Here is a 54818-nt window from a genome sequence, read left to right as displayed (position 1 = left end):
TCTAGCTGCGGCGATGCGGGCCCGCCGCACCTGCCCCAACTGCCGGACCGACGCCGGGTATTGCATCCCCCTGTCACTCGGCATGTGCGTGCCCTGCCACGACGCCCCCGCCGCCTGACCGAGAGGAACCACCCATGTCCGCTGGGATCACCCTCCGCGAACGGCTGACCCGCACCATCCACGCCGCCGGTCTCCACCTCGCCGGAGAGCGCGGCGGCAACGCCGCGAACGCGCTCACCCACTTCCTCCGGCTCGGCCGCGTCGAACTGTGCGCCGATCCGTCCTGCGCCGACTGCGCCCCGCTGGCCACCTGACCCGAAGGGACACCACATGGACCACCTGCCCGCACCCCGCCCGCCGTCCGTCGTGCAGCTCCCGGACGGCACCCTCGCCTACACCGACCACCTCCCCGCCACCTACCAGCCCACCAACACCGTGCCGCAGGTCGTCCACGTCCACCAGGCCCCGCCGGACCGGACGGTGCAGCGCCTCGCGCTCGGCTCCGGCGTGGGCGCCGGGGCGGTGGCCGCCGGGGTCTACTTCGGCCCGCTCCTCGTCGGCGTCCTCACCGCCATCGCCGCCAACTTGGCGCTCCTCGCCCTGGTCGCCTCCGTGTGCGCGTGGGGCGTCGTGACCGTCGTGAAGTCCGTCGGGGGTGCGGACGGCAAGGCTGCCGCCGCCTCGCTGCGCAAGGGCCGCCGCCGCTGACCTCAAGGGACAAGCCCATGTTCAAGGCAGGTGATCAGGTGCGGATCGTCTCGTGTGAGGACGACCCGCGCGCGGCCGGCAAGACCGGCCGGATTCTCGACGAAGTACCGCCCGGCCCCCTTACCGAGGGCCGGTGGACGGTGGACCGGATCAGCATCTGGATCGCCCCCGTCCTGTGCCACGCCCACGAGTTGCGGCCCGTCTGACGGCTGCCCGCGTCGCCCCGGCCACGGTCGGGGCGGCAAGGGGAGCCGGACAGTCCGGCCCGACCAGGGAGGTTCATCGTGCACAGCTACACCCGAGCCGAGTCCCGTGAACGCTCCAAGCTGTTCCGCAAGGGCTTCAAGCAGGCCCTCGCGGACTGCGTCGACCCGGACATCCGCCGCAAGATCGAGCGCATCGACCAGGCCGCCGCCGCCCGCGGCGCGCAGGAACTCGCCGCACTGCACAAGGTGCAGGCCGACGCCCGCCAGGACCTCGCCACCGCCAAGGCCATCGAGCGCACCGCTCCCCGCGCCGACAAGCCCGCCGCCCGCGAGGCCCGCAAGCAGGCCGAGCAGCGCGTCCGCCTCGCTGAGCGGGCCGTCCACAAGGCCGAGCAGAGCTGAGCGGGGGCGGCCGGACCCGGCCAAGGAAACCGGCCACCCCCATCACACCCCACCCAAGCCATTAATCAGGAGAGGCACGTTCATCATGACCGAACCCGCCGTCGCGGACCCCGGAATGGGGACCGTGCACCACCTCGACGACCACCGACCCACCCCGCCGGCCGAACCCGTCAACCTGGTCAAGGACCCGGCCACCGAGCCGACCAGCACCCCGCCCAAGGCCGTCCCGCAGGGGTCGCGGGCGGTCCGCACCGCCCGCGCCCTGCGCACCGCCGTCACGCACGAACGCACCCGCACGGCGGGCCGGTTCACCGTCCGCCACGGCATGTACGTGGTCGGCGGCGGGCGGATCGTGGCCCGCCGTGCGTGGGAGGGGCGCACCGCCGCCCGGTACGAGCGGATGCTGCGGGCGGCGGAAGCCGCGGGGAACCTGGAGCTGGCCACCGAGTGGGAAGAGCGCGGCCAGCGCTTCCGCGCCGCACGCCACCAACGCCGCATGGATCTGCTGTCCGCGCCAGTCAAGGCGGCCAAGGGGGCGGCGGCCGGGCTCGGCATCACCGCCGGTGGCCTGCTACTCCTCGGCATCATCCTCGCCGTCGCCAACGAGAACTTCGCCGACCTCGCCACCCCCACCCTCGCCCTGATCGAACTGATCCGCTGGATCGTCGCCATCATCACCGTGGTCTGGGGCCCCCTGGTCATCCTCGGCCCCTGGGCCGCCTTACTGGCCCTGTGGGGCGTGGGGCGTCACCAGCAGGCCGCACCTCAGTGGGCGCTGCCCGTGAGGGACCGTGACGGTCAGGGCACCCCGATCACGCCGTCCATCGTGGTCACCGCGATGCGCGACCTTGGAGTGTCGACGCTCCGCAAGGCCATCAAGGAGATGGGCGACGTCGGGGCGCAGATGCTCAGCCCGATCACGATCGCCGGGTGCGGTGTCGAGGTCGACGTTCACCTCCCATCGGGGGTGTCGACCGAGGAGATCCAGAACCGGCGCAAGAAGCTCGCGGAGAACCTCAACCGGCACGAGCACGAAGTGTTCATCACCATCCCGCCGGCCCCGCGCACCGTCCGGCTGTGGATCGCGGACAGCGGCGCGCTGGACGAGCCGATCGGCCCGTCCCCGCTGGTCACCGACCCCGACATCCGAGCCGACTACAAGTCGGGCCGGGCACCGTGGGGCCAGGACCTGCGCGGCGACGCCGCCCTGGTCAGCCTGTTCCAGCGGATGCTGCTGATCACCGGGCTGTCGAACCAGGGCAAGACCGCGTCCCTGCGCGCGCTGGCCCTGTGGCTGGCGTTCGACCCGAAGGTGGAGTTCCGCATCGGTGACCTCAAGGGCATCGGCGACTGGGCCATGTTCGACGGACTGGCCACCGTCCTGATCCAGGGGCCGACCGACGATCACGTACTCGATGTGACGGAGATGGTCGAAGAGGCTGCCCGCGAGATGAACCGGCGTCTCCTGGCCCCCGGCAAGGAGTTCCACCCGCTGGTCGTCATCATCGACGAAGCGCAGGTGGCCTACGGGTCCGGGGCCGTCGACGAGAACAAGATCCCGCTGGGTGGGGCGAAGTCGACGTCCCGGTACTTCCGGGCGATCAAGGCGATCCACGACCAGGGGCGCGCGGTCAACGTCACCACGTGGGAGGGCACCCAGGACCCGACGAACGAGAACCTGCCCAAGCGCTCCCGTGAGGGCAACCACATCCGCTCGTCCCTCGTCCTCGGCACCGAGTCACAGGCCCGCATGGCGGTCGGGGACGCGGCGATCGACGGCGGCGCGGCCCCCCACAAGCTCCGCCAGGGCCTCGACAAGGGAACCGTCGTCGTCGCCGGGGACGGCATCAAGCTCGCCCCCGGACAGACGTCGGTGACCGTGCGGACCCACTACATCGACGGCGACCAGGCCGCCGAGATCGCGGACCGAGCCAAAGCGTTGCGCGACGGCGTCACCACGGTGGCCGCCGTCGACCACACCCCCGAGCGCGACGAGGTCGCCGACATCATGACCGTCCTCGGAGACGCGCCGCGGCTGCTCACGCAGGACGTGCTCAAGCGCCTCGCGGTGCTGAGCAAGAACGCCTACGGCACGTGGTCGTTCATCGACCTCAAGCGGGCGCTCGACGGCACCGGGGCCGAACCCTACAAGTCCGACGGTCGCATGACGATCGCCCGGGACCGCCTCGCCCGCCACCTCGACAACCGCGACACCAACGGTTCCGCTTCCGCCGCCGAATAGCAGGGAGGCACACCCCCCGTCGGCAGGGAGGCAGGGAGAAGTCCCTGACCCCCTCCCTGCCCCCGCCTCCCTGGCCCTGACCAGCGGAAATGATCTGTCAGGGAGTCAGGGAGGCACCGCAGGTCAGACCCCCGAAACCCCCTCCACACGCACCCCGGCAAGGGGTGCTCAAGCCTCCCTGCCCCATCGACGGCAGGGATTCCGGATACCGCCAGGCAAACCGAAAGCGGCCCCCTCGTCTCGCCAAAGTCGCGGGGCCGCTCTCGTCCGCCAGTCACAGAACTGGAGACATCCATCATGACTCATCCCACCCCCGTGCGGGAGGCCGCACGCGTCGTCGCGATCGAGGCCGCCCGCGCCTACGTCGCGAACATCGGCCCCATCGACCTCACCAACCCCGATGTCCTCGTCGGCCACCTCATGGCCGCCGAGACCCTGCTCATGGAAATCGTCGCCGCGCACGACGAGCCCACCGGAACCGCAGCATGAACACCCACCTCCTCACCGCCGCCCTGGACCTTGCCGACCGGGCCGTTCCGGTCCTGCCGTTACGGGCGGGGAAGGTCCCGTTCGGGAACTGCCCGGCCTGCCGAGGCAACGCCTGTGGTGGCCGGCCGAACATGAAGACCCCCGGCCCGTGCGACTGCCCGCGACCGTGCCACGCGTGGGCCGCCGCCACCACCGACCACGACACCCTCACCGGGCCCGCATGGGCGACGGCATGGAAGCAAGCGGCGGCGGTTGCCTGGTACCCCGGCGGAATCGGGCTGACCGTCGTCGACCTCGACCACGCCGACGCCGTCGCGTGGGCCCGACGGGCGTTGCCCGCCACGCGGACCGTGGCGACGACGCGCGGTGAGCACTGGATCTACCGGGGCGCGATGCCCTCCGTGAACGCGGTCCGTGACGGTGTCGACATCAAGTCGACGATGGTCTACGCCCGGTGGCTCGGCCCCGGCACCGGCACCATGACCGCTCTGCCCGACGCCGTACAGGCTCTGATCGTCAAGAAGCCGTCACCGGTCCGGCCCGTAGCCGTGCCCGTGCCGACCGGGGGTGGGGAGTGCCGTCACCGCATCCCCGCCTACCTCGAACGCGGCATCTCCATGGCGGAGCAGCGCATCGCCGAGGCGGCCAGCGGCGTGCACGCGACCGTGTACCGCACGTTCCTCGCGGTGCTGTCCGCCCACGGCCGGTGCGGCTGCCTGACCGACGCCCACGCCTCCCGGCTGTTCGCCGCGGCTCAGGCCAAGGGCGAGAGCTCGCGGCACTGCGTCGATGCGTGGTCCAACGCCCGCACTGCATTGGGGATGTGACATGGCCGAGGACGAGAAGACTCCGGCGCGTGAGGTCATCACCGAGTACGCGCAGTCGCACTTCCGGTACTTCCGCACGACCGAGGGCACCGTCTACGCCCAGCGGCTCGGCCACCCCGTGGCCCGCCCCATCCGCTCCCAGGGCACCACCGGCAGCCATCGGCAGGAACTCATGGTCGACCTCTTCAACGACGGGGTCGGCGTCTTCAACGGGACGTCGCTCAAGGAGGCGTTGGACTTGATCGAGGCACTCGCACTGAGTCAGGACGTCCAGCCCACCCACATCCGTGTCGCCCCGGGGTTCGACGGGGCGACGTGGTTGGACCTGGGCCGGGATGACGGGCAGTCCGTCCGCATCCACCCCAACGGCTGGGAGGTCAAGGTTCCCGACCCGCGTGAGGTGTGCTGGCGGCGCACCCAGCTCACCGGCGAACTCCCGATGCCCGTGCGGGACACCGAGGGCAAGGGCATCGACAGCCTGCTGCGGCTCACGAACTTCGCCACTGCGGAAACCGAGAGCCTGGCCCTGGCCTGGCTCGTCGGCTGCCTCGGCCCCTCCGTCCCCGTCCCCGCCCCGTTCCTCACCGGCCCCCAGGGCGCGGGGAAGTCGACGGCCGGCCGGATGCTGGTGCGGATCATCGAGGGCATGACCGGCGACCTCCGCCGGGCCCCGAAGGACGAAGAGAACCTGATCACCGCCGTCGCCGCAGGATGGGTCACCGCCCTCGACAACCTCTCCCACCTCGCCCCGGACCTCTCCGACCTCATGTGCTGCATCGTCACCGGAGCCGAGAGCATCAAGCGGGCCCTGTTCAGCGACGGCGACGTGGTCCGCTCCCGCTACCGCCGTCCGCTCCTCCTCACCGGGATCGACGTCGGAGTCATCCGCCCCGACCTCGCTGAGCGCCTCCTGCCCCTGCGTCTGGAACGTCCGAAGGTGCGGCGGACCGAAGCGGAGCTCTGGCGGGAGTTCGAAGCGGCCCTGCCGGTCATCCTCGGCTCGCTCCTCGACCTCACGGTCAAGGTGAGGGCGACCGAGGCTGACATCCCGAGTGATCTGCGGATGGCGGACTTCGCGCACCTGTGCGCGCAGATCGACGCCGCCACCGGGTTCGGCACGCTCCCCGCGTACCGGAGCAGCCTGGACGAGCTGAACGACGACGTCATCGAGGGCGACCTGCTCGCGCAGACCGTCCTCAAGCACGCGGCCACCCTCGACCCCGGCACCGAGACGCGGATGACGTCCTCGGAGTGGCTGCACCTCCTCAGCGGCCTCTACAGCGGCGACGACTTCCGCCCGCTGCCCAAAGGGTGGCCCACGACCGGGAAAGTCCTCTCCGACCGCCTCAAGCGTCTCCAGCCCACCCTCGCCGCCCGCGGCGTGCTCGTCGACTGGGGCCGCACCAAAGAGGGCCGGTACGTCGAAATGACCCGCCGCCCCGCCATGCCGCCCCACGAGCAACAGTCGCTCTGACCCTCACCGGCGACCCGGGTACGGACAAGCAAGAGGAGCACCCCGCCCCAACGGGGGGCGTGCTCCTCTTGCTGTTCGGCGGAACGCCGCTTGGTGGTCGCGCCGCGAAGCGGCTCCCCACTTCACTCCCGAAGCAGCACCACACCACAACAGACGCCCCCTCTCTCTTTTCTTAAGAAAGAGAAGGCTGCGTCACCCGCGTCACCACGAGACCCAATACCGCCCCTGAGCTGCGGCGATCAGGGTGACGCAGGACGGCTGCGGCTGCGTCACCCCGCGTCACCTGCGTCACCCTGCACCAGCCCATAACGCACGCCTGCGTCACCAATGACGCACCCGCAACCATCTGCGTCACCACGTCACCGCAGGTCAGGGCCCAAGAGCGACGCGGATGACGTGGTGACGCAGAAATCGCAGCCTCGGACACACAGCCGCGCCTCGCAGCCCGCCAACGCCCCCAAGGAGTCGCACCGTGGCCCGCCCCCAGATGCTAAAGCTCCCCGAGGTCCTCGCCGAACTCGACATGAGCCGAGCGGCTTTCTACCGAATGCGCGCCAGGGGCCTCGCCCCGAAGGTCATCAAGCTTCCGAACCACCAGGTCCGCGTGCGTCGAACCGACCTGGACGACTGGCTCCGTCAGTACGAGCAGGCCGCCGCCTGACCGCATCCGTCCGTAGACCAACTCGCGGGGCCCGCCACCAGGCGGGCCTCGCTCCATCTGGAGAGACATGTCCCTCACGTATGACGTACGGCTGTACGCGATCGAGGTGCGCCGCGACCGCCCCAAGCCCTTCCGCCTCCGCTGGCTTGTCGGCCAGCGCAAGCACTCGAAGAGTTACCAGCTCAAGGCGCAGGCGGACGGTCGACGATCTGAGCTGATGTCGGCCGTTCGGCGCGGTGAGCAGTTCGACGAGGAGACGGGTCTCCCGGTATCGGAGATTCGCGCTCAGCATGGGTCGGTGACTTGGTACGAGCACACCCGCGCCTACATCGAGCGCAAGTGGGCGACCGCCCCGGCGAAGTCCCGCAAGAACTATGCGGATGCTCTGGCTACGATCACCCCCGCCCTTGTGAAGAGCAGGACGGGAAGTCCAGACGCCGCAGTTCTCCGCCGCGCCCTCTACGGGTGGGCCTACAACCGGAACCGGTGGGAGGACGAGCACCCCGAGGACGTCACAGCGGCTTTGCGCTGGCTGGAGAAGAACTCGCTGCCCGTGTCGGCTCTGGAGGAGTCGGCCACGGTGCGTCTCGCGTTGGACGCGCTGGGCTTGAAGGTCGACGGCAAGCCTGCCGCGCCGCGAACCGCCCGGCGGAAGCGTGCCTGCCTGAGCGATGTGCTGGGACTCGCCGTGGAAGAGCGCTACTTCACCACCCCGGTGAACCCGCTCACCACGGTGAAGTGGGTCGCCCCGAAATCCGCTGAAGAGCTTGATCCGGAGAGTGTGGCAAACCCGCGTCAGGTGCGAGCGCTTCTCAAGGGTGTCCGGGAGCAGGGGGCACGCGGCGCACACCTGGAAGCATTCTTCGGGTGCCTCTACTACGCCGCCATGCGCCCGGCTGAGGCGACGGCGCTCCGTCGGGCGCAGTGTCACCTTCCCGAGACAGGGTGGGGCGTTCTCACACTGAGGCAAGGGGCCGTCCGCGCCGGCAAGGGCTGGACGAACGATGGGCGGGCGCACGAGGATCGCCACCTGAAGGCACGGGCGGTAAAGGACTCCCGTCCCGTGCCGATCCCCCCGCACTTCGTGCGGCTTCTCAGGGAGCACATCGCCTCGCAGGGCACCGCGCCGGACGGACGGCTGTTCCGTACGAGCAGGGGCGGGCTTCTTCAGGAAACGGGATACGGCGAAGTCTGGGCCAAGGCCCGGCACGACGTCCTTAGCGAAGATGAGGCAGCCTCCCCACTCGTCCGCCGCCCCTATGACCTACGCCACGCTGGGGTTTCGTTCTGGCTGAGTTCGGGGGTGGACCCGATGGAATGCGCGCGACGGGCCGGCCACACGATCGCGGTCCTGTTCCGGGTCTACGCCAAGGTCCTGGCTCAGACGCAGGACCGCGCGAACCTTCGGATTGACGCGGCGATGAGGGAGTGGAACGAGCCTGAGTAGGGGCCACCTGCCTCCCGGGGGACACCTGGGGGACACGCGCTGATCAGGGGTGGGATTGAGGCGGGACAAGGTGAGACAAGGTCCGTTCCGCCCCGCCTGAGTATGGGTGCGCCAACCAAAGCGAAGACCCCGCCTGACCAGGTATTTAGCCTGGTCAGGCGGGGTCTTCCGTTCTGTGGCGGCGCCAGGGTTCGAACCTGGGTAGGCTGAGCCGGCAGATTTACAGTCTGCTCCCTTTGGCCACTCGGGCACACCGCCTCGAACGACGCGTCGGATCTCCGCTGGTGAGCTCCTTGGCGACGACGTAAACAATACCTGATGGCCAGGGGTGCTCCGCCACCTCATTGATCAGCAGCCGGAGGGTGCGGCGGTGGCTAGGCTTTGCGCTGTATCCCACGCACTTTCGACGCAAGGAGCCACACGTCATGGCCGACTCCAGTTTCGACATCGTCTCGAAGGTCGAGCGGCAGGAGGTCGACAACGCCCTCAACCAGGCCGCCAAGGAGATCTCCCAGCGTTACGACTTCAAGGGCACGGGCGCCTCGATCTCGTGGTCCGGCGAGAAGATCCTGATGGAGGCGAACGGCGAGGAGCGGGTCAAGGCGATCCTCGACATCTTCCAGTCCAAGCTGGTCAAGCGGGGCATCTCGCTGAAGTCGCTGGACGCCGGTGAGCCGCAGCTCTCCGGCAAGGAGTACAAGATCTTCGCCACCATCGAGGAAGGCATCTCCCAGGAGAACGCCAAGAAGGTGGCGAAGATCATCCGTGACGAGGGCCCCAAGGGCGTCAAGGCGCAGGTCCAGGGTGACGAGCTGCGCGTCAGCTCGAAGAGCCGGGACGACCTCCAGGCCGTGCAGGCGCTGCTGAAGGACAAGGACCTCGACTTCGCCATCCAGTTCGTGAACTACCGGTAGGGCGGTTCGTGAACCAGTAGGGCGGTTCGTGAGCGAACAGGGGCACATCGTCGGGGCCGGCCCTGACGGCGTGCCTCTTCGCGTTCAAGGGGACGCGGCCGCACGCCGGGGTGTGGTGTCCGAAATCCGCCAGCCAGGTGTGGTGGGCGGGGCGCAGACTGGCTGTGCGGTGGGGCGGTTTCGGCGGTAGAGGAAGTGAGCGGTCGTGACGACGGTGTACACGCGGGTGGCCAGTCCGCTGGGCGAGTTGCTGCTGGTGGGCGAGTCGGACGGTACGGCCGAGGGGCTGCGGCTGGTGTCGCTGTCCGTGCCTGGGCAGAAGGGCGGTGCGGTCGTCCGGGACTGCTGGCTCCGGGCGCCCGAGCTGTTCGCTGGGGTCGTCACGCAGGTGGAGGCGTACTTCGCGGGGTGGTCGACGCGGTTCGACGTGCCGTTCGCGGAGGGCGTGGGTACGCAGTTCCAGCGGCGCGTCTGGGAGGCGGTCGAGTCGATCCCGTACGGGCAGACGCTGTCGTACGGGGAGGTCGCCGCGCGGGTCGGGGCCTCGGGCGCGGGGGTGCGGGCGGTGGGGACGGCGATCGGGCGCAACCCGCTGCTGGTCGTGCGGCCGTGCCACCGGGTGATCGGCGCGGACGGGGCACTGCGGGGGTACGCGGGGGGTCTGGAGCGTAAGCAGTTGCTGCTGGGGCTCGAAGGGGCCGCGTGTGCGGAGCGCGTCGCGAAGGCCGGCGGCTGAGGGTGGTGTGACGGTGGTGTCGCGTGGGGTTCCGGCGGCGTCGGGCGGGCTGTTCCCGCGGCCTCGGCAGGTGGTCGCGCCGGGTGCCGTGCACATACCGGAGTGGCTCTCGGTGGAGCGGCGGCGGGAGTTGGTGTCGGCGTGCCGGGGGTGGGCGCGGGGGCCGGTTCCGTTGCGGCACACGGTGTTGCCGGGCGGCGGCGTGATGTCGGTGCGGACGGTGTGCCTGGGGTGGCACTGGCAGCCGTACCGGTACACACGTACCGCCGACGATGTGAACGGTGCCCCGGTGGCCCCGCTGCCGCAGTGGCTGGTCGCGCTGGGGCGTGCGGCGGTGGTGGAGGCGTACGAGGACGAGGGCGCGGCGGAGGCGTTCGCTCCGGACACCGCGCTGATCAACTTCTACGACGACGCGGCGCGGATGGGGATGCATCAGGACAAGGAGGAGCGGTCGGGCGCTCCTGTGGTGTCGTTGAGCATCGGGGCGACGTGCCTGTTCCGCTTCGGGAACCCCGAGAGTCGCGGGCAGCCCTACACGGACGTGGAGTTGGTCTCCGGGGATCTCTTCGTCTTCGGCGGCCCGTCGCGCTTCGCGTTCCACGGGGTGCCGAAGGTGTACGCCGGATCGGCCGACCCGGATGCGGGGATGCGGGCCGGCCGGCTGAATGTGACGTTGCGGGAGACGGGGCTGACCTGAGTGGCGGGCGCGGTCAGCGGCGTTCGCGGGAGTTGCCGAAGAGCAGGCGGTAGAGGATCAGCAGGACCAGGGAGCCGGCGATGGCGGCGATCCAGGTCGCGGTGTCGTAGAAGTCGTTGCTGATGGGACGGTCGAGGAACTGGCTGGAGAGCCAGCCTCCGACGAAGGCACCGGCGACGCCGATGATGGTGGTCCCGATGATGCCGCCCGGGTCGCGGCCCGGGAGCAGGATTTTGGCTATGACTCCGGCGAGCAGCCCAAGAATGATCCAACCGACAATGCCCATGTCGCTGCTCCTACCCCTTGCTCGGTGTTGGAACACAAGACGCAACGAGCGTGAGTTCGGTTGCGCGGGATGCCGTCGGCGGCGGGACGGAAGAGGCCGACGGCCAGGTCAGCGGGCAGGACCGCACCTGTCGTGGTGTGTCGCCTGGCCGCCACCACCGTCGCGCAGGGCCGTCTCCAGTACGCGGAGGTCCTCGGCGTCCCGCCCGTCGGTTGCTTTCCCGGTCCTGGCTCCTAGCGAGCGGCGAACGGCTGGTCCGTGCGGACGATCTCCTTGCCGAAGGGCAGGAGCGAGACGGGGATCAGCTTGAAGTTGGCGATGCCCAGGGGGATGCCGATGATCGTGATGCAGAGGGCGATGCCGGTGGTGATGTGGCCGAGGGCGAGCCACCATCCGGCGAGGACCAGCCAGAGGACGTTGCCGACGCAAGAGGGCGATCCGGCGTCCCTGCGGTCGACGACGGTGTAGCCGAAGGGCCAGAGCGCGTACACCCCGATCCTGAAGGCGGCTACGCCGAACGGGATGCCGATGACGGTGATGCAGAGCAGGACGCCTGCGAGGAGATAGCCGAGGAACATCCAGAAGCCGCACAGGACGAGCCAGATGATGTTCAGGATGGTGTTCATGGGCGGCGACCTGCCATCTGTTCCAGTCGGGAGATGCGCTCCGCCATCGGCGGATGGGTGGAGAACATCTTGGCCATCCCCTGTCCGGGGCGGAAGGGGTTCGCGATCATCATGTGGCTCGCGGTCTCGATCCTGGGTTCCGGGGGCAGCGGGAGCTGTTTCGTTCCCGCGTCGAGTTTGCGCAGGGCGCTGGCGAGGGCGAGCGGGTCCCCGGTGAGCTGCGCTCCGGAGGCGTCGGCCTCGTACTCGCGGGAACGGCTGACCGCGAGCTGGATGACGGAGGCCGCGAGCGGCCCCAGGATCATGATCAGGAGCATACCCAGGAGGCCGGGGCCTTCGTCGTCGTTGGAACGTCCGATGGGGATGAGCCAGGCGAAGTTGACCAGGAACATGACGACTGAGGCGAGGGCTCCGGCGACGGAGGAGATGAGGATGTCGCGGTTGTAGACGTGGCTGAGCTCGTGACCCAGGACCCCGCGCAGCTCCCGTTCGTCGAGGATCTGGAGGATGCCCTCGGTGCAGCAGACGGCCGCGTTGCGCGGATTACGGCCGGTGGCGAAGGCGTTGGGCGCCTGGGTCGGTGAGATGAAGAGGCGGGGCATGGGCTGACGGGCCGCGGTGGAGAGCTCGCGGACGATCCGGTAGAGCTGTGGCGCTTCGAATTCGCTGACGGGGCGGGCCCGCATGGCCCGCAGGGCCATCTTGTCGCTGTTCCAGTAGGCGTAGGCGTTGGTGCCGACGGCCACGACGAGAGCGATGAGGAGACCCGTGCGTCCGAAGAAACTGCCGATGATGATGATGAGTGCGGACAGGCCCCCGAGGAGTACGGCGGTTTTCAGCCCGTTGTGCCGGCGGTGCACGGTACGCCCTCCAAGTGGTGCAGCAGGGGAACCCTTTGCATGGTGGTGCTCCACTCCCCCAGTGGAGCCTCCCGTACTGGTCAACGCCAGGCGAGGGGAGCTAGTTCCCTTGTGCGTGCGGCCGGAGGGCGGGGCCGCTGCGGCATGATCCGGCCGGTTCCGGCTCCTGGCCCGTACGGCGTGGCACTGGGCCGTACGGGTGTCGGGGTGTGCGTGCGCGTCAGCGCCGGACGCGCAGCGGGCTCAGCGCTGGACGGGCAGCTTGGCGAGGGAGAGTGCCTCGGCGTCGGGCTCGACCTCGCTGGTGCAGTGGGCGCAGCGGGAGGCGACGGCGGGGATCGCGCTGAAGCAGCGGGGGCAGTCGCGGAGGGCGGCCTTGATGTCGACCTCTTCCTCCTCCTTGGTGAAGCGGTTCTGCACCTTTGCCATGGGGACGACGACGCAGAAGTAGAGGACCGCGGCGGTGATGATGAAGGCGATCGCGGCCGCGAGGAACTTCCCGTACGGGAAGATCGCGCCCTGGACGGCGAACTCCGCCTTGCTGAAGTCTCCGACCGAGCCGGTGGCGAGGCCGATCAGCGGCGTGATGAAGGCGGTGCTGAAGCCGGTGACGACGGCCGTGAAGGCTGCTCCGACGGCGAGGCCGATCGCCATCGAGATGACGTTTCCACGCAGGATGAAGTCCTTGAACCCGTTCAGCACTGCTCTATCTCCTCTATGGATTTCGTACGTCTTCGCCGTGTACGTGACGTATGCAGCCACGACCTTGCCCTGTGGCCGCCGCCCTGGGCAAACCGATCTTCCGCCTCCGAAGAGGGTCAGAAGAGGCTGACGGCGGCGAACCTCAGGACCAGTTGCGGGGCGCCGGAGAGGAGGATGCCGGTGGCCGTGGTGAGGACGATCGCCGTGGTGAGCGGGGCGGGGGCCAGGAATCGGTGCGGTGTTCCGGAGACCGGTGGACCAGTGGTCGCTTCCGCGGTTTCCGGGCTCCTGAAGAGGATCGCGGTCCACTGGAGGTAGTAGTAGAGAGCGATCACCACGTTGACGGCCATGACGACGGCGAGCCAGCCGAGCCCCGCGTCGACGGCCGCCGAGAAGACGGTGACCTTCGCGAAGAGCCCGATGATGCCCGGCGGCAGCCCGGCCAGGCAGAGCAGGAAGAAGCCGAGCGCGAGGGCGGCGAGGGGACGGGTGGCGTACAGGGCCCGGTAATCGGCGATGCGGTTGCCGGGCTTCGTACGGGCGACGAGGGCAGCGACGGCGAAGGCGCCGAGGTTCACGACGGCGTACATGAGGGCGTACGCGACGGTGGAGCCGATCTGTTCGTCGCTGGAGTACGCGGCGGCGGCGATCGGGACGAGCAGGTAGCCGGCCTGGGCGACGGAGGACCAGGCGAGGAGCCGGATGGCGCTGCGGGCGCGGTCGGCCCTCTGGCGCAGGGCCGCGACGTTGCCGACGGTCATGGTGAGGGCTGCCAGGACCGCGACGGCGGGCCCCCAGACGTCGGCATAGGAAGGGAACGCGATGACCGTGACGAGGATGAGGCCCGAGAAGCCGACGGTCTTTCCGACCACGGAGAGATAGGCGGCGATCGGGAGGGGGGCGCCCACATAGGTGTCGGGGACCCAGAAGTGGAAGGGGGCCGCGGCGGTCTTGAAGGCGAAGCCGACGAGGGTGAGGACGACGCCGGTCTTGGCGAGGGTGTCGAGCACCGGAGGTACGTCGTCCAGGTGGGCGGCGATCTCGGTGAGGTGCAGGGTGCCCGTGGTCGCGTACACGAAGCTGACGCCGAGGAGCATGACGGCGGTGGCGACGACGGAGGAGAGGAAGAACTTGAGCGCGGCCTCCGAGGAGCGCCGGTCGCCGCGCTTGATGCCCACGAGGGCGAAGGCGGGCAGCGAGGCGACTTCCAGGGCGACGACGAGGGTGGCGAGGTCGCGGGAGGCGGGCAGGAGGGCCGCGCCCGCCGCGGAGGCGAGGAGCAGGAACCAGTACTCGCCCGCCGGAAGCTTCCGCGTGTCGTCGAGGGAGAGCAGCGCGGTGACGAACGCCCCGCCCAGGACGAGGGCCTGGATCACCAGCGTGAAGTGGTCGGCGGTGTAGCTGCACGCCTGGGCACCGGTGGTGACGCAGAACGTGGAGCGGTCGCCGGCGCGCAGCGGGATGAGGAGGGCGAGGGCGGTGGCGAGCGCGGTGAGGGTTCCGTAGCCGAGGAGCTTCTTGCGGTGCTCGGGGAGGAAGAGGTCGGCGACGAGCACGAGCAGGGCGGCCAGCGCGGTGAGGGTGGGGGGCGCGATGGCGAGCCAGTCGATGGACTGGACGAGGCTGGGGGCGGTGTCCGCCGCCGCGGTGAGGGCGCCCGGGCCGGTGCTGAGGTCCGCGGTCACGACTTGCCTCCTGCGAGGAGCTTCTGCACGGCCGGATCGGTGAGCCCGAGCAGGATCGCGGGCCAGAGTCCGGCGAGAACGGTGAGGGCGGCGAGCGGGGTCCAGGCGGCGGCTTCGTAGCTCTGGATGTCGGCGAGCTGCGGCGTGGTGGCCGGCCGGGCTCCCGTGGCCCCGGACCGCTGGGGCGCGTCCGCCGACTGTGGGGTCCGGTCGTCGGGCGAGAGCTGGGAGTGGGGCGTGTGCTCGCCCATGCAGACGCGGCGCACCACGATGAGCATGTACGCGGCGGTGAGCAGGGTGCCGAACGCGCCGATGGCCATGAAGGTGCGGAAGGCGGGGCGGCTGAGGCCATCGGCGGGGCTGTAGGCGCCGAACAGGGTGAGCATCTCGCCCCAGAATCCGGCGAGTCCGGGCAGGCCGAGCGAGGCGACGGCGGCGAAGGCGAGCAAGGCGCCGAGGCGGGGGGCCCGGCCGTAGAGGGCGGCTCCGGTGGCGCCGGCGAGGGTGTCCAGGTCGGCGGTGCCGTAGCGGTCCTTGATGGCGCCGACCAGGAAGAAGAGCAGGCCGGTGATGAGGCCGTGGGCGATGTTGGCGAAGAGCGCGCCGTTGACCCCGGTGGGGGTCATGGTGGCGATGCCGAGGAGCACGAAGCCCATGTGGCCGACGGAGGAGTACGCGATCAGCCGCTTGAGGTCGCCCCTGGCGCCGTTGCGGGCGAGGGCCAGGCAGGCGAGCGACCCGTAGACGATGCCGACGACGGCGAGCGCGGCCAGATAGGGCGCGAAGGTCCGCATGCCGTCGGGGGCGATGGGGAGCAGGATCCGGACGAATCCGTACGTTCCCATCTTCAGCAGGACGCCCGCCAGGAGCACGGAGCCGACGGTCGGGGCGGCGGTGTGGGCGTCGGGGAGCCAGCTGTGCAGGGGCCACATCGGGGTCTTCACGGCGAGCCCGATACCGATCGCGAGAACGGCGATGACCTGCACGGATGTGGTGAGGCCACGGCCGTTGTCAGTGGCGAGTGCCACCATGTCGAAGGTGCCGCTCTTCAGTCCGATGAGGAGCAGGCCCAGCAGCATGACGACCGAGCCGAGCAGCGTGTAGAGGATGAACTTCCAGGCGGCGGCGCGCCGTTGGTCACCGCCCCAGCGGGCGATGAGGAAGTACATCGGGATGAGGACCATCTCGAAGGCGAGGAAGAAGAGCAGCAGGTCGAGGACGGCGAAGGTGGCGAGAGTGCCGGATTCCAGGACGAGGACGAGGGCGGTGAAGGCCTTCGGTGAGGGGCCCGCGGGCAGCTTGAAGTAGCTGTACAGCGCGCAGAGGAAGGTCAGCAGCGCGGTCAGCAGAAGGAGGGGGAGCGAGATGCCGTCGATGCCGAGGTGGATGCGGACGCCGAGCGCCGGGATCCAGCTGATGTCGGTGGTCGCCTGCATCGTGGCGGGGTGGTCGTGGTCGAAGCCGACGGCCAGGACGACCGCCGCGATGAGCACGGCACCGGTCACGGTCACGCCATGGCGGAGCACGGCCTGGTCGGGGTTCTTGCCCCTGAGCCCGGGCGGGGCGGGGAGCAGGGCCGCGACGGCGCCGAGGAGCGGGGCGACGACGATGAACGCGAGAAGGAACTGCATCACGGACGGGCTGATATCGATCACGGTCACGACCCCGCGTTGACGTTGGCGAAGACGACGGCGGCGATCGCCAGGACCAGGGAACCGGCGAGCAGGACGCTGAGGTAGGCCTGCACGTTTCCGGTCTGGGCGCGGCGTACGGCGGTGCCGAGGAGGCGGGTGGCGGCGCCCGATCCTTCGACGTAGGTGTCGACGACCGTGCGGTCCAGGAACCGTACGAGGCGGGCGGCCTGCTGGACGGGCCGGACGAAGAGCGCCGTGTACATGGCGTCGAGGTGGAAGCCGGCGACCGCGTGGCGGTGGAGCGGGCCCAGGAGGAGGCGTCCGGGGTCGGCCGGGTCGGCGGCGTCCGCGATGGTGCCGTAGGCGGCGGTGTGGGACGTCATGGCCTCGGCTTCGACGAGGGCGGGTTCGGCGCCGGGGTGGGCGGCGACGGCACCGATGGGGGTACGGGCGGCGAGGGCCGTGGTGTGGCGCCAGGCCCCGTAGGTGACGAGGCCGCCGAGGAGGCCGACGCCGGTGGAGAGGACCGCCGTGGTGAGGGACGGGGTGAGGGCGTGTCCGTCGAACCAGTCACCGATCACGCCGGCGGTGAGTCCGAAGGCGATGGTGGGGGCGGCCAGGACCCACAGGACGGAGGTCATGGCGAGCGGCTGCCTGCCGTGGTCGGGGAGTTCGGCGCCGCGCCCCTTGAAGGCGAGGAGCCAGAGGCGGGTGGCGTAGGCGGCGGTGAGGACGGCGGCGAGCAGCCCGGCGACAAGGATCGTCCAGCCTGCGGCGGCGGGGGCGGCGGCCCGGTCCCCCATGGCGGTGTGCTCGGCGGCGACGAGGACGGCTTCCTTGGAGAAGAAGCCGGCGAACGGCGGGATGGCGGCGAGCGCGAGGAGGGCGACGGTCATCGTCCAGTAGGCGTCGGGGATCCGGCGCGCGAGGCCGCCCATACGGGACATGGCGGCGAGTGAGTTGGTGCCGGCGGCGTGGATGACGACGCCGGCCGCGAGGAAGAGGACCGCTTTGAACGCACCGTGCGAGATCAGGTGGAAGACGGCGGCACCACGGTCGGCGACGGCCAGGGCGCCGGACATGTAGCCGAGCTGACCGATGGTCGAGTAGGCGAGGACGCGCTTGATGTCGTCCTGGGCGAGGGCGGCGAGTCCGGAGCCGATCATCGTGACGGCCGCCATCACGGCGAGGACGACCAGGGCCGCGCCCGAGGCAGCGAAGACGGGGAGCAGCCGGGCCACGAAGTAGATCCCGGCGGCGACCATCGTCGCGGCGTGGATGAGCGCGGAGACGGGGGTGGGGCCGGCCATCGCGTCGGGCAGCCAGGTGTGCAGGGGGAACTGGGCGGACTTCCCGGCGACGCCCGCGAGGAGCAGCAGGGCGATGAGGGTCGGGTGGTCCAGGCCGCCGTTGGTGACGGCCGCCAGGATCTTGGTGATCCGGAAGCTGCCGGTGTCGGCGGCCAGGGCGAACAGGCCGATCAGGAAGGGGACATCGCCGAGTTTGGTGACGAGGAAGGCCTTGAGGGAGGCGGCGCGGGCTTCGGGCGTCTCCCAGTAGTGGCCGACCAGGAAGTACGAGCAGATGCCCATGATCTCCCAGCCGACCAGGAGCACCATCAGGTCGCCGGAGTAGACGACGAGCAGCATCGCGGAGGTGAAGAGGGAGACCAGCGCCGCGTAGGAGGGGTAGCGGGCGTCGTCGCGGAGGTAGGCCGTGGAGTAGAGCTGTACGCAGGTGGCGACGAGCCCGACGAGGACGGCGACGAGGACCGCGAAGCCGTCCAGGTGCAGGGCCAGGTCGATGGGGATCGACCCGGTGGGGGTGAGCTGGGTCGCGGCGTCGATGGCGCGGCCGCCGCCCTGGCGGACGGCGACGATCACGGCGAGGACGGTCGCGGAGAGCGTCGGCAGGATCGCCAGGGGGCGGACGAAGCCGGGGGCGGTGCGGCCGAGCGCGAGGCCGGCGGCGGCTCCGAGGAAGGGGAGGAGCGGGACGAGGGCGGCGAGGGTCGTCGTGGTCACGAGGTGGCCTCTGCGTTCGTGGTGCTCCTGTTCCCTGCCGTGCCGGCGCGGCCGTGGGGCTCGGCGTCGGCGCTGTCGCTCTCTGCGTCAGCGGCGTCGGCCTCGGCGGTGTCGCGGAGCCGGTCGATGTCGGAGGAGCCGCGGTTGCGGTAGACGGCGAGGACGATCGCGAGGCCGATACCGATCTCGGCGGCGGCGATGGCGATGGTGAAGAGGGTGAGGGCCTGACCGGAGTGGAGGGTGTCACGGAGCCAGACGTCGAAGGCGACGAGGTTGAGGTTGACGGCGTTGAGCATCAGCTCGACGGACATCAGGACCAGGATCGCGTTGCGGCGGGCGAGGACACCGTAGAGACCGGTGCAGAAGAGGAGGGCGGCGAGTACGGCGGGATACGCGAGGTGCATCAGCTCTGTCCCTCCTTGCCGCGTCGGGGCTCCGCGTTCGGGGCGGGCCGCACCGCTGTGTCAGCCCCGACCGCCGTGTCCGTGTCGTGCTTGCGGGACAGGACGATGGCGCCGACGAGGGCGGCGAGCAGCAGGACGGAGAGCGCTTCGAAGGGGAGGACCCAGTTCCGGAAGAGGAAGGCTCCGGTGACGGCGGTGGAGCCCTGGGCCGGTCCTTCGAGGTCGATCCAGGTCGTACGGAAGGCGTCCACGACGACCCAGACGAGCGCGGCCGCCGAGGTGAGGGCCACGCCCAGGGCGGCCCACCGGTTGCCCGAGTCGGCGTCCGGGGAACGGCCGATGGGGGCCCGGGTGAGCATCAGGCCGAAGAGGAGGAGGACGACGATGGAACCGACGTAGATCAGTACCTGCACCCAGGCGATGAACTCCGCTGTGAGCAGGAGATATTCGACGGCAAGTCCGCCGAGCGCCACGACGAGCCAGAGGGCGGCGTGCACCAGCTGCCTGGTCGTGACAGTGATGACGGCGGCCCCGAGGGTGGCGAGGCCGACCAGGACGAACGCGATCTCGACCCCGGTCGGGGAGAGGAAGCCGGGGTGGTCGGCGGCCGCGGCAGCGGTGAGCACGGCGGGTGCGGTGTGCAGCGTCACGGGGTTCCTCCCTTCGCGTCGGGGTCCGGTTCGTTCGTCGCGGTTTCCTGCGCGGACGGCGCGGACGGCGCGGCCGGCGCGGCCGGCGCGGCCGGCGCGGACGGCGCGGCCGGCGCGGACGGCTGGGCTGGCTGGGCTTGCTGGGCTTGCTGGGCGGCGAGTTTGTCGGCCGTCTTGCGGGCGGCGGCGATCTCCTTCGGCTCCTCCGCCCCGGGGTCGAGCGCGGGCGGCTCCGGCACGGTCCACATCCACTCGCGGAGCTTGTCCCGCTCATGGGTGAGTTCGTGGATGTCCGTCTCCGCGTACTCGAACTCGGGCGACCAGAAGAGGGCGTCGAAGGGGCAGACCTCGATGCAGATACCGCAGTACATGCAGAGCGAGAAGTCGATGGCGAAACGGTCCAGGACGTTACGGCTGCGCTCGCGTCCGCCTGGGGCGGCGGGCGGCACCGTCTCCTTGTGGGAGTCGATGTAGATGCACCAGTCGGGGCACTCACGGGCGCAGAGCATGCAGACCGTGCAGTTCTCCTCGAACAGCCCGATGACGCCCCGGGAGCGGGGCGGGAGTTCGGGCTCAGTTTCCGGGTACTGCGCGGTGACGGTCTTCTTCGTCATCGTGCGCAGGGTGACGGCGAGGCCCTTGGCGAGGCCTGATCCAGGGATCGGGGGCATCAGTTGATCGCCACCTTCACGATGCCGGTGAGCGCGATCTGCGCGAGGGCGAGGGGGACGAGGGTGGTCCAGGCGAGCTTCTGCAACTGGTCCTCACGCAGACGCGGGTAGCTGACGCGCAGCCAGATGACGACGAACGCGAGGAGGGCGGTCTTGAGGAGGGTCCAGAGCCAGCCGAGTCCGTCGGCTCCGAAGGGACCGTGCCAGCCGCCGAGGAAGAGGACGGTGGTCAGGGCGCAGAGGATGACGATGCCCGCGTACTCGGCGAGGAGGAACAGGGCGAAGCGCAGCCCCGTGTACTCGGTGTACGCGCCGAAGATGATCTCGGAGTCGGCGACCGGCATGTCGAAGGGCGGGCGCTGGAGTTCGGCGAGGCCGGCGACGAAGAAGACCAGGGCGCCGATGATCTGCCACGGCAGCCACCACCACGCGAAGGCGTCGAGGATGCCGGTGAGCGAGACCGTGCCGGCCGCCATGGCGACGGAGGCGGCGGCGAGGAGCATCGGGAGTTCGTAGGAGAGGAGCTGGGCCGCGGTACGGAGGCCGCCGAGGAGGGAGAACTTGTTGGCGGAGGCCCATCCCGCCATGAGCGAGCCGAGGACGCCGATGCCCATCACGGCCAGCACGAAGAAGATGCCCGCGTCGATGACCTGGCCCACCGCGCCGTCGCCGGGGCCGACGGGGATGGCCACGAGGACGAGGAGGTACGGGAGGAGGGCGACGGCGGGGGCGAGCTGGAAGACGCGGCGGTCGGCGGCGGCCGGGACCACGTCCTCCTTCTGCGCGAACTTCACGCCGTCCGCGACGAGCTGGGCCCAGCCGTGGAAGCCGCCCGCGTACATGGGGCCCAGGCGGCCCTGCATGTGGGCCATCACCTTGTGTTCGGTCTGGCCCACGAGGAGAGGGGCGACCAGGAACACGACAAAGATGACGGCCAGGCGGAGGGCGACGTCGGACACGTCGTTCACTCGGTATCGCCTCCGGCGGGGTGGTCGGGCTCGGGCTGGGACTGGGACTGGGGCTCGGGCTTGGTGGGAGTGGCCTCGTCCGTCGGCGGGCGGTCGGGGTCGGGAGCGGTCCTGGGCTCGGTGGGATCGGGGTTGGGGCCGCTGGGCGGGGCTTCTCCCCTACCCGCCCCTTCCCGAACCGGGGGCTCTGCCCCTGGAGCCCCGCTCCTCGAACGCCGGAGGGGCTGGGAAGGAGCGTCGCCGCTCTCCGCCTCGGGGCCACCCGGTGAGACGTCCGGGTCGTCGAACGCCGGTTGGGCGTCGTGCCAGGGGGCGTCCGTGGCGCGGGCGCGCTGGCTCGCCGAGCCCTGGGAGGCCGAGCGGGAGCGGCGCGGCGGGCCGGATGCGGCGGCTTCCGGGGTCTGCTGCTGACTCGCTGAACCGTCGGATGCGGAGCGGGAGCGGCGCGGGCGTGCGGCCGGGGGCGATCCGGGCGGTACCTCGCCGGGCGACTCGTCTCCCGGAGGCGTCGTCACGGGCGGGGGCGGTACGGGCGGGGGCGGTACGGCCTCCGGCGAGGCGGCGCCCGACGGTCCGGGCTCGGCGCCCCCGGGCTGGAGCGGTTTTGTCTGTGGGCGTTGCGCTGCTGAGCCCTCGCTCACCGAGCGGGTGCGGCGGGCTGGGCGGTCGGCGGCCGCCGCCGGGCGGGCGGCGCGGCCCGGGCGGGCCGTGGCAGGGGGGAGCTGGCCCTTGAGGGGACCCCATTCGTTCGGGTCCGGGACGCCGGGGGGAAGCATCGTGCGCCGCTTGGGACCGCCGTGTTCGGACTCGCCGGGCTCCTTCGCACCGGGCCAGGCCTTGGCGACCCGGGCGGCCAGGACGAAGTCCTTGCGGAGCGGGTGGCCCTCGAAACCCTCCGGCAGCAGGAGAGGGGCGAGGCCTGGGTGGCCCTCGAAGGCAACGCCGAACATCTCGTGCGTCTCGCGCTCGTGCCAGGCCGCGCCCGCGTAGACGTCGATCGCGCTGGGCAGGACCGCCGCGTCGTGCGGGACGGTGGTGCGCAGCATGAGCCGGCGGACCGTGCCGTCGCCGAGGGCGGCGACGTGCGCGCAGACGCGGAAGCCGGTGCCCGGCTCGTCCACGGCGCTGAGCCAGTCGAAGTAGCTGCAGCCGAGTTCGTCGCGGGCGGTCCGCAGCGCGGTGATCCACTCCGTGGCGGGGACGTCGACCGTGAGCAGGTCGTAGGCCGACTCCGCCGTCGCACCCTCGCCGAACAGCTCCGTGACGGCGTCCGGGAGCCGGTCGTACGGGTGGTGGGCCTGGTGCTGACGCTCGCTCACCGCTGCTCCTCCCCCGTTGCCGGTGGTGTCGGTGCGGTGACCAGGCCGCTGCGCAGCGCCGCCGTGGAGGGGGTGCCTCCGGTGGGGCCGTTCGCGTACCGCTCCGCCAGGGACTCGCGCGCGATCTTCTCCTGGAGCTTGAGAATGCCCTGGAGCAGCGCCTCGGGCCGGGGCGGGCAGCCGGGTACGTACACATCGACGGGGATGATCTGGTCGACGCCCTTGGTGACGGAGTACGAGTCCCAGTAGGGGCCGCCGCAGTTGGAGCAGGCGCCGAAGGAGATGACGTACTTCGGTTCGGGCATCTGCTCGTAGAGGCGCTTCACCGCCGGGGCCATCTTGTCCGTCACCGTGCCGGAGACGATCATCAGGTCCGCCTGGCGGGGGCCGGGGGCGAAGGGGATCACGCCGAGCCGGATGAAGTCGTGGCGGGCCATGGAGGCGGCGATGAACTCGATGGCGCAGCAGGCGAGGCCGAAGTTGAAGACCCAGAGGCTGTAGCGGCGGCCCCAGTTGAGGACGACCTTCATCGGTTCGGGCGCGAGCCGCGAGAGGATGCCGAGACGCTTCGGTTCCGGGAGGAGCACCGGCTCCGGCCCGGTTGCCGCCTGCGGGTCGGCGGAGGGTTCCGGCTGTTGTCCCGCGGAGGTCGGCCGACTCGTCAGGCCCATGCGAGGACGCCCTTCTTCCATGCGTAGAGCAGCCCCACGGCGAGGAAGCCGAGGAAGATGAACATTTCCACCAGCGTGGTCGCGCCGTATCCGGGTGCCGCGAAGACCGTGGCCCACGGGAACAGGAAGATGGAGTCGACGGCGAAGATGACATAGAGGAAGGCGTAGACGTAGTAGCGGACCTGCGTGTGGGCCCAGCCCTCTCCGACCGGGTCGACGCCGCACTCGTACGTCAGGAGCTTCTCCGGCGTCGGGACTACGGGCCGCAGCAGCCGTCCTGCCCCGAAGGCGACGGCGACGAACAGGACGCCGACCAGGGCGAGCAGGCCGACCACCGAGTAGCTCTGGAAGTACTCCGAGGCGAGCGTGGTCTGTTGGTGGACCGGCACGTACGCCACGTGCGGCACTTCCGGCACGTACGCCACGTCCCTCACGTCCGCCCCCTCGTTCCTCGTCGTCCGGCTGTGGGCCCGTCCGTTCCTTGAGGACCCTCTGTACGCACGGGAGTCTAGGCCCTGATAAACGCACAGTAAGCAGCCGCGTCGCACACAGGTGGGGTTATCCCTACTTCACGCCACCCACGAGCCCCATGGCGTGTGCGGACACGGCCCGGCAGGCTGGCGCCATGACCATGAGCCCTTCCGTACCGGCCCCCGACCGGCTGCCGCCCGCCCGCCTCGCCCTCGACCGGTGGACCTGGCGGGAGATCGCGCACCTGCTGGCCAATCTGCCGATGGCCATCGCCGGTTTCGTCTACGCGCTCCTCGTGATCGCCGTCGGTGTGGGTCTGTCCGTCACCGTGATCGGACTGCCGGTGCTCGTCAGCGGGTTGCGGGGCGCGCGGTGGCTGGGCCGGGTGGAGCGGGGCCGGGCGCGGTCGTTGCTCGGGGTGCGGATCGAGGAACCGAGCCCGTTGCCGCGCGGCCGCGGGGACGAGGGGCTCTTCACCTGGCTCTGGTCGGGGCTCAAGGACCCGGTGGGGTGGCGTTCCCTGCTCTACGCGTTCGTCCGGCTGCCGTGGGGGGTCCTGACGTTCGGGGTGACGCTGGTGAGCCTGATCGTGCTGTGGCCGGTCCTCCCGTTCATCGCCCGTGGGCTGACGACGGCCGACCGGGTGATGGTGCGGGGGCTGTTGTCGCCCTCGGACGAGCTGGAGCGGCGGATCGCGGAGCTGGAGTCGGACCGGGGCGTGGTCGTGGACACCGCCGCCGCCGACCTGCGCCGTATCGAGCGTGACCTCCATGACGGTGCGCAGGCCCGGCTCGTCGCCCTGGCGATGGGGTTGGGTCTGGCGAAGGAGAAGCTGACGCACGATCCGGAAGCGGCCGCGCGGATGGTGGAGGAGGCCCATGGTGAGGTGAAGGTCGCCCTGCAGGAGTTGCGCGACCTCGCCCGCGGTATCCACCCCGCCGTCCTCACGGACCGCGGCCTCGACGCCGCCCTCTCCGCCATCGCCTCCCGCTGCACCGTCCCCGTCACGGTGTCGGTGGATCTGCCGGGGCGTCCGGCGGAGGCGATCGAGGGCATCGCCTACTTCACCGTCTCGGAGCTCCTTCAGAACGTCAGCAAGCACAGCGGTGCCCGGTCCGCCTCCGTCAAGGTGTGGCGTGCGGCGGACCGGTTGCTGATCCGGGTCACGGACGACGGTTCGGGCGGCGCGCGGATGGACGGAGGTACGGGAATGGCGGGGCTGGCCGAGCGGCTCGGGGCGGTGGACGGGCTGTTCGTCCTGGACTCCCCGGTAGGCGGGCCGACGTCAGTCACCGCCGAGCTGCCCTGGCGCGACCGGGCCCCGGCGGAGAGCCGGGCCTCCTGAGCGCTGCGACGGCGTACGGGGGTGGGGAAAACCCCCGTACGGATACGGAGACCGGCCACATGGTGCCGGAGAGAGCGGCCCAGCACCCTGGAAGTAGCACAGCTTGAAGCAGCACAGCTTGGAGCAGCACGGTCCGCGGCGTACGAACACGGGCGCGGAGCAGGGACGCGGAACACCGCCGATCGACAGAAGAGACGGAACGGACGGCACTCATGGCCACGGCATACGGACCGGACACCCGGGACCACAAGGGATCGGGCACGCGCGGCCACACAGGTCAGGGCGCCGGGCCCCACGGGCAGGCCCCGGTGAAGCACTTCCTCCCGGCGGCGCTGCGGGCACCTGTGGAGGCGCGCAGCTGGCGCGAGCTGCTCTACGTCCTGCTGAGCCTGCCGCTGAGCACGGTGATGTTCGTCTTCGCGATCACCATGACATCGGTCAGCGCCGGCCTGCTCATCACCTTCATCGGGATTCCGCTGCTGGCCGTCGGCCTGGCCGCCTGCCGGGAGTTCGGGGTGATGGAGCGGGCCCGGGCGCGCGGGCTGCTGAAGCTGGACGTGGCGGAGCCCGTGCGGGTGCGGGGGAAGAGCGGCGGCCCGATGTCGTGGATCGGCGCAGTCCTCAAGAGCGGGGTCTCCTGGCGTCACCTTCTTTACACGCTGCTGCACTTCCCCTGGGCCGTGTTCACGTTCTGCGTGTCGGTGACGTTCTGGACGTACGGCCTGGCGGCCCTGACGTATCCGCTCTGGCACTGGGTCTTCCCGGTGTTCGCGGGCGTCGACGGCCTCCAGCTGTACGGGGACCGCACCCACGCGGAGTATCTGGACTCGCCCGTCGAGCTGGCGGCGACGGGGGCGGTGGGTCTGGTGCTGGTGCTGGTGTCGCCGTGGATCGTGCGCGGGCTGGTCTCGGTGGACCGGCTGATGGTGTCCGGTCTGCTGGGCCCGTCCGCGCTCTCCGCCCGGGTCACGGAGCTGGAATCGGACCGGGGCGTGGTCGTGGACACCGCCGCCGCCGACCTGCGCCGTATAGAACGGGACCTCCACGACGGCGCGCAGGCCCGGCTCGTCGCCCTGGCCATGGACCTGGGTCTGGCGAAGGAGAAGCTCACCGACGACCCCGAGGCGGCCGCGCGGATGGTGGACGAGGCCCACGGTGAGGTCAAGGTCGCCCTTCAGGAGCTGCGCGACCTCGCCCGCGGTATCCACCCCGCCGTCCTCACCGACCGCGGCCTCGACGCCGCCCTCTCCGCCATCGCCTCCCGCTGCACCGTCCCCGTCACGGTCGAGGTGGACCTGGACGCCCGGCCCGCGCAGGCCATCGAGGGCATCGCGTACTTCACCGTGTCGGAGCTGTTGCAGAACGTCAGCAAGCACGCTCGGGCGACCCGGGCCACGGTCGATGTGTGGCGGACGTCCGACCGGCTGATGCTCCAGGTCAGGGACGACGGGCGGGGCGGCGCATCCGCCTCGGCCGGCAGCGGTCTGGCCGGGCTGACGGAGCGGCTGGACGCGGTGGACGGGGTCCTGGTGGTGCATTCACCGGCCGGCGGCCCGACGACGGTCACCGCAGAGCTGCCCTGGCGCGGCTGACCGCTTTCCGCCCCCGCCGCCCATGGCCCGGCGTCCCCGCGCCGCACCACCCGCCCCTCCCCCCTGCCCCGTCGACGGCGCCCCGCGCCATCGGTCGCCGGCCTCGTCACCGGTTCCGTGCCGGTGACGGGGATCCAGCGAGGTGGCCGGATCGGGCACGTTGTCCACAGGGCCCCCATCAGCGCCCCGGGCCTGGGATGCTGAGGGGTGTCGGGCGCGGTGCACACAGAAGCACGGCGACTCAGGGACTCAGGACAGCGGGGGACGCAGCGTCGTGCAGCACGTGGAGAACAGAGTGCGGGTAGTCATCGCCGAGGATTCGGTCCTGCTGCGGGAAGGACTCACCCGCCTGCTCACCGATCTCGGGCACGACGTGGTCGCGGGGGTGGGCGACGCCGAGGCCCTGCTGAAGACCGTGGCCGACCTCGGGGCCGAGCAGGCGCTGCCCGATGTGGTGGTGGCCGATGTGCGGATGCCGCCGACCCACACCGACGAGGGGGTGCGGGCGGCGGTGCGGCTGCGGAAGGAGTACCCGGGGATAGGGGTGCTGGTCCTTTCGCAGTACGTGGAGGAGCAGTACGCCACCGAGCTGCTGGCGGGCAGCAGCCGGGGCGTGGGGTACCTCCTCAAGGACCGGGTGGCGGAGGTCCGCGAGTTCGTGGACGCGGTCGTACGGGTGGCGCGCGGGGGGACGGCGCTGGACCCGGAGGTGGTGGCGCAGCTGCTGGGCCGCAGCCGCAAGCAGGACGTGCTGACGGGGCTGACGCCGCGCGAGCGGGAGGTCCTGGGTCTGATGGCCGAGGGCCGGACGAACTCGGCGATCGCCCGGCAGCTCGTGGTGAGCGACGGGGCGGTGGAGAAGCACGTCAGCAATATCTTCCAGAAGCTCGGGCTCTCGCCGAGCGACGGGGATCACCGGCGCGTCCTCGCCGTACTGACCTACCTCAACTCCTAGCGATCTGACACTCTGTCAGCCCACTCGCCCGACCCGCCGGCGAGTGCCGGATGAGCACCCCGTGGATCTCCCCCGAAGGGTGTTCGGCGAGCCTCCGCCGGGCAGTCCCGGGCGGGAGGACCTAGCACCAAAGACCTACGAGCAGAGCACTTCCATCCAGCGATCGGGAGGCTTGAGAAAGATGACAGAACGGGCTAAAAAGGCGTCTCAAAATAGTGTCCACCATATGATCGGCCCCTGGAGGGCGAACCGCACGGACGTAGGGTTGCCTCTGGAGCCGCCGGCTGGCCGGACGGTTCCGAACCGCCGCCCCAAGGGAGGTCCAGTTCAGTGACGAGCCAGGTCAGTAGCGCGGCAGAGATGGCCGATGAGGCCAACGACGCCGTCCTCGGGGGTCAGCGCGCCCCCCTGTCAGGAACGACGGGAACCACCGAAGGCGACGGGAAAGAGGTCCGTCGCCTGGACCGGGTGATCATCCGTTTCGCGGGTGACTCGGGTGACGGGATGCAGCTCACGGGTGACCGGTTCACCTCGGAGACGGCATCGTTCGGGAACGATCTCTCCACCCTGCCGAACTTCCCCGCCGAGATCCGGGCCCCCGCAGGCACTCTGCCAGGGGTTTCTTCCTTTCAGCTCCACTTTGCCGATCATGACATCCTCACCCCCGGCGACGCACCCAACGTGCTGGTCGCGATGAATCCCGCCGCTCTGAAGGCGAACATCGACGACGTGCCGCGGGGCGCCGAGATCATTGTCAACACCGACGAGTTCACCAAGCGCCCGATGGCGAAGGTGGGGTATGAGACCAGTCCGCTGGAGGACGGGTCGCTGGAGGCGTACAACGTCCACCCGGTGCCGCTGACGACGCTGACGATCGAGGCGCTGAAGGAGTTCGGGCTCTCCCGCAAGGAAGCCGAGCGGTCCAAGAACATGTTCGCGCTCGGGCTGCTGTCGTGGATGTACCACCGGCCGACCGAGGGGACGGAGACGTTCCTGCGGCAGAAGTTCGCGAAGAAGCCGCAGATCGCCGAGGCGAACGTGGCCGCCTTCCGGGCCGGGTGGAATTTCGGCGAGACGACCGAGGACTTCGCCGTCAGCTACGAGGTCGCCCCGGCCTCCCAGGCCTTCCCCACCGGCACCTACCGCAACATCTCGGGGAACCTCGCCCTCTCCTACGGCCTGATCGCCGCCGGGCAGCTGGCGGACCTGCCGCTCTACCTGGGCTCGTACCCGATCACCCCGGCCTCGGACATCCTGCACGAGCTGTCCCGCCACAAGAACTTCGGCGTGCGCACCTTCCAGGCCGAGGACGAGATCGCCGGGATCGGTGCGGCGCTGGGTGCCGCGTTCGGCGGGGCGCTGGGGGTGACCACGACCTCGGGGCCGGGCGTGGCCCTGAAGTCGGAGACGATCGGGCTCGCGGTCTCCCTGGAGCTGCCGCTGCTGATCATCGACATCCAGCGAGGCGGGCCCTCCACCGGGCTGCCGACCAAGACCGAGCAGGCCGACCTCCTCCAGGCGATGTACGGCAGGAACGGCGAGGCCCCGGTGCCGATCGTGGCCCCGCAGACCCCGGCCGACTGCTTCGACGCCGCGATCGACGCGGCCCGCATCGCCCTCACGTACCGCACCCCGGTCTTCCTGCTCTCCGACGGCTACCTGGCCAACGGCTCCGAGCCGTGGCGCATCCCGGAGACGAGCAGCCTGCCCGACCTCACCACCCCCTTCGCCACCGGCCCGAACCACACCCTGGCCGACGGCACCGAGGTCTTCTGGCCCTACAAGCGCGACCCGCGGACCCTGGCCCGCCCCTGGGCCATCCCCGGCACGCCCGGCCTCGAACACCGCATCGGCGGGATCGAGAAGCAGGACGGCACCGGCAACATCTCCTACGACCCCGCCAACCACGACCTGATGGTCCGCACCCGCCAGGCGAAGGTCGACAACATCGAGGTCCCGGACCTCGTCGTCGACGACCCCGCCGGAGCCCGCACACTGGTGCTCGGCTGGGGTTCGACGTACGGGCCGATCACCGCCGCCGTGCGCCGGCTCCGCGCCGCCGGGCAGCCCATCGCCCAGGCCCACCTCAGACATCTCAACCCCTTCCCGGGAAACCTCGGCGAGGTGCTGAAGAGTTACGACAAGGTCGTCGTCCCGGAGATGAACCTGGGCCAGCTCGCGATGCTGCTGCGGGCGAAGTATCTGGTCGACGCCCACAGCTACAACCAGGTCAACGGAATGCCCTTCAAGGCCGAGCAGCTCGCCACAGCTCTCAAGGAGGCCATCGATGCCTGACACCCGGGAACTGCTCCACAACGAGCTGCTGCAGCTGGTGCCCAAGGCCGAGGCGAAACAGTCCATGAAGGACTTCAAGTCCGACCAGGAGGTGCGCTGGTGCCCGGGCTGCGGTGACTACGCCGTCCTCGCCGCGGTCCAGGGCTTCATGCCGGAGCTGGGGCTGGCCAAGGAGAACATCACCTTCGTCTCCGGCATCGGCTGCTCCTCCCGCTTCCCGTACTACATGAACACCTACGGGATGCACTCCATCCACGGCCGCGCCCCCTCCATCGCCACCGGGCTCGCCACCTCCCGCCGCGACCTGTCGGTCTGGGTGGTCACCGGTGACGGCGACGCGCTCTCCATCGGCGGCAACCACCTCATCCACGCCCTGCGCCGCAACGTCAACCTCAAGATCCTGCTCTTCAACAACCGGATCTACGGGCTGACCAAGGGCCAGTACAGCCCCACCTCCGAGGTCGGCAAGATCACCAAGTCGACGCCGATGGGCTCGCTCGACGCGCCCTTCAACCCGGTATCCCTCGCCATCGGCGCGGAGGCCACGTTCGTGGCGCGCACGGTCGACTCCGACCGCAAGCACCTCACCAGCGTGCTGCGCGCGGCCGCCGAGCACTCGGGCGCAGCGCTGGTGGAGATCTACCAGAACTGCAACATCTTCAACGACGGCGCCTTCGAGGTCCTCAAGGACAAGGAGCAGGCCGCCGAGGCCGTCATCCGCCTCGAACACGGGCAGCCGATCCTCTTCGGTGCCGAGGGCACCAAGGGCGTGGTCCGCAACCATGCCACCGGTGACCTGGAGGTCGTCGCCGTCACCGACGAGAACCGTTCCCAGGTCCTCGTCCACGACGCCCACGCCGACTCCCCCACCACGGCGTTCGCGCTGTCCCGCCTCGCCGACGCGGACACCCTGCACCACACCCCCATCGGGGTGCTGCGCAGCGTCCAGCGGCCCGTCTACGACACCCTGATGTCCGACCAGGTGGACGCCGCCATGGAGCGCGACGGCAAGGGCGACCTCGGCGCACTCCTCGCCGGAGCCGACACCTGGACCGTCATCGGCTGACACACCGCGAAGTCATGGCCAAGGCCCGGACCCGATCCCCCGACCAGGACGACCAGGAGGATCAGGCCCGGGCCTCGTCGTACGCCTCGCGCGCCGCCCGCACCGTGCCCACCTGGCGTTCGGTCCAGCGGGCGAGCGCCCACACCTGTTCGGCGGCCTCGGTTCCGAGTGGGGTGAGCGAGTAATCGACGCGGGGCGGGATCACCGGCTTCGCGTCCCGGTGGACGAAGCCATCGCGCTCCAGTGTCTGGAGGGTCTGGGCCAACATCTTCTCGCTGACCCCGCCGATCGTGCGGCGCAGCTCGCTGAAGCGGTACGAGCGCTCCAGCAGGGCCGCCAGGACGAGGACGCCCCAGCGGCTCGTCACATGCTCCAGCACCCCTCGTGACGGGCACATCGGCTGGTTGACGTCCTGAACGGGCCTCGGCAGACCAGCCGGGCCCCCGGCCACACCATCGGCCGCACCGGCAGCCAGGCCGACCGCACCCGCTCCCGAACCGCGTTCACTAACTCCCATGCCAGTACCTTACTTCAAAGTGGGTACTTTCCTATAGTTAGTGCTCGACTTACGCTCGGTCGGGAAAGCAACCACCGACAGCAGGAGCCCCCCATGAGCATCGTCGTCACCGGAGCCACCGGAGAACTCGGCCGCCTCGTCATCGACGAACTGCTGGCCACGGTCCCGGCCGGCGAGATCGTCGCGGTCGTCCGCAACAAGGAGAAGGCCGCCGCGCTCGCGGCCCGGGGCGTCGAGCTCCGTATCGCCGACTACGACCATCCCGAGACCCTCACCGAGGCCTTCCGGGCCGGCGACCGCGTGCTGCTGATCTCCGGCAGCGAGGTGGGCAAGCGGGTCGCGCAGCACTCCGCGCTCATCGACGCGGCCAAGACGGCGGGCGTGGCGCAGCTCGCGTACACCGGCGTCCTGGGCGGACCCGACGCGGACTTCCTCCTGGCCGACGAGCACAAGGCGACCGAGCAGCTGATCCTGGACTCCGGACTGCCGTACACGTTCCTCCGCAACGGCTGGTACACGGAGAACTACACCGCCAACCTCGCCCCCGTCCTGGAGCACGGCGCGGTCGTCGCCAACGCGGGCGGGGGCAGGATCGCCTCTGCCTCCCGGGCCGACTACGCCGCTGCGGCGGCGGCCGTGGTGACCGGCGAGGGCCACCTCCGCAAGGCCTACGAGCTGAGCGGCGACACGGCCTGGTCGTTGGCCGAGTACGCGGGCCTGCTGTCCGAGGTGACCGGCAAGGAGATCGCGTACAAGGAGGTCCCGGCCGCCGTGCACCAGGAGATCCTGGTCGGCGCGGGCCTGCCCGAGGGGTTCGCCGCGATCCTCACCGACGTGGACGAGGCCATCGCGCGCGGGCGGCTGGCGGGGACGAGCGGTGACCTGGCCCGGCTGATCGGCCGCCCGACGACCCCGCTGGCCACGACCGTACGCGCGGCTCTCGCCACCGCCCTGACCTCCTGACCCTCACCACCCCTCCCGCACCTGTCATGAGTGTTTACCTGAAACGGCTATGACACGAGGCCCTTCCGGCGTTACCGTCATCCCGTCGGGCAGACGCGTCGGCACAGGCAGTCCGGGAGGGGCCCGTGAAGGGGAAGAACGAACAGCGGGCCGGCCTGCTGTACGGAGTCGGCGCGTACGGGATGTGGGGCATCGTCCCCCTCTTCTGGCCGCTCCTGAAGCCGTCCGGGGCGATCGAGATCCTCGCCCACCGCATGGTCTGGTCCCTGGCGGTCGTCGGGGTCGCCCTGCTCGTGATCCGGCGCTGGGCCTGGATCGGCGAGCTGGCCCGCGACCCGCGCAAGCTGGGCCTCATATCGGTGGCGGCGGCGACCATCACCGTCAACTGGGGCCTCTACATCTGGGCCGTGAACAGCGGCCAGGTCGTCGAGGCCTCGCTCGGCTACTTCATCAACCCGTTGGTCACCATCGCCATGGGCGTCCTGCTGCTCGGCGAACGACTGCGGCCGGTCCAGTGGATCGCGGTCGCCACCGGCCTGGCCGCCGTACTCGTGCTGGCGATCGGGTACGGGCGGCCGCCGTGGATCTCGCTGATCCTGGCGTTCTCCTTCGCCACGTACGGCCTGATCAAGAAGAAGGTCAACATGGGCGGCCTGGAGTCACTGGCCGCCGAGACCGCCGTCCTGTTCCTGCCCGCGCTCGGCTTCCTGCTCTGGCTGACGGCCACCGGCGCGTCGACGTTCACCGCCGGAGGTACGGGCCACGGCGCACTGCTCGCCGCGACGGGCATCGTCACGGCGGTCCCGCTGATCTGCTTCGGCGCGGCGGCGATCCGGGTGCCGCTCTCGACGCTGGGGCTGCTCCAGTACCTGGCGCCGGTCTTCCAGTTCGTCCTGGGCATCGTCTACTTCCACGAGGAGATGCCGCCCGAACGGTGGGCCGGGTTCGCCCTGGTCTGGCTGGCCCTCTCCCTCCTGACCTGGGACGCCCTGCGCAACGCCCGCCGCAACCGCGTCCTGGCGGCGAAGCTGCTGGCGACCGCGGCGGCGGCGCCGGCATCGGCGACCCCGGACACCGCGGCCCCGGACACTACGCCTCAACAAAAGGTTACCTAGTTACTCTTATTGCTCAGTGGTGCCGGGGTCCGCGCCTGCCGGATGTACGCGGCCCACGAGGTCCACGGCACGCCACAGCCCGGCCCGGTGATCGCCGAAGGGATCGCCGAGGTGGTCGACGACCAGGGGCACGCGGCAGCCGCGTACGGCATCGGTGCAGGTGGAAGCGGTCTCGTGGTCATCCGGCCCGACCACCACGTGGGGGCTGCGGCACCGGCCGACGACCCCGGTGCCGTGGGGGAGTACCTGCGGCGGCCGCACGGGGCACCCGGCATGGTGGACGCGGTGCGATAAGGCTGATTGAGTGCCCGGATGGGGACTGTCCTGGGCGAGATGAGGAACGTGCGGTGGCACGAGCTGCAGCACGCGTACGGCTCCGCGTCCCAGGTTCCCGGCATGCTGTCGCGGATCGCCTGGGGTGACGGCCCGACCGCCGAGGACGCCCTGAGGGACCTGGACCAGTGGATCGGCGCCCCGGCCGTGTTCGACGCGACGGTGGCCGCGGTGCCGTTCCTGTGGGAGCTGGCGGCGACGGAGACGGTCAAGGACCGGGCGGGCGTGCTGGACCTGCTCGCCACGATCCTCGCCGCCGGCCACGCCCAGCACCCCGAGTGGACGCGCGCGGCGCACGAGGCGGTGGCGGAGGGCCGCCCGACGGCGGCCCGGCTGGCCGCGGGCACCTCGTCGGCGCAGACCCAGGCCGTACGGGAGGCCGCCGCGCGGCTGCTGGCGGCGACGGACGGGCACGTCTGCGCGGCCTGCCTCCCGCGTACGGACTGAAGTCGGCGAGCGATCACAGGATCACCGGCTGCTGACCCCAAATCGCCTAGGGCCAAGGGGAGTCCAAGAGTTCGCCAAGACTTGACCGACACAAAGGACCGGTAACAACCAAGGAGTTACCGTCCGTGCGTGAAGACGACCCCACATGATCAAACACAGGTGGCCACCAGCCGCCGCGCCCTGCTCCGCGCCTCCGTCGCCACCGCCGCGGTGGCCGCCGGAACCGGTCTCGTCACCGGCGCCTCCCCGGCCGGAGCCGGCGCCCTCGGACGGCCCTCCCCCAGGCCCGCCACCCCTGCCGCCGCACTGGCGGAGCTCTCGGCGGGCAACCGGCGGTGGCGCACCCTGCACCAGCGGCACCCGCACGAGGCACGCCCGCTGCGCCAGTCGCTGGTCTCCGGCCAGCACCCGTTCGCCCTCATCCTCGGCTGCATCGATTCGCGCGTACCGCCGGAGCTGGTCTTCGACCAGGGGCTCGGCGACCTGATGACCGTGCGCTCCGCCGGTGAGGTCCTCGACGAGGCCGTCCTCGGGAGCATCGCCTACGGAGTCCTGGAGCTCGGCATCCCCTTGGTCGTGGTCCTCGGCCACCAGGCGTGCGGGGCGGTCGCCGCCGCCGTGGAGGCGGAGGAGACGGGGGCGTCGCTGCCCGCCCACATCCAGTACATAGCCGACCAGATCAAGCCCGCGATCGACCACACGCACCACGGTGACGCACGGGTGGACGCGACGGTCGACGCGCAGGTGCGGCTGGTCCGTTCACGCCTGTCCCGTGAGGCCGATCTCGCCGCCGAGGTGAACGCGGGAAAGCTGGCGATCGTGGGCGCACGCTACGAACTGAGCACGCAGTTGGTGCACCAGGTCAGGTGACCCGGCCGAAGCCTCCCAGGTCAGCTCAGCTCGGCCACCACCCGGTCCATCACACCCTTCCAGTACGTACGCCGCTCCTCCCGCTCCTCCGCGCTCGCCAGCCGCTCCTGGTGGAAGCGGAGGACGGCCCGGTCCTCGGTGCTGCCGGGCGACACGGCGACCTGGACCGTGGACGTGCCGTGGGTGAGGCGGACGCGGTCGCCCGGGCGGTAGCTGCGAATCTCGCCTTCGACCCCGTCCGCCGTACGGTACGGAGCGCCCTTCTCCGTCGGGAGCGGCCCCTCGGCGCCGAGCCAGAGGGCGACGCCCTCCGGTCCGGTGATGAACTCCCAGACGGCCTGCGGCGGTTGCTGGATCGTGCGGGAGGCACCGATCTCCCAGCCCGCGTCCTGAGTGAGTCCGGTAGGCATGGCGAAGACCCCTTAGATCACATAGCCGTCAGTCAGCAGTGGTCAGCCGGGCGCGGTGGGCCCGGACCTTGTGGCGGTTGCCGCACCGCTCCATCGAGCACCAGCGCCGCCTACCGGGCCGCGAGGTGTCGACGAACAGCAGGCGGCAGTCGTCGGCGCCGCACGTACGGACCCGGTGGGCGTACGCCCCCGTGAACAGGTCCACGGCGTCCCGCGCGACGGTGGAGAGCAGCGCGGTCCCGGTCGCGCCCGCCGCCCACTCCCGCGCCCCCTCGGCAGTCAGCCGGGCGGTCAGGGGCGAGTGCGCCGCCGCGTCGTTCACGGTGGCGAGGTCGTCCGGCGCGGGCGGCAGCGCGGCCACCTGGGCCTCCGCCAGCCGCCAGAGCGCGTCGCGCAGACGCCGCGCGGCCGCCACCTCGGCCGGGCTCACGGCAAGGTCCAGCCCACCGGGCAGCCGGCTCTCCCCCGCCCAGCGCACCAGGTCATCGGGGGCGTGCAGCACCTCGAAGTACGCGAGGGGCCCGGGCCCACCGGTCGGCAGGAGCTCCAGACACAGGGCGCCCGGGTCGAACCGGAACGAGCTGCCGTCCGGATGCACCAGCAACATCCCGGCCGACTCCGGCCGTCCCGGCGTGTCCATTGCGCTCGCACTCATGTAACCACTATAAACGGTTTCCATGACACGCACACTGTCCTGGAAGCTCGTCATCGACAGCGGCGACCCGCACGCCCAGGCCGGATTCTGGGCCGAGGCCCTCGGCTATCTGATCGAGGACAACAGCGCCCTGGTGGAACAGCTGCTCGCCGCTGGAGCCGTCCCCGAGGCCATCACCACCCACGCCCACGGCCGCCGCGCCTGGCGCGACCTCGCGGCGGCCCGGCACCCGGACGACCCGTACGACGGGACGAGCGGTACGGGACTGGGGCGGCGGCTGCTGTTCCAGCGCGTCCCGGAGCCCAAGACGGTCAAGAACCGCCTGCACATCGACGTGCACACGGCCCCCGGCGAACGCGACGCCCAGGCGGAGCGACTGGTGGCGCTGGGCGCGCGCATCCTGCGCGCGGTCGACGAACCGGGCGGGAGCTGGCTCGTCCTCGCGGATCCCGAAGGCAACGAGTTCTGCGTGAACTGAAAGGTCCCGCGCAGGCATGAAGGGCTACTTGCCCGCCGGTCCTGGCGCCCTGTCGCAGGGTACGGCTCAAGGGGCCAAACTGAAGGGGAGGGGACTTCCCTCGCGTCCCGCGGAAGGTGCGCAAGGAGGAGCTATGACTGCCACCACCCGGAAGGACACCCCTGTCGCCATCGCGGGTGACGGAGTGGAATTGCGCCTTCGGGACATCGGCGGAGACATGTCGGTCGCCTTCGTGCGGTTCCCCGAGGGCACCGACATGAGGCCGGCCCTCAAGGGCCTGGCCGGTGACCTCTGCCCGTGCCCGCACTGGGGCTATCTGACCAAGGGGCGGCTGAAGATGCAGACGCCGGACGGCGACGAGTTCTACGAAGCGGGTGAGGCCTTCTACTGGCCGCCCGGCCACGCCCCGGTGGCACTCGAGGACTGCGAGTACGTCGACTTCTCGCCGACCAAGGAATTCAACGACGTGGTCGACCACATCAAGTCGCAAGGGGAGTGACGGGCCTCCCTGAAGGCCGGCCGCCCGCCCCTTCCGCGGGCTTCACGCCGCTGTCGCCCCGTCTCCGCCCCGCTCCCGCCGGACCTCCTCCCTGACCCGCTCCGCCATGAGGTCCGCGAGGGGATCGGTCACGTCCCAGGAGTGCCCGGCGGCGTGCCGGTCGAACAGGACGCACACCTCCCGCTCGTCGGTGGCCAGGGTGCGCATGACGGCCGGGCACGGGGGCAGTTCGGCGAAGCGGAACGCGCGGCGCATGCCGGTGTCGGTGTCCCTGTCGGTCCAGAACATCCACAGGTCCCGCGCTGCGGCCATCTCGCCCGCCCAGAGCTGTGCGGCGTGCTCGGTCTTCTCGTCGTGCTCGCCCAGTTCGCACAGCAGCATGTCGTCCAGCTCGGGCACTTCCGGTACGCCGGGTACGCCCGGGGTTGGGCCCGGTTCGGCGTGCATGGCGGTGAGCACGACGAGCGCGCCCATCTCGGGGACTTCCGCGAAGGCGGTGCACTGCAACACGTCGATGATTCCTTGGTGGTTGAAGGGGGAACGGATCTCCGGCTACCGGCCCACCGGACGGACCACGAGCCCGTACCAGGCCAGGGCATCGCGGGCGACGAACTCGTACGGCAGCCCGTCCGCGAGCCGCAGCAGCGCGTAGTCGTGCTCGCGCAAGCTGCCCGCCCAGGCCCGGAGTTCGGCCGGCGCGTCGCGCGGTGCGCGGGTGACCGGGTGCAGGGCGCCCGCCGGCACCCAGGGGGCGTACGGGTCGGGGTCCAGCGCGTCCGCGAGCCGCCGCGCCTGCCGCCGCAGCCACCGGAGCGCGAGCCGCCGGGTCGGAGCGGTGACCCCGCCGAGCCGTACGGACCGGGCGGCATCGCCCGCGCGGCTCTCGGCGACGTACCAACGGGTGTGCGCCTGCTCAGGGTTCACAGCACTTCTCCCCGGCTGCGGGCGTTGAGGCGAGCGGTACGGGCGCGGAGCTGTTCCATGAGGAGCGCGGGGCGTACGTAGCGGGGCTCCACCTCCCACTCGATGCCGCCGCCCACCGGCCGCAGCGACCAGTAGAAGCCGGCGACCCCTCGGAACTCCCCCACGCGGTCCCCACGACTGGTATCCACGAGGAGAGTTCCGGGATCAGGGACGCGCGGGCACCGCTCGTGATTCGGGCATACGTTCTCGCCGTACACCTATCGCTCCTCTCTGTAGCCATATGACTACCGGGGAGGCTCAGCGTGACCTACCGTCGAATGGTCTTCAACATGGCCGTACGGGAGGGCACGTTCGTGTATCGCAAGGAACTGAATTCTGAGGCCAGCCCTCAGGCGGCGTACGGTGCGCGACTGCGCAAGTTACGGGACGCCAGGGGCTGGACCCAGGACGAGCTGGGCGACAAGGCCGGGTGCAGCGGCAGGCATATCTCGGCGATGGAAACCGGTCGTAAATCCGCAACCCTGCCCTTCTCCCGGAGAGCCGATCAGATCTTCGGCCTGGTCGGCAGCCCCGAGTCCTTCGAGCGCGAATGGCGGGAGATCAAGCACGGCAGCCTGCTGGCGGGCTTCCCGGAATTCCTCGGCCTGGAGCGCCGGGCGGCGGAGATCCGGCTGTACGAGGTCGGTGTCGTCCCGGGCCTGCTCCAGACCCCGCAGTACGCGACGGTCCTCGCGGAGAGCGCGGTCCGGCGCGGGACCATCACCCCCGAACAGGCCCAGGAGCGGGTCGCGGTCACCGCACAACGGCAGGCGGCCGTCTACGAGGGCCGGGAGACGATGGTCTTCGCGATGGTGGACGAGAGCTGCCTGCTCCGCCCGGTCGGCGGACCCGAGGTCATGAAGGCGCAGTTCGACCACCTCATCGACTTCGCCGAACTGCCCAACACCATCCTTCAGGTGGTCCCCTTCGACCTGGGAGAGCACCGCCCGTTCGACCTGCCGGTCACGATCCTGACCATGGTGGACCGGTCGATCATGTCGTACGCCGAATCCGCACAACAGGGCTACGTCGAAAGGGAAACCACCGGTGTCCTCCCCCTGCTCGCGGACTACCATCGGCTGCAAGCGGTAGCTCCCTCGCAGGCGGCCTCCGTCGACATCGTCCAGCAGTTGCGAAAGGGCACCCCGTGACAACCGAAACCCCCCGCTGGTTCACGTCCTCGTACAGCAACAACGGCGGCCAGTGCGTCGAGGTCGCCACCAACCTCGCGGCCCCGCACGGGATCGTCCCCGTCCGCGACTCCAAGCACGACACCGCCGGCCCGGTCCTCACCATCCCCGCCACCGCGTTCACGACGTTCGTCGCGGGCGTCCGCGCCGGGGAGTTCGGCGCCGTCTGAGCAGCCGCCCGGCCGCGCGACGGCCTGGCCGAAGCCCCACCGCAGGTGTGCGGTGGGGCTTCTCCATCGGTTCACGTCCTACGTGCTGATCTTCCGGCTCGCACCCGACGGCCCGGGCCGCGCCCGCCTGCGGGCCGAGAGCCGGGCCGCTGACCCGGCGGCTCTCCCCCGTACGCGTACCGCTTACCGGATCCTCCCCTCCCGCGCAAGCGGCCGTCCGGGCCCTTCTAGGCTGGGGCCCATGCCCACGCCACCCGCCTATGCCCTCGTCGCCACCGACCTGGACGGCACCCTGCTGCGCCCGGACGACACCGTCAGCGCCCGCTCCCGCGCCGCACTCGCCCTCGCCGTCTCTGCCGGGGCCCGGCACCTGATCGTCACCGGGCGACCGGTTCCCGGGGTACGGCCGCTGCTCGCGGATCTCGCCTACACCGGGCTCGTCGTGTGCGGCCAGGGCACGCAGCTGTACGACGCCGACAGCGCACGGCTCCTGCGCTCCGTCACCCTGGACCGGGAGGCCGCCGACACCGCGCTCGGCAAGATAGAGGCGGAGGTCGGGGCGGTGTTCGCGGCCGTGGACCAGGACGGGGTGGACGGCGTCACCCTGATCGAGGACGGCTACCGGATGCCGAACCCGACGCTCCCCGCCCTGTGCGTGGACTCCCGGGACGCCCTGTGGGAGCGGCCGGTCATCAAGGTGCTGGTCCGCCATCCGGAGCTCGGCGACGACGCGCTGGCCGCCGCCGCGCGCGGGGCGGTGGGCGATCTGGCGAGCGTCACCATGGCGGGGCCCGGCACGGTCGAGCTGGCTCCGTACGGGGTGGACAAGGGGACCGGGATCGCGGCGGCGGCCGAACTGCTGGGGATCGGGGCGGAGGGGACGGTCACGTTCGGGGACATGCCGAACGATCTGCCGATGTTCCGTCGTTCCGGCCACCGGGTGGCGATGGGCAACGCGCATCCGGAGCTGCGGGCGGCGGCGGACGAGGTGACCTCGACGAACGCGGAGGACGGGGTGGCGGAGGTGCTGGAGCGCCTGTTCGGCTGAGCGGCCGCCACCAAGGACGGCGCGCGGCGCAGCTCCAGCCCGTCAGTGCGTGCCGCTGCCCCCCGGGAGGTCCTGCTCCGTCCACAGCACCTTGCCGTCCGGGCCGTGCCTGGCTCCCCAGTGGGCGGCGAGGCGGGAGACGATGAACAGGCCGCGGCCGCCCTCGTCGACCGTGCGGGCGTGGCGCAGGTGCGGGGAGGCCGTGGAGCCGTCGTGGACCTCGCAGGTGAGGCTGGTGTCCAGCAGGAGGCGCAGGCGGAGCGGCGGGGTTCCGTAGCGGACCGCGTTGGTGACCAGTTCGCTGACGATCAGCTCGGTCGAGTCGACGGTGTCCTCGTCGAGCCCCCAGCCCTGGAGCCGGTCGCGTACGAGCATGCGCGCGGTGGCGGGGGTCGTGCGTTCCTGCGCGAGGTCCCAGGTGGCGACCAGGTGTTCGGAGACCGTCCCGGTACGGGCCAGGAGCAGCGCCGCCCCGGCGGACCGGGTGTCGTCGGGGAGCGCGTACACGATGTCGTCGCCCAGTTGCCGCAGGCTGCGGCCGGGGCGGGCCAGGCTCCGCGTGATGCGTTCCCCGGCGTGCTCGTCGGCGAGCAGTTCGGCCGTGCAGAACGCGAGGAGGCTGCCCTCCTCCAGAGTGACGGTGGCGGGCGCGAAGAGGGCGCCGTCGGCTGCGAAGAGGCCCGGCCCCTCGGGGAGGTCGAGGGGGACGACCTCCCCGTCCGGGCCGGCGATCAGGGGCGCGGGGTACCCGGCCCGGGCCACCGTGCAGGTCAGGGTGAACGGGTCGTAGACCCCGTACACACATCCCGCCCGCAGCTCTTCGCCGTGGAGGGAGTCGCTCGGGGGCAGGGCCGCGCGTTCGTGGGCGAGGCGGTCGGCCGTCTCCTTCAGGCGGGCCAGTACCTCCTCCGGCTCCAGGTCGAGGCCGGCGAGTGCCTGGACGACGGTACGGAGCTGCCCCATGGCGATCGCCGACTGGAGCCCCTCCCCCGCGACCCCGCCGACGACGAGTGCCGTACGGGCCCCGGAGAGCGCGATCGTGTCGAACCAGCAGCCGCTGTCCCGGCCGGGCAGCAGCACATGGGCGGTCTCCACGGCGGCCTGGTGGCGTTCGGCCTGCGGGAGGAGGCGGCGCTGGACGGTGGAGGCGATGACGTGCTCGCGCTCGAACCGGCGGGCGTTGTCGATGGCGAGGGCCGCGCGGGTGGCCGCCGTACCGGCCAGGGAGACGTCCTCCTCGTCGAACGGTTCGGCGGCCCCGCAGCGGTACAGGCTGACCAGCCCGAGGACGGCCCCCCGCAGGGTGAGGGGCACGACGATGAGCGAGTGCGCGCCGGTCTCCGCGCGGGCGTGGATTCCTTCCGGGTCGGGGTCCGGCCACGGGGTGTCGGCGGTGAGCGGGACGAGCCGGGGCCGCAGGTCCGCGACGGTGAGCGCGTACGGCGTACGGGGAGGCAGGCGGCGGGTCCCGCCGACCGGGCGGGTCCGGCCCGGCTCGTCGCCCCGGACGCTGTCGCCGCGGCCGGCCGCCGCGCAGCGCAGCGGGGTGTCGGGCGGCAGGGGGCCCACCGGCGGGTCGGCTCCGCGCAGGATCTCGTCCACCACCTCGACGACGGCGAGGTCGGCGAAGCCCGGCACCAGCGCGTCGATGAAGGCCCGGCAGGTGGTGGCCACGTCCAGCGAGCCGCCGACCGCGTCGCGCACGGCGGCCAGCGCGGTCTCCCTGGCCCGGGCCCGCTCCCGCTCGGTGACGTCGACGACGGCGCTCAGCAGTCCGAGGGCGGTGCCCCCGGGGCCCTCCAGGCGGTAGGCGGAGACCAGGAAGATCCGGTCACCGGGGATCCGGCGGAGCCGGCCGCGTACGAGATGCTCGCGTACGGGCCCCTCCCCTGCGAGGACCCGTTTGAGGAGCTGTTCGGACCCCTGCGGGTCGTCGAGCCGGAAGACCTCGGTGAAGCGGAGCCCGATGTACTGCTCGGTCCCGACGCCCTCGACGAGGGAGTTGGCGCGGACGAGCCTGAGCTGCGGGTCGAGCACGAGGAGGCCTACGGCGGACTGGGCGAAGAGGGTCTCCAGCAGGGCATCGTCCAGGCCGCCCGGAGGGGCTCCGGATCCGGCCGGGGTTTCGGCGTACGACACGGCTCCACCTGCCCCTCGGGCTCCGGCACACCGCTGCCCCGGAGCACCGGCACGTGCCGGACCAGCATCACCCGGCACGGCTGGGGCGGCCACCGGGGGGCGGCGGGGGTGTGGTGGCTGGAGGATCTGCCGCTGATCCTGGAGTGCTTCGCGGAGACCGGGCCCGAGGTCGGCCGACGCACGCTAGTACCCCGGCGCCCCCAGCGCGCGCAGCACATGGGCCACGAGGTCGGCGATCGTCTCCTCGTCGTGGACGGGTTTGCGCAGAAGGTGGCGGTAGTAGAGGGGGCCGTACAGCATCTCCACGGCCAGCGGGAGGTTCGCGCCGGACGGGATCTGGCCCTGGTCCTGGGCGCTGCGCAGCCGGGCCACCGCCTGCTCCACGCGCGGGTCGACCAGCTGGTCCTTCAGCGCCTGGGCGAGGACGTCGTCATGGTGGAGTTCGGAGAGGATGCCCCCGTAGGCCGGGCCGAAGGGCGGCACGGTGAGCAGCTTCACCGCGCCCGCCAGGTGGGCGCGCAGGTCCGCGCCGATGTCACCGGTGTCCACGAACGGGGTGGCGTCCACCAGCGCGTCCGTGAAGGCCTCCAGCAGGACCGCCCCTTTTGACGGCCACCAGCGGTAGATCGTCTTCTTGCTGACACCGGCGCGGGCCGCGATGGCCTCCACCGTGACGCGCCCGTACCCCTTCTCCGTGCAGAGGTCGAGTGCGGCCTGCAGCGTCGCGCGGCGTGATCTCTCGCTGCGGCGCAGGCTACTGGGCGGTGTGATCATCCGGTGAGCATAGGGGGGTTTCAGCCATTCCTTATTGACAGGTCGTCGTCATAGGCCGAACAATACCCAAGCGGAAACGGAACGTACCGTGTCGTGTCGTTCCCACCCTCCGCACCGTTCGTGCCGTTCGTGCCGCGACGAGCCGATCGGGGGACGGCTCGCCCGGCCGACGGCATGGATGATCGCTCACCGCTCGGATCCGGCCACCGGACGACCTCCCTGCCTGGCTCAGGCCGTGATGTCCTTCGCCGTGAAGCGGGCCCAGGCCGCCGAACCGAACACCGCCGCGTACAGGCCCTGGAGTCGGAAGTTCCTGCTGAGCTCCTCCCAGTGGACCGGCTCGCGCAGGACGTCCGCGAACGACATCCAGTAGTGCGGGAAGAGGTAGGGATGGATACCGCTCAGCTGCGGGATGCTGTCCAGGATCTGCACCGTGATCAGCAGCCCGACCGTCGCCGCCATCGCCCCGATCCCGCTGTCGGTCAGCGTCGAGACGAACAGGCCGAGCGCGGCGAAACCGACCAGTGAGGCCGCGACGACCGCCGCCGTCAGCCCGGCCCGCACCAGGCCCGCGCCGAAGCTGATCCGGGTGCCGGAGATCGTCGTGACCTCCCCCACCGGGAAGAGCAGCGCCCCGACCACCAGCGCCGAGGCCGCCACCACGAAGGTCGCGACCAGGCAGAAGGTGAGGACCGAGGCGTACTTGGCCAGAAGGAGCCGGGTCCGGCCCGCCGGGGCGACCAGCAGATAGCGCAGCGTCCCGGCGCTCGCCTCGCCCGCGATCGCGTCGCCCGCGACCACGCCGACGGCCATCGGGAGGAAGACCGGGAGCGTGGCCGCGAGGGCGGCGAAGACCAGGAAGAGGCCGTTGTTGGTGACCTGCGTCAGGAACGCCGGGCCTCCCCCGCCGTCCGGCCCGCCCCCTGACCCCGCTCCGCCGCCCGTCTCGACGCGGACCGCGATCCCGATGAGTACGGGGACGGCGGCGAGCACCGCGAGGAGCGCGTAGGTGCGGTGGCGGCGGAGGGTTGTGGTGATCTCGGAGCGGAGGATTCCGAGGGTCCACAGCGGGTTGCGGGGGCGGGCCCCGGTCTTCTCCGGAGCCGTGAGGGCCTCAGCCTGCGACATCGAATCCCTCTCCCGTGAGTGCCACGAACGCGTCCTCCAGCGACCCGCCCTCGATCCCGAACGACCGCACCCGCACCCCGCCGCCCACCAGCGCCGCGTTGAGGTCCGCGAGGTCCAGGGCGGCGGGCGGGGCGTCGGCGGTCAGCCGGTCGCCGTCCACGCTCAACCCTCCGAGGCCGTGCTCCTTGAGAATGCGGGCGGCGTCCCCGGGGTCGGGGGTGGTGACGGCGAGCCGACCGCGGGCGCTCGCGGCTAGTTCGGCGACCGGGCCCTGGACCAGCAGCCGGCCACGGGCCATCACGGCCGCATGCGTGCAGACCTGTTCGATCTCGTCCAGCAGGTGCGAGGAGAGGAACACCGTGGTCCCCTCGGCCGCCAGCTCCCGGACCAGGGAGCGGATCTCCCGCATGCCCTGCGGGTCGAGACCGTTGGTCGGCTCGTCCAGGACGAGCAGGCGCCGGGGCCGGAGCAGGGCGGCGGCGAGCCCGAGGCGCTGTTTCATGCCGAGGGAGTACGTCTTCGCCTTCTTGGCCGAAGCGGCGGCGAGGCCGACCCGGTCCAGGGCGTGGCCGACGCGGGCCCGGCGGGTGCGCGGGTCGGCGGTGGGGTCGGCCCTGTCGTACCGCAGGAGGTTGTCGCGGCCGCTCAGATAGCCGTACAGCGCGGGCCCCTCGATCAGCGCGCCGACCTCCGGGAGGACCGTACGGGCGGCCCGGGGCATGGCGCGGCCGAGGACCCTGGCCGTGCCGGAGGTGGGGTCGATGAGGCCCATGAGCATCCGGATGGTGGTGGTCTTGCCGGAGCCGTTGGGGCCGAGGAAGCCGAAGACGCTGCCGCCGGGGACGATGAGGTCGAGGCCGTCGACCGCCGGTCGACCGCCCCGGTAGCGCTTGGTGAGGCCGCGCGTCTCGATGACGGGGTTCCCGATGCCGGGGGCGGCGAGGCCCGGGGCCTTGTGCGCCAGGGCTGTCGCCGCGTCCGCAGCCGCCGCTGTGTCCGTCATGCCGGTCGCACCTCTCGCACATGCAGGGGCCGGACCGCCCCGCCGCGCGGGTGCGCGACGGGGCGGGACGACCGGGTGAGCCCGAAGGGACTACTTGGCGCCGTCGGCCGCCCGTACCAGCGCGTCCTTCGTCACCGCTCCGACATATACCTTGCCGTCGTCCGTCACCAGCGCGTTGACGAGGCGGGTCTTGAAGACCGTGCCCGAGCCGAACTTCCCGGTGACCTTGTCCCCGAGCGCGTCCAGGAAGCCCTGGGCCTCGGCCGGGACATCGCCCGAGCCCGCCGTGGGCAGGCCCTTGCCGCCAGGGATCTCGATGGCGGCGATCGACGTCCAGCCCTTGCCGATGACGTTGACGCCCTCGGATCCCCCCAGCCCTTCCAGGCCCGGGATCTGCCCGGAGAGCTGCTCCGGGAGCGCCTTCTGTGCCGCGCCGTGCTCGTCCTTGCCGGTCTCCAGCTCGTCGGCCTCCGTCACCTTGGCGCCCTTGGGCGGGGTGAAGTCGAACGACGAGGCGGCGGGCTTCGCGAAGTCCACCTTGGTGAAGCCGGCGTCGACCACGGCCTTGCCGCCGGCCGCCGCGGCCAGCGTGAACTTCAGCGGTACGCCGTTCTCCGCGTCCACCGCGATCCGTACCGAACCGACCGTCGAGCCGGACTGCTTGGGCTTGATCACCAGCTGGTACGCGTCACGGCCCGCCACCTGCGCGGTGCCGTCCACAGTGACCGACGTGGTGTCGCCGACCGCCGCGAGCGCCTGCTCGGCGAAGTCCTTCGGGGTGGCCGGGACGCCCTTGGGGGCCTTCGGGGCCTCCTCCGCGCTGCCCGCGCCCGCGGGCGCCTCGGCGTGGTAGACCTCGTCGGACTTCGAGTCGTACGCCCAGACCTCGCCCTTGTTGTGGACGACGCTGTACTCGGAGGCGTCGCCGAGGATGGAGAGCCGCTGCTTCTCCGGGCCGTCGACGGCCACCCGCAGCGTGTGCGTGCCGGACGTCAGCTCCATGAGCCTGTCCTGCGGTGCGGCGGCGCCCTTGTCGTCGTCGGAGCCGGCGCCGGGCACGAACGAGCCCGCGAGGCCGTCGAGGGGCAGACCGAGGTCCGTGCTGATCTTGAACGTGCCGGAGAGCTGCTCCTCGTCGGAAGCGGCGATCTTCTCGATGAGTTCCTGTGCGCTGATCTTCGGCAGGTCCGGGTCGCCGGAGTTCGCGAGTGCCGGGACGAGCCCGATGGTCGCGGCCGCCACCCCCGCGACCGCGACGGGGACGAAGTAGCGCGCCGCCTTCCGGCGGCCCACGACAGTGCCCGTGGCCTCGCCGGTGGTCTCTGCGCTGTCGTTCGGTGCCATGTGTGCCCTACCTCCGTGGTCGGCGGCTTCCGTCCGGTTGCTCGTCCACTCCCTGCCGCCATTCTCACCCGATGTGGTCAGGAGTGGTTGGTATCCATCTGACCAAATCGGGCGGCCTGAAGCGTCAGCCCTGGGGATCAACCTGACTACTGCTCCGGTATGACAACCGGACGGGGCACATCAGCCATCCCGTAGGGGTAGGGCCTCGGGGGGCCTACTGGGTGACGCGTCGTCAACCTGAGGAAAACAGCGCGCGTCCTCTCAGCCCGCGCGGTGCACCACGGCGTCGCACAGCTCTTCCAGCGCGGACTTCGCGTACCCCTCGGGCAGCGGCGCCAGCGTGGCGCGCGCCTCCTGGGCGTAGCGGACGGTGTCCTGGCGGGCCTGCTCCAGCGCCGGGTGGGCGCGCAGCCGGCGCAGCGCCTCGGCGAGGGTGTCGTCGTCGCCGAGGTCTCCGTCGAGCAGCTCGACCAGCTCCAGGTCGTCGGGCTTGCCGTCCTCCGCGGCCTGGGCGCGCAGCCGCAGCACCGGGAGGGTGGGGATGCCCTCGCGCAGATCGGTGCCGGGGGTCTTGCCGGACTCGTGGGTGTCCGATGCGATGTCGAGGACGTCGTCGGCGAGCTGGAAGGCGATGCCGAGCCGCTCCCCGTACTGCGTGAGGATGTCCACGGTCCGCTCGTCGGCCCCGGCCATCAGCGCGCCGAACCGGCCGGAGACGGCGACCAGCGAGCCGGTCTTGCCGCTGAGCACGTCCAGGTAGTGGTCGACCGGGTCGCGGCCGTCGCGCGGGCCCGCGGTCTCCAGGATCTGGCCGGTGACCAGCCGCTCGAACGCCTCGGCCTGGATGCGTACGGCATCGGGGCCGAGGTCGGCCAGGATGTGGGAGGCGCGGGCGAACAGGAAGTCGCCGGTGAGGACGGCCACCGAGTTGCCCCAGCGGGTGTTGGCGCTCTCCACCCCGCGGCGTACGTCGGCCTCGTCCATCACGTCGTCGTGGTACAGCGTGGCCAGGTGGGTCAGCTCGACGACGACGGCCGCGGGGACGACACCCGGCGCGTCGGGGTCACCGAACTGTGACGCGAGCATGACCAGCAAGGGGCGGAACCGCTTGCCCCCGGCCCGCACCAGGTGCTGGGCAGCCTCCGTGATGAAGGGCACATCACTCTTGGTGACTTCGAGCAGCCCCGCTTCGACAGCGGCCAGGCCAGCCTGGACGTCGGCCTCAAGAGCCTGGTCCCGCACGTGCAGTCCGAACGGCCCGACGACGGTCACGAGGGCATCTCCTGTCTGCTGACGATCACACTCATTGTCGATGTGTCGCTGGATCCCAAATCGACTTCAGCGTATCCGGTCTCCTGTGGATCACCGTGGGCGGCTTCCCACTACCGCCGGTATGTTCGGGATCAGCTCATACGTTCAGGAGTCTCCGCTTTGTCCCACACCGCTGCCGGCACCGAGCAGGACCGGCCTCCGCCCGAGGACGACCGCGCCTTCCTCGGCCAGCCCCGGGGTCTGATGACCCTGTCCGGCCTGGAGGTCTGGGAGCGGTTCTCGTTCCTCGGCATGCAGGCGATCCTGGTGCTGTTCTTCGCCGACAGGGTGGCCAACGGCGGCATGGGCATGGACCCCGGCACCGCCGCCTCCGTGTCCGCCGCGTACGGGACCCTCGTCTACCTGGTCTCCGTGGGCGGCGGCTGGCTGGCCGACCGGATCCTCGGCTCGTACCGGGCCGTGCTGTACGGCGGCATCCTCATCGCCTGCGGCCACTACGCCATGGCCGTGCCCACCGACGCGACGACCTGGATCGGGCTCGGGCTGATCAGCGCCGGGACGGGGCTCCTCAAGCCCAACGTGGCCTCGATGGTCGGCAAGCTCTACCGCACCGAGGACGAGCGGCGCGACGCCGGCTTCGCCCTCTACTACATGGGCATCAACATCGGCGCCTTCGCCGGGCCGCTGGTCACCGGCTGGCTCGGCGACCACGCGAGCTGGCACTGGGGCTTCTCGGCCGCCGCCATCGGGATGACCTTCGGCCTGATCCAGTACGTGGCGGGCCGCCGCCACCTGGTCGGACGCAAGGAGGGTGCCGAATTCGCCCTCGCCCCCGCAGCCATGCGCCGCGCGGTGCGGCTGATCATCGGCGGCGCCGTCGTGGTCGCCGTCCTCGCCACCGCCCTGGCGCTGGCGGGCCGGCTCACCATCGACCGGTTCGTGGACGTGCTCACGGTGATCTCGGTCATCGCCCCGATCACGTACTTCGCGGTGATGTTCCGCAGCCCGAGGGTCACCGCCGCAGAACGCGGCAGGCTGCGGCCGTACGTCGTGCTCTTCCTGGGGTCCGTCGTCTTCAACTTCATCCTCTTCCAGGCGTACTCCACGATGATCCTGCTGGCGTCGGCCAACGCCCGCACGGAGATCCTCGGCTTCACCTTCCCGGCCAGCTGGTACGCCTCCGCGCTCGGCGCCTTCGAGGTCGCGCTCGCGCCCGTCGTGGCGGCCACCTGGGTCCGGATGGGACGCCGCCAGCCGCACGCCTCCAACAAGATCGCCTTCGGCGTGATCCTCGGCGGGCTTTCGTTCCTGCTGATGGTCCTGCCCACCTCCGGGCACGCCGACGACATGTACCGGATGGCCGCCTGGTGGATCGTCGGCTCCTATCTGCTGCTCGGGCTCGGTGACGTCCTGCTGGAGACCTCCGGCCTCTCCGCCAGCAGCAAGCTCGCCCCGAAGGCGTTCGCCAGCCAGACGATGGCCCTGTGGTTCCTGTCCCTGGCCGTCGCCAACGGCATCCAGGCGCAGGTCGTGAAGTTGTACGGCGAGGTCTCCACCCCCGCCTACTTCGGTGTCAACGGCGCGATCGCCGTGGCGGCGGGCGTCGCGATGATCGCCGCCGCGCCCTGGCTGAAGCGCACGATGCACCCCGTCCACTGAGCCCTACGCCCCCGAGCACCCCGCCCCCCACCGAGGTGACCCATGAACATCACGACCGAGTTCCCGTACGAGACGACCCGCGAGGACGTGTACATCCCGCTGCCCGGCGGGACCCGGCTCTACGCCCGGATCTGGCGGCCCCTGACCGACGAACCGGTCCCCGCGCTGCTGGAGTACCTGCCCTACCGGCTCGGCGACTGGACCGCCCCCCGCGACTGGCAGCGCCACCCCTGGTACGCGGGCCACGGCTACGCCTCCGTACGGGTCGACGTCCGGGGCCACGGCAACAGCGAGGGGCTGCCGGGCGACGAGTACGACGCGCAGGAGCTCAGCGACGGGGTCGCCGTCATCCACTGGCTGGCCCAGCAGGAGTGGTGCTCGGGCCGGGTCGGGATGTTCGGCATCTCCTGGGGCGGCTTCAACTCGCTCCAGATCGCCGCGCTCGCCCCCGAGCCGCTGAAGGCGATCGTCACCGTCTGCTCGGCCGACGACCGCTACGACAACGACGTCCACTACATGGGCGGCTCCGTCCTCGCCGTCGACATCCACGCCTGGGCCGCCACCATGCTCGCCTTCGTCTCCCGCCCGCCGGACCCTGCGCAGATCGGCGACGAGTGGAAGGAGATGTGGTTGAAGCGACTGGAGGCCGTCGAACCCCTCATCCACACCTGGCTGGCCCACCAGAGCCGCGACGACTACTGGAAGCACGGCAGCGTCTGCGAGGACTACGGGGCGATCAAGGCGAACGTCCTCGCGGTCGGCGGCTGGCACGACCCGTACCGCGACACCGTCCTGCGCCTGGTCGAACACCTCGATCCGGGGCGGGTCCGCGGGATCATCGGCCCGTGGTCGCACCAGTACCCGGACCGGGGGCTGCCGCCGGGGCCCGCGATCGGCTTCCTCCAGGAGACGCTGCGCTGGTGGGACCAGCACCTGAAGAACAAGGAGACGGGCGTGATGCGGGAGCCGCTGCTGCGGTCCTGGATCAGCGGCTCGCACCCGCCCGCCACGGTGTACGAGACGCTGCCCGGCCGCTGGGTCGGGGACGCCTCCTGGCCTTCGGAGAACATCTCCCCGGTGGCGTACGCGCTCCAGGGCGGCGAGCGGATCGTCGCCTCGCCGCAGCAGACCGGCCTGGACGCGGGGCGCTTCTTCCCGTTCGGGAACGACGCCGACCTGCCGCCGGACCAGCGCGACGAGGACGCGAAGTCGGTGTCGTTCGAGTTCCCCGTCGAAGAGGCGCCGATCGAGATCCTCGGCCGCCCACGGGTCAAGCTCCGCCTCCGGATGGACGTCCCGCGCGGCCAGGCCATCGCGCGCCTCTGCGACGTGGCGCCCGACGGCTCCTCCACCCTGGTCACCCGGGGCGTCCTCAACCTCGCCGCCCGGCACGGCCGCGACCGCACCGACGACTGGACGCCGGGCGAGACCGAGGACGTGGTCTTCGACCTCAACGGCATCGGCCACACCTTCCCGCCCGGCCACCGCATCCGGCTCGCGGTCTCCTCCTCGTACTGGCCCTGGATCTGGCCGCAGGCCGGTTCGGCGGGCTTCACGCTCGACGCGGACGGCAGCCTCGTCGAACTGCCGGTGCGCCGCCACACCGAGGATCCGGCGATCACCTTCGGAGAACCGGAACAGGCCGAACCGCTCGGCGTGGTCTTCCCCGTCACCCTCGAAGAACCCCGCCCCGAACGGCTCGTCGTCCGCGATGTCGCCAAGGGCGAGTGGCGGCTGGAGGTCGACCCGCGCTACGGCGGCACGCGGGTCTACCCCGACGGCCTCGAATTCACCGAGGACGCCCTGGAGACGTACACGATCCAGCAGGACGACCCGCTCTCCGCCCGCACCCGCAGCGACTGGCGGATCCGGCTGCACCGGCCGGAGATGTCCTGGGACGTGGAGATCGAGACACGCTCCGAGATCGCCGCCGACGCGCACGACTTCATCACCTCGAACGAGGTGATCTGCAAGGACGGCGGCGAGGTCGTCTTCCACCGCACCTGGGAGAAGCGCATCCCGCGCAGGGCGGGCTGAGCGGATCGCCCATTTCGTTGTCGGGTCCCCCGGATTTCCGGGGGACCCTTCGAACTTTCCAGGCAATACGCACAGTTGGGGACAGTCGGGGCACTGCCGTGGGGTAGGACCTCCGACGTAACGTGTCCTCCACACGACCTGGAAAGCGAGGCAGCAACACATGCCCGAGCAGAGCAGCCCGCTCGACCTGCCCGAGGGCGACCCCTTCGGCCCGCACAACCTCCCCTACGGTGTGTTCTCCACCCCCGACCACCCCGAGGACCGCCGGGTCGGCGTCCGCATCGGCAACCACGTGCTGGACGCCGGCGCCGCCGCCCACGCGCTCGGCTCCCCCTACGCCGGGCTGCTGGCCCAGCCGAGCCTGACACCGCTGCTCGCGGCGGGCCGCACCGCCTGGCGGGACGTGCGCCGCGCGCTCACCGCCTGGCTGACGGTCCCGGGGCACCGCGCGGACATCGAGCCCCTGCTGCACCCGGTCGACGCGGTGACCCTGCACCTGCCGTACGAGGTCGCGGACTACGTCGACTTCTACGCCAGCGAGCACCACGCCACCAACGTCGGGAAGATCTTCCGGCCGGACGGCGACGCGCTCACGCCCAACTGGAAGCACCTGCCGATCGGTTACCACGGGCGCTCCGGCACCGTCGTGGTCTCCGGCACGGACGTGGTGCGCCCCAGCGGCCAGCGCAAGGCCCCCACCGACCCGGCGCCCGTCTTCGGGCCCTCGGTGAAGCTGGACATCGAGGCCGAGGTCGGCTTCGTCGTCGGCGTCCCCTCAGCCCACGGCACCCCGGTCCCGCTCGCCGACTTCCGCGAGCACGTCTTCGGGCTCTCGCTGCTCAACGACTGGTCGGCGCGCGACCTCCAGGCCTGGGAGTACGTGCCGCTGGGCCCGTTCCTGGGCAAGTCCTTCGCCACCTCCGTATCGGCGTGGGTCACCCCGCTGGAGGCCCTGGACGCGGCCCGCACCGCCCCGCCGACCCGGGATGTGCCCCTGCTCCCCTACCTCGACGACTCGGACGAGGAGGAGCACGGCGGCTTCGACATCCGGATCACCGTCGAGATCAACGGCCAGGTCGTCGCCGAGCCGCCGTTCGCCTCGATGTACTGGACGGCCGCCCAGCAGCTCGCCCACATGACGGTCAACGGCGCGTCGCTGCGGACCGGGGACCTGTACGGCTCCGGCACGGTCAGCGGCCCCGAGACCACGCAGCGCGGCTCGCTCCTGGAGCTCACCTGGAACGGCCGCGACGCGCTGGAACTCCCCGAGGGCAAGAGGACGTTCCTGGAGGACGGCGACACGGTCACGCTGACCGCCTGGGCCCCCGGCCCGCACGGCACCCGCGTGGGCCTCGGCGATGTGACCGGCAGGATCGTCACCGCGCCATGAACGCTCCCGCCCCCGCGCTGACGCTCCCCGAGGAGCTGATCCTGCTCACCCTGGACCCGGGGAGCGGCAAGCCGCTGCGCAAGGCCGCCTTCCTGGCGTACGGGACGGCCGGCGCCGCCCTCGCGGAGCTGGAGCTCCAGGGGCGGATACGGGAGGAGTACGGCCGGGTCCAGGTGGTGAACCCGCTGGACCCGGCCGACCCGCTCCTCGCCGACCTGCTGCGGACCCTGCCCCAGGCCAAGGGCCGGCGCTCCGGAATGCGCGCCCGGCGCTGGGTCGGCGACTTCGACCGCCACGTGCACGAGAAGTACCTGGACTCCCTGGTGGAGCGCTCGTTGCTGTCCCGGGAGACCCGCCGCTTCCTCGGCCTGTTCCCGTACCACCGCCACTTCCCGGTCCCGCCGGACCTCGTACCGGGGCTCCGCAGGCGGTTCACGCTGGCCGAGACGGCGGGCTACCCGGACCACCGCGACCGGATCCTGGCCGCCCTGGTCTCCGCGATCGGCCTCGCCGGCGAACTGACCCGCAACGGCCGCCCCGGCCGCACGGCGATGAAGGTCCTGCGCCGCGCCGAGTGGACGGCTGCGGCCGTCCACTACAACGTCAAGCGGAACGAGTCCGGCGGAGGCGGCGGCGGCTGGGGCGACGGCGGGGGCGGGGGCGGATGCGGCGGGGGCGGATGCGGCGGGGGCGGTGACTGAGGGAGCGGTGACTGAGGGAGCGGTGACTGCGGGGGCGGTGACTGAGAGGGTGCCGGGTCCGGTCAGCGGTGCGTGAGGCGTTCACACGTTCGGGGGAGCCTCATCCGGTTCCCGGCGGATACGCTGGTCAGGCCCGCGAGACTCCTCCCCATGGGAGCAATGATGAGCATCGAACCCGAGGCCTCCGAGCCGCGGTGGGCGGTCCCGCCCGAGGGCGGCTGGACCGCCGATGACCTGGACACACTCCCGAATCTGCCTCCGCACACGGAGCTGATCGACGGGAGCCTCGTTTTCGTGAGTCCGCAGACCTTGTTCCATTCGCGAGCGGTCGACTTCTTCAACTGGCAGCTGCAGTCGCTGGCCCCGCCGGAGCTGGAGGTCGTGCGCGAGTTCACCATCGACATCGACCGCTACAACCGGCCCGAGCCCGATGTGATCGTCATTGAAGGTGACATCATCCAGGACCCGGACCAGACCCGCTTTCCTGCCGAGTCGGTGCGCCTCGCCGTCGAGGTCGTCTCCCCCGAGTCCCGGTCCCGCGACCGGGAGACCAAGCCCGTGAAGTACGCCCGCGCGACGATCCCCCACTACTGGCGGGTGGAGAACCACGACGGGCGGGCCGTGGTGTACGTCTTCGAGCGGGAGCCGGCCACGGGGGCGTACACCTCGACGGGGATCTTCCACGA

Annotated in this window: 60 protein-coding genes and 1 tRNA gene (2 of these 61 cut by a window edge); 34 read left to right on the top strand and 27 right to left on the bottom strand. The window is 71.1% G+C overall.

All coding sequences use genetic code 11. The features are described 5' to 3' along the window. The 11 genes from AMK21_RS13560 to AMK21_RS13510 all read left to right on the top strand — a co-directional run. Positions 1-118: the final stretch of an RRQRL motif-containing zinc-binding protein gene (locus AMK21_RS13560; protein ID WP_073877535.1), read on the top strand. The gene continues 206 nt to the left of window position 1, outside the view; the window shows 118 of its 324 coding nt (coding positions 207-324); its start codon lies beyond the left edge, outside the window; its stop codon occupies positions 116-118. 16 nt (positions 119-134) lie between these two features. Next, a complete protein-coding gene (locus AMK21_RS13555) occupies positions 135-314 on the top strand; it encodes a hypothetical protein (protein ID WP_073877533.1) in 180 nt (59 codons plus the stop codon). A 16-nt stretch (positions 315-330) separates the two neighbouring features. Continuing rightward, on the top strand, positions 331-708 hold the full coding sequence (locus AMK21_RS13550) for a DUF6251 family protein (protein WP_073877531.1): 378 nt from the start codon (positions 331-333) through the stop codon (positions 706-708). Between the two features lie 17 nt (positions 709-725). Further along, entirely contained in the window at positions 726-914 is a 189-nt protein-coding gene (locus tag AMK21_RS13545) for a hypothetical protein (protein ID WP_073877529.1), read from the top strand. A gap of 78 nt (positions 915-992) precedes the next feature. After that, positions 993-1316: a hypothetical protein gene (locus AMK21_RS13540; protein WP_073877526.1), complete on the top strand. Its 324-nt coding sequence runs from the start codon at positions 993-995 to the stop codon at positions 1314-1316. 85 nt (positions 1317-1401) lie between these two features. Beyond that, positions 1402-3558, top strand: coding sequence for an ATP-binding protein (locus AMK21_RS13535; protein WP_234421924.1), 2157 nt, complete (start codon positions 1402-1404; stop codon positions 3556-3558). A 297-nt stretch (positions 3559-3855) separates the two neighbouring features. Continuing rightward, the gene (locus AMK21_RS13530) at positions 3856-4047 is read left to right on the top strand and encodes a hypothetical protein (protein WP_073877524.1); all 192 of its coding nucleotides are present in this window, start codon (positions 3856-3858) and stop codon (positions 4045-4047) included. Beyond that, positions 4044-4874 (top strand): bifunctional DNA primase/polymerase, encoded by an 831-nt coding sequence (locus AMK21_RS13525; protein ID WP_073877522.1) that lies wholly within the window; start codon positions 4044-4046, stop codon positions 4872-4874. Before AMK21_RS13530 ends, AMK21_RS13525 begins: the two co-directional genes overlap by 4 nt. 1 nt (position 4875) lies before the next feature. Next, complete coding sequence (locus AMK21_RS13520; RefSeq protein ID WP_073877520.1) at positions 4876-6348, top strand: ATP-binding protein; 1473 nt, start codon at positions 4876-4878, stop codon at positions 6346-6348. Positions 6349-6820: 472 nt separating this feature from the next. Further along, positions 6821-7009 carry a helix-turn-helix transcriptional regulator gene (locus AMK21_RS13515; protein WP_032779375.1) on the top strand — a complete coding sequence of 63 codons (189 nt, stop codon included), beginning with the start codon at positions 6821-6823 and terminating at the stop codon, positions 7007-7009. A 67-nt stretch (positions 7010-7076) separates the two neighbouring features. Continuing rightward, complete coding sequence (locus tag AMK21_RS13510; protein ID WP_073877518.1) at positions 7077-8456, top strand: tyrosine-type recombinase/integrase; 1380 nt, start codon at positions 7077-7079, stop codon at positions 8454-8456. Positions 8457-8632: 176 nt separating this feature from the next. Here the strand turns inward: AMK21_RS13510 and AMK21_RS13505 are convergent. Then, a tRNA-Tyr gene (locus tag AMK21_RS13505) sits at positions 8633-8714 on the bottom strand. 167 nt (positions 8715-8881) lie between these two features. Between AMK21_RS13505 and AMK21_RS13500 the strand changes: the two genes are divergently transcribed. The 3 genes from AMK21_RS13500 to AMK21_RS13490 all read left to right on the top strand — a co-directional run bounded on the left by AMK21_RS13500 (position 8882) and on the right by AMK21_RS13490 (position 10803). After that, complete coding sequence (locus AMK21_RS13500) at positions 8882-9370, top strand: YajQ family cyclic di-GMP-binding protein (protein ID WP_073877517.1); 489 nt, start codon at positions 8882-8884, stop codon at positions 9368-9370. Between the two features lie 205 nt (positions 9371-9575). After that, positions 9576-10106: a methylated-DNA--[protein]-cysteine S-methyltransferase gene (locus tag AMK21_RS13495; protein WP_073877516.1), complete on the top strand. Its 531-nt coding sequence runs from the start codon at positions 9576-9578 to the stop codon at positions 10104-10106. Between the two features lie 49 nt (positions 10107-10155). Further along, a complete protein-coding gene (locus tag AMK21_RS13490) occupies positions 10156-10803 on the top strand; it encodes an alpha-ketoglutarate-dependent dioxygenase AlkB family protein (RefSeq protein WP_199863199.1) in 648 nt (215 codons plus the stop codon). A 13-nt stretch (positions 10804-10816) separates the two neighbouring features. Here the strand turns inward: AMK21_RS13490 and AMK21_RS13485 are convergent, their stop codons facing one another. From AMK21_RS13485 to AMK21_RS13420, 14 genes are all read right to left on the bottom strand, one after another. After that, positions 10817-11089: a GlsB/YeaQ/YmgE family stress response membrane protein gene (locus AMK21_RS13485; RefSeq protein ID WP_073877514.1), complete on the bottom strand. Its 273-nt coding sequence runs from the start codon at positions 11087-11089 to the stop codon at positions 10817-10819. A 233-nt stretch (positions 11090-11322) separates the two neighbouring features. Then, entirely contained in the window at positions 11323-11715 is a 393-nt protein-coding gene (locus AMK21_RS13480) for a YccF domain-containing protein (protein ID WP_073877512.1), read from the bottom strand. After that, positions 11712-12575, bottom strand: coding sequence for a zinc metalloprotease HtpX (htpX, locus tag AMK21_RS13475; protein WP_073877510.1), 864 nt, complete (start codon positions 12573-12575; stop codon positions 11712-11714). The genes AMK21_RS13480 and htpX overlap by 4 nt, the downstream gene beginning before the upstream one ends. Before the next feature lie 243 nt (positions 12576-12818). Further along, positions 12819-13277 (bottom strand): large conductance mechanosensitive channel protein MscL, encoded by a 459-nt coding sequence (mscL, locus tag AMK21_RS13470; protein ID WP_073877509.1) that lies wholly within the window; start codon positions 13275-13277, stop codon positions 12819-12821. A gap of 116 nt (positions 13278-13393) precedes the next feature. Then, positions 13394-14962: an NADH-quinone oxidoreductase subunit N gene (locus AMK21_RS13465; protein WP_073877507.1), complete on the bottom strand. Its 1569-nt coding sequence runs from the start codon at positions 14960-14962 to the stop codon at positions 13394-13396. After that, entirely contained in the window at positions 14959-16623 is a 1665-nt protein-coding gene (locus tag AMK21_RS13460; protein ID WP_199863188.1) for an NADH-quinone oxidoreductase subunit M, read from the bottom strand. The genes AMK21_RS13465 and AMK21_RS13460 overlap by 4 nt, the downstream gene beginning before the upstream one ends. Further along, complete coding sequence (locus AMK21_RS13455; RefSeq protein ID WP_073877505.1) at positions 16620-18620, bottom strand: NADH-quinone oxidoreductase subunit L; 2001 nt, start codon at positions 18618-18620, stop codon at positions 16620-16622. Before AMK21_RS13455 ends, AMK21_RS13460 begins: the two co-directional genes overlap by 4 nt. Further along, on the bottom strand, positions 18617-19024 hold the full coding sequence (gene nuoK / locus AMK21_RS13450; protein WP_073877503.1) for an NADH-quinone oxidoreductase subunit NuoK: 408 nt from the start codon (positions 19022-19024) through the stop codon (positions 18617-18619). The genes AMK21_RS13455 and nuoK overlap by 4 nt, the downstream gene beginning before the upstream one ends. Continuing rightward, positions 19024-19674: an NADH-quinone oxidoreductase subunit J gene (locus AMK21_RS13445; RefSeq protein ID WP_073877501.1), complete on the bottom strand. Its 651-nt coding sequence runs from the start codon at positions 19672-19674 to the stop codon at positions 19024-19026. The genes nuoK and AMK21_RS13445 overlap by 1 nt, the downstream gene beginning before the upstream one ends. Further along, the gene (locus AMK21_RS13440; RefSeq protein WP_073877500.1) at positions 19671-20345 is read right to left on the bottom strand and encodes a NuoI/complex I 23 kDa subunit family protein; all 675 of its coding nucleotides are present in this window, start codon (positions 20343-20345) and stop codon (positions 19671-19673) included. Before AMK21_RS13440 ends, AMK21_RS13445 begins: the two co-directional genes overlap by 4 nt. Next, a complete protein-coding gene (locus tag AMK21_RS13435; RefSeq protein WP_073877499.1) occupies positions 20345-21313 on the bottom strand; it encodes a complex I subunit 1/NuoH family protein in 969 nt (322 codons plus the stop codon). The genes AMK21_RS13440 and AMK21_RS13435 overlap by 1 nt, the downstream gene beginning before the upstream one ends. Then, positions 21310-22632: an NADH-quinone oxidoreductase subunit C gene (locus tag AMK21_RS13430; protein WP_073877497.1), complete on the bottom strand. Its 1323-nt coding sequence runs from the start codon at positions 22630-22632 to the stop codon at positions 21310-21312. Before AMK21_RS13430 ends, AMK21_RS13435 begins: the two co-directional genes overlap by 4 nt. Further along, positions 22629-23303 (bottom strand): NADH-quinone oxidoreductase subunit B, encoded by a 675-nt coding sequence (locus tag AMK21_RS13425; RefSeq protein ID WP_073877495.1) that lies wholly within the window; start codon positions 23301-23303, stop codon positions 22629-22631. The genes AMK21_RS13430 and AMK21_RS13425 overlap by 4 nt, the downstream gene beginning before the upstream one ends. Continuing rightward, a complete protein-coding gene (locus AMK21_RS13420; protein WP_026241215.1) occupies positions 23294-23728 on the bottom strand; it encodes an NADH-quinone oxidoreductase subunit A in 435 nt (144 codons plus the stop codon). Before AMK21_RS13420 ends, AMK21_RS13425 begins: the two co-directional genes overlap by 10 nt. Positions 23729-23928: 200 nt before the next feature. On the opposite strand from AMK21_RS13420, the gene AMK21_RS13415 reads away from it, so the two are divergent. The 5 genes from AMK21_RS13415 (at position 23929) to AMK21_RS13395 (ending at position 31027) form a co-directional block, all read left to right on the top strand. After that, the gene (locus AMK21_RS13415) at positions 23929-25119 is read left to right on the top strand and encodes a sensor histidine kinase (RefSeq protein WP_073877493.1); all 1191 of its coding nucleotides are present in this window, start codon (positions 23929-23931) and stop codon (positions 25117-25119) included. A 212-nt stretch (positions 25120-25331) separates the two neighbouring features. Next, a complete protein-coding gene (locus AMK21_RS13410; RefSeq protein WP_073877491.1) occupies positions 25332-26711 on the top strand; it encodes a sensor histidine kinase in 1380 nt (459 codons plus the stop codon). 295 nt (positions 26712-27006) lie between these two features. Then, a complete protein-coding gene (locus AMK21_RS13405; RefSeq protein ID WP_073877489.1) occupies positions 27007-27666 on the top strand; it encodes a response regulator transcription factor in 660 nt (219 codons plus the stop codon). Between the two features lie 330 nt (positions 27667-27996). Further along, entirely contained in the window at positions 27997-29961 is a 1965-nt protein-coding gene (locus AMK21_RS13400) for a 2-oxoacid:acceptor oxidoreductase subunit alpha (RefSeq protein WP_073877487.1), read from the top strand. Further along, on the top strand, positions 29954-31027 hold the full coding sequence (locus AMK21_RS13395) for a 2-oxoacid:ferredoxin oxidoreductase subunit beta (RefSeq protein WP_073877485.1): 1074 nt from the start codon (positions 29954-29956) through the stop codon (positions 31025-31027). The genes AMK21_RS13400 and AMK21_RS13395 overlap by 8 nt, the downstream gene beginning before the upstream one ends. Positions 31028-31088: 61 nt before the next feature. Here AMK21_RS13395 and AMK21_RS13390 read toward each other — a convergent pair whose 3' ends face one another. After that, positions 31089-31424: a winged helix-turn-helix transcriptional regulator gene (locus AMK21_RS13390; RefSeq protein ID WP_214965083.1), complete on the bottom strand. Its 336-nt coding sequence runs from the start codon at positions 31422-31424 to the stop codon at positions 31089-31091. A gap of 213 nt (positions 31425-31637) precedes the next feature. Between AMK21_RS13390 and AMK21_RS13385 the strand changes: the two genes are divergently transcribed. From AMK21_RS13385 to AMK21_RS13365, 5 genes are all read left to right on the top strand, one after another. Further along, positions 31638-32507, top strand: a complete 870-nt coding sequence (locus AMK21_RS13385) for an SDR family oxidoreductase (RefSeq protein ID WP_073877483.1) — start codon at positions 31638-31640, stop codon at positions 32505-32507. 125 nt (positions 32508-32632) lie between these two features. After that, the gene (gene rarD / locus AMK21_RS13380; RefSeq protein ID WP_073877481.1) at positions 32633-33622 is read left to right on the top strand and encodes an EamA family transporter RarD; all 990 of its coding nucleotides are present in this window, start codon (positions 32633-32635) and stop codon (positions 33620-33622) included. Positions 33623-33631: 9 nt separating this feature from the next. After that, a complete protein-coding gene (locus tag AMK21_RS13375; protein ID WP_324613892.1) occupies positions 33632-33916 on the top strand; it encodes a hypothetical protein in 285 nt (94 codons plus the stop codon). An 18-nt stretch (positions 33917-33934) separates the two neighbouring features. Beyond that, positions 33935-34402 carry a hypothetical protein gene (locus AMK21_RS13370; RefSeq protein WP_073877479.1) on the top strand — a complete coding sequence of 156 codons (468 nt, stop codon included), beginning with the start codon at positions 33935-33937 and terminating at the stop codon, positions 34400-34402. 159 nt (positions 34403-34561) lie between these two features. After that, entirely contained in the window at positions 34562-35272 is a 711-nt protein-coding gene (locus tag AMK21_RS13365; protein WP_234421923.1) for a carbonic anhydrase, read from the top strand. Between the two features lie 20 nt (positions 35273-35292). Here the strand turns inward: AMK21_RS13365 and AMK21_RS13360 are convergent, their stop codons facing one another. Both AMK21_RS13360 and AMK21_RS13355 read right to left on the bottom strand, forming a co-directional pair. Next, positions 35293-35682 (bottom strand): SRPBCC family protein, encoded by a 390-nt coding sequence (locus AMK21_RS13360; protein ID WP_073877475.1) that lies wholly within the window; start codon positions 35680-35682, stop codon positions 35293-35295. 28 nt (positions 35683-35710) lie between these two features. After that, complete coding sequence (locus AMK21_RS13355; RefSeq protein WP_199863186.1) at positions 35711-36337, bottom strand: CGNR zinc finger domain-containing protein; 627 nt, start codon at positions 36335-36337, stop codon at positions 35711-35713. Between the two features lie 22 nt (positions 36338-36359). On the opposite strand from AMK21_RS13355, the gene AMK21_RS13350 reads away from it, so the two are divergent. Together AMK21_RS13350 and AMK21_RS13345 are read left to right on the top strand one after the other, a co-directional pair. Beyond that, positions 36360-36815, top strand: coding sequence for a VOC family protein (locus AMK21_RS13350; RefSeq protein ID WP_073877473.1), 456 nt, complete (start codon positions 36360-36362; stop codon positions 36813-36815). A 133-nt stretch (positions 36816-36948) separates the two neighbouring features. After that, on the top strand, positions 36949-37314 hold the full coding sequence (locus AMK21_RS13345; RefSeq protein ID WP_073877471.1) for a hypothetical protein: 366 nt from the start codon (positions 36949-36951) through the stop codon (positions 37312-37314). A gap of 42 nt (positions 37315-37356) precedes the next feature. On the opposite strand, the gene AMK21_RS13340 is transcribed toward AMK21_RS13345, so the two are convergent. Genes AMK21_RS13340 through AMK21_RS13330 form a run of 3 tightly spaced genes read right to left on the bottom strand, consistent with a single transcriptional unit; the run spans position 37357 to position 38495 of the window. Further along, positions 37357-37824 carry a hypothetical protein gene (locus tag AMK21_RS13340; RefSeq protein ID WP_073877469.1) on the bottom strand — a complete coding sequence of 156 codons (468 nt, stop codon included), beginning with the start codon at positions 37822-37824 and terminating at the stop codon, positions 37357-37359. Positions 37825-37866: 42 nt separating this feature from the next. Continuing rightward, complete coding sequence (locus AMK21_RS13335; RefSeq protein WP_073877467.1) at positions 37867-38238, bottom strand: hypothetical protein; 372 nt, start codon at positions 38236-38238, stop codon at positions 37867-37869. Further along, a complete protein-coding gene (locus tag AMK21_RS13330) occupies positions 38235-38495 on the bottom strand; it encodes a hypothetical protein (RefSeq protein ID WP_015610646.1) in 261 nt (86 codons plus the stop codon). Before AMK21_RS13330 ends, AMK21_RS13335 begins: the two co-directional genes overlap by 4 nt. A gap of 72 nt (positions 38496-38567) precedes the next feature. Between AMK21_RS13330 and AMK21_RS13325 the strand changes: the two genes are divergently transcribed. The 3 genes from AMK21_RS13325 (at position 38568) to AMK21_RS13315 (ending at position 40685) form a co-directional block, all read left to right on the top strand. Beyond that, positions 38568-39428, top strand: coding sequence for a helix-turn-helix domain-containing protein (locus AMK21_RS13325; protein ID WP_073877936.1), 861 nt, complete (start codon positions 38568-38570; stop codon positions 39426-39428). Beyond that, entirely contained in the window at positions 39425-39637 is a 213-nt protein-coding gene (locus AMK21_RS13320) for a DUF397 domain-containing protein (protein WP_073877465.1), read from the top strand. Before AMK21_RS13325 ends, AMK21_RS13320 begins: the two co-directional genes overlap by 4 nt. A gap of 241 nt (positions 39638-39878) precedes the next feature. Then, entirely contained in the window at positions 39879-40685 is an 807-nt protein-coding gene (locus AMK21_RS13315) for an HAD family hydrolase (protein ID WP_073877463.1), read from the top strand. A gap of 42 nt (positions 40686-40727) precedes the next feature. On the opposite strand, the gene AMK21_RS13310 is transcribed toward AMK21_RS13315, so the two are convergent. The 6 genes from AMK21_RS13310 to AMK21_RS13285 form a co-directional block, all read right to left on the bottom strand. After that, a complete protein-coding gene (locus AMK21_RS13310; RefSeq protein ID WP_073877461.1) occupies positions 40728-42824 on the bottom strand; it encodes a SpoIIE family protein phosphatase in 2097 nt (698 codons plus the stop codon). A 183-nt stretch (positions 42825-43007) separates the two neighbouring features. Further along, complete coding sequence (locus AMK21_RS13305) at positions 43008-43598, bottom strand: TetR/AcrR family transcriptional regulator (protein WP_073877459.1); 591 nt, start codon at positions 43596-43598, stop codon at positions 43008-43010. Positions 43599-43826: 228 nt separating this feature from the next. Next, positions 43827-44726 carry an ABC transporter permease gene (locus AMK21_RS13300; RefSeq protein WP_073877457.1) on the bottom strand — a complete coding sequence of 300 codons (900 nt, stop codon included), beginning with the start codon at positions 44724-44726 and terminating at the stop codon, positions 43827-43829. Continuing rightward, entirely contained in the window at positions 44713-45729 is a 1017-nt protein-coding gene (locus AMK21_RS13295) for an ABC transporter ATP-binding protein (protein WP_073877455.1), read from the bottom strand. The genes AMK21_RS13300 and AMK21_RS13295 overlap by 14 nt, the downstream gene beginning before the upstream one ends. Positions 45730-45819: 90 nt before the next feature. Further along, a complete protein-coding gene (locus tag AMK21_RS13290) occupies positions 45820-47073 on the bottom strand; it encodes a LolA family protein (RefSeq protein ID WP_073877453.1) in 1254 nt (417 codons plus the stop codon). A gap of 261 nt (positions 47074-47334) precedes the next feature. Then, complete coding sequence (locus AMK21_RS13285; RefSeq protein ID WP_073877451.1) at positions 47335-48345, bottom strand: polyprenyl synthetase family protein; 1011 nt, start codon at positions 48343-48345, stop codon at positions 47335-47337. Positions 48346-48504: 159 nt separating this feature from the next. Between AMK21_RS13285 and AMK21_RS13280 the strand changes: the two genes are divergently transcribed. The 5 genes from AMK21_RS13280 to AMK21_RS13260 all read left to right on the top strand — a co-directional run. Further along, entirely contained in the window at positions 48505-50004 is a 1500-nt protein-coding gene (locus AMK21_RS13280; RefSeq protein ID WP_073877449.1) for a peptide MFS transporter, read from the top strand. Positions 50005-50046: 42 nt separating this feature from the next. Then, on the top strand, positions 50047-52041 hold the full coding sequence (locus AMK21_RS13275; RefSeq protein WP_073877447.1) for a CocE/NonD family hydrolase: 1995 nt from the start codon (positions 50047-50049) through the stop codon (positions 52039-52041). Positions 52042-52201: 160 nt separating this feature from the next. Then, positions 52202-53431 (top strand): fumarylacetoacetase, encoded by a 1230-nt coding sequence (fahA, locus tag AMK21_RS13270; protein ID WP_073877445.1) that lies wholly within the window; start codon positions 52202-52204, stop codon positions 53429-53431. Next, positions 53428-54132 carry a GOLPH3/VPS74 family protein gene (locus AMK21_RS13265; protein ID WP_073877443.1) on the top strand — a complete coding sequence of 235 codons (705 nt, stop codon included), beginning with the start codon at positions 53428-53430 and terminating at the stop codon, positions 54130-54132. The genes fahA and AMK21_RS13265 overlap by 4 nt, the downstream gene beginning before the upstream one ends. 162 nt (positions 54133-54294) lie before the next feature. After that, positions 54295-54818 carry the 5' portion of a Uma2 family endonuclease gene (locus AMK21_RS13260; RefSeq protein WP_073877441.1) on the top strand. It continues 85 nt past the right edge of the window, so the window shows 524 of its 609 coding nt (coding positions 1-524); it begins with the start codon at positions 54295-54297; its stop codon lies off the right edge, out of view.

Origin of the sequence: Streptomyces sp. CB00316 (assembly GCF_001905595.1) — a bacterium.
In the GTDB taxonomy this organism is placed as follows: domain Bacteria; phylum Actinomycetota; class Actinomycetes; order Streptomycetales; family Streptomycetaceae; genus Streptomyces.
This window is presented reverse-complemented; position numbering and strand designations above follow the sequence as displayed.

Coding starts and splice junctions, on each gene's coding strand:
- AMK21_RS13555 (WP_073877533.1), top strand. CDS start 135: ATGTCCGCTGGGATCACCCTCCGCGAACGGCTGACCCGCACCATCCAC.
- AMK21_RS13550 (WP_073877531.1), top strand. CDS start 331: ATGGACCACCTGCCCGCACCCCGCCCGCCGTCCGTCGTGCAGCTCCCG.
- AMK21_RS13545 (WP_073877529.1), top strand. CDS start 726: ATGTTCAAGGCAGGTGATCAGGTGCGGATCGTCTCGTGTGAGGACGAC.
- AMK21_RS13535 (WP_234421924.1), top strand. CDS start 1,402: ATGACCGAACCCGCCGTCGCGGACCCCGGAATGGGGACCGTGCACCAC.
- AMK21_RS13530 (WP_073877524.1), top strand. CDS start 3,856: ATGACTCATCCCACCCCCGTGCGGGAGGCCGCACGCGTCGTCGCGATC.
- AMK21_RS13525 (WP_073877522.1), top strand. CDS start 4,044: ATGAACACCCACCTCCTCACCGCCGCCCTGGACCTTGCCGACCGGGCC.
- AMK21_RS13520 (WP_073877520.1), top strand. CDS start 4,876: ATGGCCGAGGACGAGAAGACTCCGGCGCGTGAGGTCATCACCGAGTAC.
- AMK21_RS13510 (WP_073877518.1), top strand. CDS start 7,077: ATGTCCCTCACGTATGACGTACGGCTGTACGCGATCGAGGTGCGCCGC.
- AMK21_RS13500 (WP_073877517.1), top strand. CDS start 8,882: ATGGCCGACTCCAGTTTCGACATCGTCTCGAAGGTCGAGCGGCAGGAG.
- AMK21_RS13485 (WP_073877514.1), bottom strand. CDS start 11,089: ATGGGCATTGTCGGTTGGATCATTCTTGGGCTGCTCGCCGGAGTCATA.
- AMK21_RS13480 (WP_073877512.1), bottom strand. CDS start 11,715: ATGAACACCATCCTGAACATCATCTGGCTCGTCCTGTGCGGCTTCTGG.
- nuoK (WP_073877503.1), bottom strand. CDS start 19,024: ATGCACCTCGCGTATCCCGCCGTACTCGCCGCCCTCCTCTTCTGCACC.
- AMK21_RS13440 (WP_073877500.1), bottom strand. CDS start 20,345: ATGCCCCCGATCCCTGGATCAGGCCTCGCCAAGGGCCTCGCCGTCACC.
- AMK21_RS13425 (WP_073877495.1), bottom strand. CDS start 23,303: ATGGGCCTGACGAGTCGGCCGACCTCCGCGGGACAACAGCCGGAACCC.
- AMK21_RS13415 (WP_073877493.1), top strand. CDS start 23,929: ATGACCATGAGCCCTTCCGTACCGGCCCCCGACCGGCTGCCGCCCGCC.
- AMK21_RS13410 (WP_073877491.1), top strand. CDS start 25,332: ATGGCCACGGCATACGGACCGGACACCCGGGACCACAAGGGATCGGGC.
- AMK21_RS13395 (WP_073877485.1), top strand. CDS start 29,954: ATGCCTGACACCCGGGAACTGCTCCACAACGAGCTGCTGCAGCTGGTG.
- AMK21_RS13390 (WP_214965083.1), bottom strand. CDS start 31,424: ATGTGCCCGTCACGAGGGGTGCTGGAGCATGTGACGAGCCGCTGGGGC.
- AMK21_RS13385 (WP_073877483.1), top strand. CDS start 31,638: ATGAGCATCGTCGTCACCGGAGCCACCGGAGAACTCGGCCGCCTCGTC.
- AMK21_RS13370 (WP_073877479.1), top strand. CDS start 33,935: ATGGGGACTGTCCTGGGCGAGATGAGGAACGTGCGGTGGCACGAGCTG.
- AMK21_RS13360 (WP_073877475.1), bottom strand. CDS start 35,682: ATGCCTACCGGACTCACTCAGGACGCGGGCTGGGAGATCGGTGCCTCC.
- AMK21_RS13355 (WP_199863186.1), bottom strand. CDS start 36,337: ATGAGTGCGAGCGCAATGGACACGCCGGGACGGCCGGAGTCGGCCGGG.
- AMK21_RS13350 (WP_073877473.1), top strand. CDS start 36,360: ATGACACGCACACTGTCCTGGAAGCTCGTCATCGACAGCGGCGACCCG.
- AMK21_RS13345 (WP_073877471.1), top strand. CDS start 36,949: ATGACTGCCACCACCCGGAAGGACACCCCTGTCGCCATCGCGGGTGAC.
- AMK21_RS13325 (WP_073877936.1), top strand. CDS start 38,568: ATGGCCGTACGGGAGGGCACGTTCGTGTATCGCAAGGAACTGAATTCT.
- AMK21_RS13315 (WP_073877463.1), top strand. CDS start 39,879: ATGCCCACGCCACCCGCCTATGCCCTCGTCGCCACCGACCTGGACGGC.
- AMK21_RS13305 (WP_073877459.1), bottom strand. CDS start 43,598: ATGATCACACCGCCCAGTAGCCTGCGCCGCAGCGAGAGATCACGCCGC.
- AMK21_RS13300 (WP_073877457.1), bottom strand. CDS start 44,726: ATGTCGCAGGCTGAGGCCCTCACGGCTCCGGAGAAGACCGGGGCCCGC.
- AMK21_RS13295 (WP_073877455.1), bottom strand. CDS start 45,729: ATGACGGACACAGCGGCGGCTGCGGACGCGGCGACAGCCCTGGCGCAC.
- AMK21_RS13290 (WP_073877453.1), bottom strand. CDS start 47,073: ATGGCACCGAACGACAGCGCAGAGACCACCGGCGAGGCCACGGGCACT.
- AMK21_RS13275 (WP_073877447.1), top strand. CDS start 50,047: ATGAACATCACGACCGAGTTCCCGTACGAGACGACCCGCGAGGACGTG.
- fahA (WP_073877445.1), top strand. CDS start 52,202: ATGCCCGAGCAGAGCAGCCCGCTCGACCTGCCCGAGGGCGACCCCTTC.
- AMK21_RS13265 (WP_073877443.1), top strand. CDS start 53,428: ATGAACGCTCCCGCCCCCGCGCTGACGCTCCCCGAGGAGCTGATCCTG.